The organism is Bacillus cereus group sp. MYBK245-2 (assembly GCF_051916145.1).
Classification (GTDB): domain Bacteria; phylum Bacillota; class Bacilli; order Bacillales; family Bacillaceae_G; genus Bacillus_A; species Bacillus_A pacificus.
Genome location: NZ_JBQAGB010000026.1, coordinates 1 through 48,471, shown reverse-complemented (window position 1 = coordinate 48,471; position 48,471 = coordinate 1). Strand labels below are relative to the sequence as shown.

Below are 48,471 nucleotides of genomic sequence, written 5' to 3'. Positions count from 1 at the left end.
TTCATCCTGAGCCAGGATCAAACTCTCCAATAAAGTTAGTTTGTCTAGCATCATAAAATAAAAATTGACGTTTCACGTTGTTTGTTTCGTTCAGTTTTCAAAGAACTACTTCGTCGCTCAGAAGCGACTTTATTAATATAACATTTTGTTATATTTTCGTCAACAACTTTTTTCAATAAGTTGTTTTTCGTTTGTTTTGCTTGTTACCTTTCGTGGCAACGAATATAAATATACCAGTTTGATTATTAAAATGCAATAGTTTTTCTAATAAAATTTTTAACTTAGTAAAAAAGTATAAAAACAGCACTTTTCTTCTATATAAATATAATTTCTCCCAACATCGACATCTAATGCCCCACGTTCATACTCAAATAAAAAAAGCTTTGGAGAAATCTCCAAAGCTTAGTCTTGTTTATGACGCATAGCAGGGAATAATAGTACGTCACGAATAGATGGTGCATTCGTTAATAACATAACAAGACGATCAATACCAATTCCTAGTCCACCTGTAGGAGGCATACCATACTCAAGAGCTTCAATATAATCATCATCCATCATGTGAGCTTCATCATTACCTTGTTCGCGTTCTTTTAATTGTGCTTCAAAACGTTCTTTCTGATCGATTGGATCATTTAATTCAGTGAATGCATTTGCATGTTCACGTGCAACAATAAATAATTCGAAACGATCTGTGAATCGTGGATCTTCGTCATTCTTTTTCGCAAGTGGCGAAATTTCTACCGGATGACCGTAAATAAATGTTGGTTGGATTAATTTATCTTCTACTTTTTGTTCGAAGAATTCATTAATAATATGACCAACTTCCATTGTATCCTTAATTTCTACATTATGTTCTTTTGCAAGTTCACGCGCTTCTTCTACACTCATCGGATTCCAGAAATCTGCTCCAGAATGTTCTTTAATTGCATCCACCATATGAAGACGTGTCCATTCTGGTTCTAGATTAATTTCATAGTCACCATACTGGATTGTTGTTGTACCTAGTACTTGCTTCGCGATATGAGCAACCATATTTTCTGTTAGTTTCATAATATCTTTATAATCAGCATACGCTTCATATAATTCAATCATCGTAAACTCGGGATTATGACGAGTTGATACACCCTCGTTACGGAATACACGGCCGATTTCATAAACTTTTTCTAATCCACCCACAATAAGGCGTTTTAAATGAAGTTCAATTGCGATACGCATATATAATTCCATATCTAACGCATTATGGTGCGTGATGAAAGGACGCGCAGAAGCTCCACCTGCAATTGCGTGCATCATAGGTGTTTCCACTTCAAGATAACCATTGTCATCTAAGTATCTTCTCATTTCACGAATGATTTTACTGCGAGTAACAAATGTTTCACGGCTTTCCATACTTGTAATTAAGTCTAAGTAACGTTGACGGTAGCGTTGTTCAACATCTTTTAGTCCATGATATTTATCCGGTAATGGACGAAGAGATTTCGTTAATAGCGTAAAGCCCGTTGCTTTCACCGAAAGTTCTCCAACGTTCGTTTTGAAAACTTTACCTTCAATACCTACTAAGTCACCTAAATCTGCTGTTTTAAATAATTCGTACTCTTCATCTCCAACAGCATCTTTACGAACGTAAATTTGAACTTGTCCATGTAAATCTTGAATATGCGCAAATCCAGCTTTTCCTTTACCGCGTTTTGTCATAATACGACCAGCGATAGAAACAGAGATTTCTTTCTCCTCTAATTCTTCTTTAGAGAACTCTCCATATAGGCTTAATAATTCATTTGTTGCATTTGTACGTTCAAAACGTTTACCGAACGGATCGATCCCTTGCTCACGTAAGTTATGTAGCTTTTCACGACGAACAAGCAATTGGTCGTTTAATTCTTCGTGGTTCATGTTATCCATGGTATTGATATCACTCCAGCTCTATTAATTTTTACAATATATACAGTATAGCATTTTCTACTCAACTAGAAAAACTGCCAGCAACTAACTGGCAGTTCTTCTTTCTTTCACGTAATTATAGGAAGTGTATAGAAGAATGTCAATCTTCCCTTCCTATTATTAACCAACGTGAATTGTTTGTTGTTTCGCTTCTACTTCTTCTACAAATGTACCTAATACATTCGCTAAGTCTTCACGCGTATTACAAGCATTGATACCATTACGTACAGTTGCATTACCACGAATGCCCTTTAAATACCAAGCTGCGTGCTTTCTCATCTCTCTTACAGCGACATTTTCATTCTTTAAATCGATCAGACGATCTAGATGCAACATACATACGTCAATTTTCTCACGTACTGTCGGTTCTGGCATTAATTCACCCGTCTCTAAATACTTTACCGTACGATAAATCATCCATGGATCTCCAAGGGCAGCGCGGCCAATCATAACACCATCTACACCGATTTCATCAAGCATACGCTTTGCATCTTGTGGCGTTGCGACATCACCATTTCCGATAACCGGGATATTTACAGCTTGCTTTACTTGTTTAATAATATCCCAATCCGCTTTTCCTTCATACATTTGTACTCGTGTGCGCCCATGAACCGCTACCGCTTGTCCACCAGCACGCTCAACAGCCTTCGCATTCTCGATTGCGAAAATATGATCCTCATCCCAACCAATACGCATTTTAACTGTAACTGGTTTTTCTACAGCATCTACAACTGCCGCTACCATTTCATATATTTTATTTGGGTCTAAAAGCCACTTTGCTCCTGCATCACACTTAACGATTTTTGGTACTGGGCACCCCATATTAATATCAATGATGTCTGCTGTCGTATATTGATCTACGTATTTCGCAGCATCTACAAGAGTTTCTTTCTCGCCACCAAAAATTTGTAAACTTAATGGCTTTTCTCTCTCATCAATATATAGCATATCTAATGTTCTTTTATTGTTCAGTAGTATCGCCTTATCACTTACCATTTCAGCACAAACTAGGCCTGCACCGAATTCTTTTACTGTCAAACGGAATGCAGAGTTACACACTCCCGCCATCGGTGCTAATACAACCGGATTTTTCATCTCAATATTTGCGATTTTTAACACTCGATTTACTCCTTCCTTCATGGTCACTTTGGCATTAGCTCATCTATCGAGACCTTTAATGCTTTAGCAACTTCCACTACAAAGTCTTGGGAAGGCGATCGATTCCCTCGCTCAACTTCACCTAAAACAGATACAGATACCCCTAATTCTTTTGCAAAACCTTCTTGCGTATAACCTTTTAGTTTTCGAAAAGCACGAATGCGTCTTCCCCATTTTTCTGCTTCCATACCGTTACTCCCTCTCGCCTTTTCATTTCTTCTACTTGTGAACGTGAAATGTTTTGTTTTATATCTTGATTAATCTCTAACAACGGAACGATAACAAAAGCTCTTTCGAACATCCGCGGATGCGGAACAATAAGATTCTCTGCTTCAATATTTTCTTGATTATATAGTAAAATGTCAAGGTCGATAGTCCTAGGTCCCCACCTAATTTCCCTTTTTCTTCCTAGATCATTTTCTACTTTTTGCGTTACTTTCAATAATTCTTGCGGTGATAAATTGGTAGAAATTTTTATAACTAAATTCAAAAAGCAACTTTGGTCAGTATAGCCAACCGGTTCCGTCTCATATACAGACGAAACATCCTCAACTTTGATATAAGGATTTTTATTCAGAAACTGAATCGCTTCAGTTAAATACGTATAACGTTCTCCAATATTTGAACCTAATGCAATGTAAGCTATATTATTCATGGACGTTCTCTCGTAATTTCTACCGCTACAGCACGATAATGTCCCGGTATCGGCGGATCTGGTTTAATTACCTTTATCGTACATCTTGAAATACTCTCATATTGTTTCAATATATCTGTAGCAATATTTTCAGCAATGCTCTCTACAAGCTTATATGTTCTATCTTCTACAACTTTCCTACATAACTCGAAAAGCTCTCCATAATTAACAGACTGCTCTAAGTCATCACTTTCTCCTGCTTGTTTCAAATCCAATTCCACCGTTAAGTCCACTTTAAATCTCTGGCCCAATTTATTTTCCTCTGGGAATACACCATGATAACCGTAAAACTCCATATCATGAATATAAATTTTATCCAATTACTTTACCCCCTTACCAATCATCGCATCCATCATCTTAGCCATACGCGCCATTTCCTTCACATCATGAACACGAACAAACTCACAACCCTTTTCAATACCAAGACAAACGGTAGCTCCCGTCCCCTCAAGACGTTCTTCTATCGGTAAATCTAGCACATGCCCAATAAAGGACTTTCTCGAAGTACCTAAGAGAACTGGATAACCTAGTACGTTTAACTGTTCTAAATTACGCATCGCTTCTAAATTTTGTTCAGGCGTTTTAGCAAAACCGATACCTGGGTCTAAAATGATATTCTCATCTCGCACGCCAGCATCTTTAGCAATTTTAATACTGTCATATAAGTCAGCAATTATATCAGCCATTAAATTACGATAATTCATATTATCGCGATTATGCATTAAGATAATAGGTACATCGTAATGAGCTGCAACTTCAGCGATTTTTGGTTCCGCCTTCGCTCCCCAAATATCATTAATAATATGAGCACCAGCTTCAATTGCTTGTTTTGCAACTTCCGCTTTATACGTGTCGATAGAAATAGGCAATTTCACCTCTTTTGAAACAGCCTGAATCATTGGAACAACTCGTTTTATTTCTTCTTCCACCGATACTTTAGCAAAGCCCGGACGAGTAGATTCGCCACCAATATCAATAATATGAGCACCTTCTTCTCGCATTTCTTTCGCATGGCGCACTGCAGCATCTACCTCGTTGTAACTCCCACCATCAGAAAACGAATCTGGTGTTACATTTAAAATCCCCATAATTAACGTTTTTTCATTTAAGTTCAATGTATATTCGCCACAGCGCAAGTCATAATCCCACTTCAAACTACACATCTCCTCTTCGTAATTCATTTCTGCTCCACAATTTCTCTCTTTGCATTTCATAAAGATCCATAAACCTTTTTGTAACCACACCTACTTTACCCGGGAAATCTCGCCCCTCTATACGATTAAGCGGAACAATTTCTTGAATCGAGTTTGTTACGAAGACTTCATCGGCTGAAAGTAATTCATCTTTTGTAAAGAGACCTTCCTTTACTTCTATACCCATCTTTTCAGCAACCTTTATAATAAACGCACGAGTGATACCATTTAAAATCCCCGTTTTTAAAGAAGGTGTATATAAAATATCACCTTTTACAAAAAAGAGATTCGAAACAATGCCCTCTGCAACATAACCTGTTTCAGTAAGGAAAATACCTTCCTTATTCACAACATTGCCTATTTCGCGTTTCCCCAAAATGTTATTTAAATAATGGTGAGACTTCAAGCGAGATGCACCCTCTGGTGTATTTCTCACTTGATTTAAGACAACCCCTTCTTTTTCCACTACATCTCCCGGGGCCGCTAAAGGTTTTATAAAAACAATAATAGACGGCTCTTCATACATTTCTGTTTGCAATCCAATTTCATCTATACCCGCCGATACATTAAAACGGACATACGCATGCTCTAATTTATTCTTAACGAGTAAATTCTTCAAAATAAGTATTACTTCATCTTTCGTCATCGACCATTTAATTTGCAACGTATCCAGCGCATCTATTAAACGGTCATAATGATCATCCAATAAGAAAGGATGACCATTATAAATACGAAACGTCTCGAAAACTCCAAGTCCATATAAATAACCGTGGTCATACGGCGAAATTCTCGCTTCACTCGCTTCTACATACTGACCATTTACGTAAATTAACATGATGTCACACTTGGACTATATTTACGAATGAAATTCTGCAACAACTCTTTTCCGTGAGAAGTCATAATAGATTCCGGATGGAACTGTACACCTTCAATCGGTAATGTTGTATGACGGAGCGCCATAATTTCCCCTTCTTCCGTCCAAGATGTTACCTCTAAGCACTCCGGTAATGTCTCTTTCTTAACAATAAGGGAATGATAGCGCGTCGCAGTAAATGGATTAGGGATATCCGAAAAAATCGTCTTCTCATCATGATGCATAAGCGATGTTTTCCCATGCATTAATCGCTCTGCACGGACAACCTCTCCACCAAACACTTGCGCAATAGATTGATGCCCTAGACAAACCCCAAAAATCGGAATCTTTCCAGCAAAGTATCGAATAACCTCCATACTAATCCCTGCCTCATTCGGACTACATGGACCTGGCGAAATCATTAAAAAGTCTGGTTTCATATTCTCAATATCTGAAATAGTCACTTCATCGTTACGTTTAACAACAAGCTCTTGTCCAAGTTCTCCAAGAAACTGCACTAAATTAAATGTAAAAGAATCATAATTATCAATCATTAATATCATTTCTCTCACCTAACCGTTTCTTCGCTACGTTCTTTTGCACGCCATAAAGCAATCGCCTTTTTTAACGACTCTTTATATTCATTTTCCGGATTTGAATCAATTACAATTCCCGCTCCCGCTTGTACATGTGCTTTTCCATCTTTAGCAAGAAGTGTCCTAATCACAATATTCAATTCTGTATCTCCAGAATAACCAATCCAACCAATTGAACCTGTATAAATCCCTCGGCGAACAGGTTCTAGTTCTTCAATAATTTCCATCGTACGTATTTTCGGGGCACCAGTAATTGTCCCTCCAGGGAATACAGCCTTCACTAAATCAAAAGCGTCTTTATCTTCTTCCACCTCACCACGCACATTAGAAACAATATGCATAACGTGTGAGTATTTCTCAATTACCATAAATTCATCTACTTCTACAGTTCCATATTTACAAACACGCCCTAAATCATTTCGTTCTAAATCTACAAGCATGACATGCTCTGCTCGTTCCTTTTCATTCTCAATTAATTCTCTTGCCAACTCTTCATCCTCTTGCTCATTCGCCCCTCTAGATCTCGTTCCAGCAATTGGTCTTGTACTTACTTCAGCTCCTTGTTTCTTAATTAGCAACTCCGGCGATCCACTAACAATTTGAAAATCCCCAAGCTCCAAGTAACCCATATATGGAGATGGATTAATTTCGCGAAGACTTGTATAAATTTCTAATGGATGTGTTTGTAACGTTCTTTCTTGTCTTGTTGACAAGTTCACTTGGAACACATCACCAGCACCAATATATTCTTGAATACATTCAACTGCCTTCATAAAACCTTCTTCAGTAAAAGCAACTGCTTCACTTTTCTTTTCAGGGCACGCAAACGGCATAGTCACTTCTGGCGCTTCTGTCGTCCAAAGAACCTTCCATTCATTTAATCGTTCTTTTGCCTCTTCATGCTTATCTGCATAATGTGTAATAATCCATAATACTTTTTCTTCTTGATCATACACAAACACATCATCAAATAATAAAAAGAATATATCAGGTATATTAATATCATCCTCCGCAAGAGAAGGAAGTTTTTCAATATAACGGATGCAATCATAACTAAAATAACCAATTGCACCACCTTGAAAAGGCGGGTATTCCGGATTATAATCCGTTTTCCATCGCTCCATATATTCCTGCATTAAATCTAATGGGTTTCCTTGCTTTATTGTTTCCTTACCACTTTCACTTATATGTAACGTTTCACCCTTCCCTCGGATTACCGCTACCGGGTTTAACCCCACAATGTTATAACGACCGCCACGCCCACTCTCTAACAAAATATGTTGCGGTTTATCCTTAGAAAGAAATTTATATTGCTTAAAGAAATCTAACTGATATGGAATAGAAAGCGCTAAAGATTTTCTTCGTTGCATATCAACACCCCGTCTTCTTTTATCCCACCCTCTTAGATTAATCATTTCAAACTACATGTGTTATGTATATGGAGAATGATTATACTCGAGGGCTAGTGAAAATAAATTAATTATACTACCTCTTATTTTACATGAAGTTTTCTAGTCATTCACTCTTTTCCTATTTCCAATCCAAAAAGAAAAAGCATCCTTTTTCAAGGATGCTTTTTCAATCACATATAATTAAGACTCAAATTGATAAAGTGGTGTACTTAAATAACGTTCACCGTTACTTGGGATAATAACAAGTACCTTTTTCCCTTTGCCTAACTTTTTCGCAATTTCTGTTGCTGCATAAATAACTGCTCCAGAAGAGATACCAACTAGAATACCTTCCTCTTTCGCCACTCTTCTTGCATATTCAAACGCTTGCTCCGTTTTCACTTGAACAATTTCATCATATACTTCTACATCCAATGTCTCTGGGATAAATCCAGCCCCAATTCCTTGGATTTTATGTGGACCTGGTTTCCCACCGGATAATACTGGTGAATCCGCAGGTTCTACTGCATAAATTTTAATATCTTTATACGCTTCCTTCAGCACTTCACCAGCACCAGTAATCGTTCCACCCGTACCAATACCTGCAATAAACGCATCTAATTGGTCGCCCATTTGTTCAACAATTTCTGGACCTGTTGTTAAACGGTGAATTTCTGGATTCGATTGGTTTTTGAACTGTTGTGGTATAAAGTAACCATTCTCTTTTGCTAATTCAGTCGCTTTACGAATTGCTCCACCCATTCCTTCAGGCCCTGGAGTCAATACTAATTCCGCACCGTAAGCACGTAATAAATTACGACGTTCAATACTCATTGTTTCTGGCATTACTAAAATTGCCTTATATCCTTTAGCAGCCGCTACCATCGCTAAACCAATTCCCGTGTTACCACTTGTCGGTTCAATGATTGTATCGCCTTCTTTTAATAATCCTTTTTTCTCAGCATCTTCAATCATAGCTAATGCGATACGATCTTTAACACTGCTCCCTGGATTCATAAATTCTAATTTTAAGTATATATCTGCGCTGTCTGATTCTACGATGCGGTTCAACTTAACGATCGGCGTTTTCCCGATTAATTCTGAAACTGATTGTGCCACTCGCATTCCTGTCACTCCTAACACCGAGTATTTTTATTGGTTTTATCTATATTTAGATTTTGTCAGAAAATTCCCTGTTTGTCAATGTATTTAGAGGGGGAATTGCCTTATTACAAATTCTCAATTAAATTTGTAATGTCTTCTTTAGAGAACTTGTATCGCTCATTACAGAAATGACAATGAACTTCTGTTTCTTCTTCTTCTTCACGAACTTGCTCTAACTCCGTTTTACCTAAACTAATTAACACACTCTCGATACGTTCGCGAGAGCATGTGCAATTAAATTGAACATCCATCGTTTCTAATACTTTTACCTTATCTTCTCCAAGGACTGCATACAGTAACTCTTCTGGAGAAAGCCCTTGTTCGATCAATGTTGATACAGGAGGAATCTTCTGTAAACGCTCTTCAATGAATGAAATTGTTTCTTCCTGTGCACCTGGCATAATTTGAAGAATAAATCCACCCGCTGCTAATATGCTATCATCTCCATTTACAAGGACACCAACACCTACAGAAGAAGGCGTCTGCTCAGAAACTGCAAAATAATACGTGAAGTCTTCTCCTAATTCTCCTGAAACAATTGGAGATTGACCAATAAACGGCTCACGCATACCAATATCTTTAATTACCGTTACAAATCCTTCAGTACCTACCGCCTGATATACACGTAATTTCCCTTGTTCTGTTCCTTCAAAGTCAACATGTGGATTCGTTACATAACCACGCACATCCCCATTTGCATGAGCATCTACTAAGATCGGACCAATCGGGCCATTACCTTCTACCTTAATCGTTAGCTTTTGGTCACCTTTTAACATTGCACCCATCATTGTACCTGCAGTTAAAGAACGACCAAGTGCTGCTGAAGCTGTTCTCCATGTATCATGACGTCTTTGCGCCTCACTTACCGTATTTGTAGTACGTACACTATACGCACGCACTTCACCATCAAACGCTAACGCTTTTACTAAATAATCTTTCATATTTATTTATTCACCTTTCTCATGCTGTAAATTTGCATTACGCTCATATAACATATACAAACCTTTTAATGTTAAAAATGGATCTACAACATCAATTACATTCGATTCTTCTGAAATTAATTTCGCTAATCCACCTGTTGCAATAACTTTTGGTTCTTGTTTAGCTTCCTCTTTCATGCGCTTAACAATACCTTCCACTTGTCCAACATAACCATAAAGAATACCAGATTGCATCGCACTTACCGTATTCTTCCCAACAACACTGCTTGGTTTTGTAATTTCAATACGAGGAAGTTTTGCCGCTCTACTATATAAAGCCTCTGCTGAAATCATAATTCCCGGTGTAATAACGCCACCCATATAATGCTTTTCTTCGTTAATATAACAATATGTAGTAGCCGTACCAAAATCGACAATAATAAGCGGACTTCCATATAAGTGAATTCCTGCTACTGCATTTACGATTCGATCCGCACCTACTTCACGTGGATTTTCATATTTAATATTTAGCCCCGTTTTTATTCCAGGGCCTACTACAAGCGGCTTAATTTTAAAATACTTTTCACACATGCGCTCTAAAGCAAACATAATTGGTGGTACGACTGAAGACACGATAATACCTTTCACATCTTCAAACGAAAGACCCTCATGCTCAAGCAACTGTTTTACAAGCATTCCATATTCATCTTCTGTCTTATGACGATCTGTTTCCATGCGCCAATGTTGACGAAGTTCCCCCTCTTCAAACACGCCCAGTACAGCATTTGTGTTCCCTACATCCAATACAAAAATCATATTCTCACCACTTATCTTATTTAATCTATATTTGTGCAGTATGTATAAAACTTATAAAAACATCATATCACACATACTTATATAATCAGCTTTTCTGTCCTCATCATTTTACAAAAAGATTACTCCCTATTTCAATTTTTAATACCAGATTTATTTAAATTCTTTTTCTACTTCATTTCGTTACACAAATAAAAAAAGGAGTGACCACCGTCACTCCTTCATTTCTTACTTATCTTCTGATTCTTCATCATCCTTCTTCATGTTGATGTTTACTTTCACATCAGCTGAAGATGTTGGACGTTCTGGCAATCTGCCATAATCACATAAATGATTGATTTGCTCAGCATCTAACGTTTCTACTTCAAGTAACGTTTTTGCAATAAGATCTAACTTATCACGATTTTCAGTAAGAATGTCTTTTGCACGAGCATAACATTCTTTCATAATCGTTTGCATTTCCACATCGATGTCGTGTGCAATTGCATCACTGTAGTTTTGTTCTGAATGGAAGTCTCTTCCTAAGAACACTTGACCACCTTGTGAGCTACCAAATTGCATTGGTCCAAGCTTATCACTCATACCAAATTCCGTTACCATACGTCTTGCAATGCCAGTCGCACGTTGGAAGTCGTTGTGAGCACCTGTACTCACTTCACCAAATACAATCTCCTCGGCTACTCGACCACCAAGTAAACCAGTAATTTTATCAAGTAACTCTGGCTTTGTCATGAAGTAACGATCTTCTTTCGGAAGCATTACTGCATATCCACCAGCTTGACCACGAGGGACAATTGTTACTTTATGAACGACATCTGCTTCATCAAGAACAACACCAATTACAGTATGGCCTGCTTCATGGAAAGCAACGATATTACGTTCTTTTTCAGAGATAACACGACTTTTCTTAGCCGGACCTGCAATAACACGATCCGTTGCTTCATCAATGTCACTCATATCAATTTTCTTCTTATCTTGACGCGCAGCTACTAACGCAGCTTCGTTTAATAAGTTTTCAAGATCGGCACCAGAGAATCCCGGTGTACGAGTTGCAATTGCTCTTAAGTTGATATTCTCATCAAGCGGTTTATTACGAGCATGTACTTTCAGTACAGCTTCACGGCCATTTACATCTGGACGATCTACTGTAATTTGACGGTCAAAACGACCTGGACGTAATAATGCTGGGTCAAGAATATCAGGACGGTTTGTCGCAGCGATGATAATAATACCTTCGTTTGCACCGAAGCCATCCATTTCAACAAGTAATTGGTTCAACGTTTGCTCGCGCTCATCATGGCCACCACCAAGACCCGCACCACGTTGACGTCCTACTGCATCAATTTCATCAATGAAAATGATACAAGGAGCATTTTTCTTTGCATTTTCGAATAAATCACGTACACGTGATGCACCGACACCGACGAACATCTCTACGAAGTCAGAACCACTGATAGAGAAGAACGGAACGCCTGCCTCACCTGCAACAGCACGTGCTAATAAAGTTTTACCTGTACCTGGAGGTCCAACTAATAGAACACCCTTCGGAATACGGGCACCAACTTCAGCGAACTTACGAGGATCTTTCAAGAATTCAACTACCTCAACAAGCTCTTGTTTCTCTTCATCCGCCCCAGCAACATCTCTGAAACGAACCTTTTTCTTTTCGTCATTATATAACTTCGCCTTACTTTTCCCGAAGTTCATAACACGGCTACCGCCGCCCTGAGCTTGGTTTAACAAGAAGAAGAATAAAATGAAGATAATAACAAACGGAATGATAGAAGTAAAGAATGTTACCCAAGCACTTGTTTCTTCTGCTGGTTGATACTTAACTTCAGCACCTTGCGCTTTGTCATTAATTTTCTTTTGTAATTCCTCAGTATTTGGTGCGTAAGTAACAAATTGTTCTCCTTGGCTAGAGTTGTTAAATTGTCCTTTTACCTCAAACACACCATTTTTCGGTTGAAGTTGCACATTACGAACTTCACCTTTTTCTAGTTTAGTAATGAATTTATCGTAGCTAACTGATGTCGTTTTTTGTGTCGAACCATTAAAATAGCTCACGATTCCAATTACTACTAGGAATATCAGTAAATAAAAGATGGTATTACGGAAGATACGATTCATTCCTAACCTCCTCTCACGGCATAAACACTATAGTAAATCGTAACATAGAAAAACTTTCCTATACAATTGTGACGCCTGTATTTAATTAATTTGAGTAAACGCTTGGTTTTAATACTCCTACATAAGGAAGATTACGGTACTGCTCTTTATAATCTAATCCATACCCTACAACAAATTCATGCGGTACAGTAAATCCAACATAATCCGCTTTCAAATCTACCTTACGGCCTGTTGGTTTATCTAATAACGTAACAATTTTTACAGACTTCGCTTTACGATATTTAAATAGGTCTACTAAGTAGCTTAGCGTAAGACCACTATCAATAATATCTTCAACGATTAAAATATCGCGACCTTCTACAGAAGTATCAAGGTCTTTTAAAATTTTCACTTCGCCTGTTGAAACAGTTGAGTGACCGTAACTAGATACAGCCATAAAATCCATTTCAAGATATGTATCTGTTCTCTTTAATAAATCTGCCATGAATGGCATTGCACCCTTTAGTACACCAATCGCAAGAGGTACTGTATTTTTATAATCCTCTGCAATAATTGCGCCTAATTCGAGCACCTTTTCTTGTATTTGCTCTTCAGAAATTAATACTTTTTCGATATCTTGATTCATCATTTCATTATCCTCCCGGAAGACTCCTTGCTTTTGTAGTGAATAATCATATATTTATCCTTCTTTGCTGTCTCTTTCGAGATAGCAAATGCAGATCGCTTCAACAAGGGTAACCAAATAACATTCCCTCTTGCATCACAAACGACCGGCCATTCTTCTCTTTTTTCTCTTGGTACTTTCGCTTCGATAAAAATAGCTTTTATCTTTTTGGTGCCATTCATACCTTGTATTGACATGCGATCTCCATTTTCTCTAGAACGAATACGAAGTGGATATGATATATCATTATACTTAGCAACAAAAACTGTTTCATTCATGTTACTTGGTATATCTTCGCTCACCTCTGTTACAAGCTTATCCCCGTTCGATAGCGTAATTGTCCCGGGCACTGATAAATCTTGTAAAAAAGGGGAAACAATTTCTTGTTTAAATCCAAAGCTGCACTCCTCGTATGCGCGAACAATTTTTAAATCACCTGGGAAATCAAGTGAACCCGAAGGTTGTGTCCGCTTAAAAAACTCAATCACTTTGTCAATATGTATAGAGGAAAGAGAAGATGGAATCTTATATTCATAAAGATAGTTTAATATTAGTTGAATCCCTCTTCTTTGTAAAGGCATAGACATGGATTCAAAGGCAGGAATTGATAAGCTAATTTGTTTATCACTTTTTTTGGTAATTACTTTATTCATTTTCTCAAAAGCTAATTCCTGCAAATACGCCTCATCCTCTTGCATCTGCATGCTAAATTTTTGGAATTTCTCATGCACTTGTGGATTTTCTTCTTTCAAATGAGGAAGAACATATTTACGTAATCGATTCCTTGTATATACTTCCTTTTTATTACTTGGATCTATACGAGGAATTATTTTTAACTTATGACAGTAATCAACAATCTCTTCCTTCGTTACTCCAAGTAACGGCCTAATTAAATACCCATTATGAAAAGGACGCTTCACTGCAATGCCTGCATATCCTTTCGGAGTACTCCCTCGTACAAGGCGCATTAAAATTGTCTCTACTTGATCATCACCATGATGTCCAAGAGCTACATACCTCGCATCATATTTCTTCATTATTCTTTCCAAAAATGCATATCTGCATTCTCTAGCAGCAACTTGTGCATTCATCCCGTATTGCTGTTGATATTGCGACACATTAATCCTTATCGTTTCGCAAATAACTCCTAGCTCTTTACAAAGGTCTTGCACAAACTGTAGGTCCTCATGAGATTCATCACCTCGAAACATATGATCCACATGCGCCACTACAATCTCAAACTGTTTTGCTGCTCTTTTTTCTAACAAATAATATAGAAGAGCCACAGAGTCAGGACCACCAGAAACACCTACAACAATTGTTGAGCGTTCCTTTAATACATCATGCTGCTTTACAAAGTCATCTACCTTTTCAACAAATGTATCTTTCAACTTCGTAATCACCTTTCATTAAACAAGAACAGCAACGTTAGTTACCTTGTTTATAATGGTACAACTTTTACAAACATTGTGCAAAAAAAAGATATACAAAAATTACATTTTTATCTTACATCATTCGTACATATTCACAAAAATAATAATATTATCTTTTAAAGCAAAAAACCTAGGCATCCACCTAGGTTTTTAGAAAGAAACATCATATTTCAAGTTTCACTTTATTGCGCTTGCATTCCTACAATTGGAATGGTAGCCCACTTCGGCATATTTTTCTTCACTTTCGCTACTACAATAGTCATATCATCATTTATATAACCATCGCCAGATCGAATCACCTCTTCCATAATGATATCAGCAATTTCTTGCGGATCTTCAGTTTGTAATTCTTTAATTTTCCGCTTCATCCATAATTCATGATTCTCCACATGCTGCGCGCCCTCAAAAATCCCATCACTCATCATAATAAGAATATCACCTGTTTTTAATTGCTCACCCACTACATCAACTTCAACATCCTCAATAATTCCCATTGGTAAATTACTTGCTTCAATTTTCAAAATATTATTTGCGCGTTTAACAAAACTCGGCGTCGATCCAATCTTTAAAAACTTCGCACTCGCATCCCGCAAATCTACCATAGCTAAGTCTAATGTCGTAAACATCTCTTCTGTTGTTCTTAAAGAAAGAATAGAGTTAATAGATTTAATCGCTATCTCCTCATCAATGCCTGACTGAAGTATTTTTTGTAATAATTTCACTGTTTCTTTACTCTCCATATGAGCTCTTTGCCCATTTCCCATGCCATCACTAATTGCAAGGGCATATTTCCCAACACTTAAATCCATCATTGCATAAGAATCACCCGAAACAAACCCACCGCCTTTCGCGGCTGTGGCCAAGCCGGTATCAAGGGAATACGTTTTTGCTGAACCAAATGATATTAAACTGTGGCCGTTCGGATAAGAAGATTTTTCTTCATGTTTCACAACTATGTTTTCCTTCAGGATATCAGAAAGCATTGGTGCAACTAATTTTTCACACTCTCCATGTTCATTAGATGCAACTGGAATCAACATTTCAATATCAATACTTCCTCTATCTAAACAATAAATATCAACATGCTCTATTTCTACACCAAAATCACGAAATGCTTGCAGAATCTGCTCTTCCTGTACTTGATGATTTTCTCTTTCCCTTTGTATCTCCTTGGCAAAATCCTCCATAACTTTTGATACACCTAACAATTGCTCTGCTACTATTCTACGATTTTCTTTCATTTGTTTTCGTAATTTTTGTCCCTCATAGAAGTGATCTAATTCACCTGCTACTAAATCCGTCACTTTCTTTCCTCTCACACAATGCTTGTCCCATTCACGAACTAACTTCCGATTATGCTGCAGAGTTCCTTCTTCTGTTTCGCTCATTATTTGTTTCATATAATCGTACGTTTTATCGAAATTAACTACCCAGCATTGGTCCTTTTTAAAACATGTTTGACATGTTTTTGCAGTAATTGTACTTAAAAACAAATCTGCCTCCGTCTCTTTATCTTCCTCCTCCACATATCCATATACAGAAAAGCTATTAGATAAAGCAGCAAATACATTGGCAAATTGATTGATTTTATTCGCTGTAACATCACGCATCCTTCTTAAATACTGTTGTTGATCTTGCGAATGCTCCTGTGTACCTGGCATAAATTTAGCAATACGATCCATAACAAGTTTCGGTGTTAATAAAAAGAAAGCAATCGCCACACCAGATTCAATTAAAGTTGTCACAATGTTTGTTTGCTTGTCTACATATAGCGTAATCAAGCTTGTCCCAATTAATAAACCTAAACTAACACCTAAGCGTTTCCCTTCTTTTAACAAACCACCAAGCAATCCAGAAAAAGCAAGCAGACTAAGTTGGGACAAACTAGAGACATTTGCTAAGCTTAATATTAACCCAGTGACGACCCCTACTGTAGATCCTGTAGCCGCTCCTGCGATAAACGCAAACACAAGCACTAAATACCTAGTAAAAATATGTTGAATAGAAGCGTCATATATGAACCAATCTGTTGTACCAGTTAAAACAGATGCTAGTAATATAATTAAACAAACAATTTCTTCTGTCTCTAACGCTTGTTGTTTCCCTTTTCTTTCTACTAAAAGCGGGACACTTTGTAAAAATATCATAGTTAATACGAAGCTAAGCCCTGCCTCAATCGTACTAACGAGTAAATCGTACATGGTAACAGTTTGTTGTGCAAAATATACGACAACTAAATGTGCAGTTAATGCGGAGATAAATACTTGGAATGGTACAAGTCCAACAGTTTTACGTGTAAACCGACTAAAGAAGATATTATAAATGAAGAAAGTAAAAATAGATGCAAAGGTAAAGAATAAATTATCTATCGAAACTGAAAGTGCGCCCCCCATTAGAGCCAAGAACGCGAGCGGCATTTTATCCCGCTTCATAACATAAACAGCAGCAAAAAACGGCAGTGCAAACGGTAAAATGTTTGTTAATATATATGCTCGTCCCAAAAGAAAACCAATAACAACAATAATAAATCCCCATCTAAAGAAAACTTGCTCAAACTTCATTCGCAACTTACTCGTCCACTTTACTCCTCCAAGCTGACCTTCATTCATTGCCAATGCACTTGTATTCATAGTATTCCTTCCTGCTTTAGGCATATTTTTAACACCACCTGCATAGTTTAATTACTGTCATTATAAAAGATGATTATTGGGATTTTTGTCAAAACAACAGTTTTCACTTTTATAATCGTTCGACTTTTTATTCGAAATAACTCTACATATATACACAGTATGTATTTTATTTTTAATATTTTAATCGAACATTCAGAAAATATAGGGTGATTTTGTAGAAGTGTTGTATGTCTTAATTTATTTAACAAAAAAAGATCATGCGCATTTGCATGATCTTTTTAGATGACCCGTACGGGATTCGAACCCGTGTTACCGCCGTGAAAGGGCGGTGTCTTAACCACTTGACCAACGGGCCGTTAAATTAAATATAGCGGCGGAGGGGATCGAACCCCCGACCTCACGGGTATGAACCGTACGCTCTAGCCAGCTGAGCTACACCGCCATGTCGTCTTATTTAACGGACAATTAGTATCTTACCTCAGATATAATTTAAAGTCAACACATCTTGAAAACTTTTTTAAAAATATATTTTCACATATAAAAAAGCACCCTGAGCAATCGCCCTGGGCACCTCTCTATATTCTAAGAATTAAACGTTCTTATTATCCGCGACGTGCGCCACGGCCACCACGTTTAGATTCAGTGTTACGCTTTAAAGAAGTTAAACGATCTTCACTGTCCTTTAAGAAACGTGCCATCTTTTGCTCGAATGTTTCTTTTGGAGCGCGGTCGTTACCGCCACCACGGTTATCTCTATTGAAAGAACGATTACGTTGTGGACGTCCAGAACGTTGTTGATCACCACCGCGTTGGTATTCACCACGTGGACGATCTCCTTCTGTTTTTTCACGCTCTTTCGCTTTTTTAATAGATAGACCGATCTTACCATCTTTTTCAACGTTAATAACTTTTACTTCTACTTGGTCGCCCACTTTTAAGTGATCGTTAATATCTTTCACATAATTATCAGCAACTTCACTAATATGAACAAGACCCGTTAAGCCTTCTGGCAGCTCCACAAAAGCCCCAAAATTTGTAATACCTGTTACTTTACCCTGTAACTTGCTGCCTACCTCGATTGACATAAAAAAAATGCTCCTCCTTAGTGGTTAAAAAGTCAAATTTTACTTTATTATATATAATCCTAAAATATAGTGTCAATAAGACATACTCTACTTAGAAACAGGAAAAATTATCTCCCCTTTTCCAGAGAAGAAATAATCCCTTCTAGCAATCTTTAATACGTACTCTTCATCATTTAACTTTTGAACTTCGTCTTTTAGACTCTTTTCTTTGTTCGTTAATGAATCCAGTTCTTTTTTCATGTCCTTAACTTTTGCTTCTTTTGCTTTAATGGAACTGTTTTGTTGATAAAACGTTACACTAATACTCGCAATAATTGTAAAAGCAAAGACAAGAAAAACCGCTAAACGGCGATAAAGTCGCTTCCTGTTCTCATCCGTTTGTATTATATGCTCTTTAACAGGATTTGGACTCTGTTTTTCGATTGTTCTTTGTCTCAGTTCCCTCATTTCCGAGGTCCCCCTAACTTCTTTTTTATACGCTCCCATAATTGGAAGATATGTCCCTTCAATTTTGCTATATATTGCAGGAACCCTACATGCTTCATTATAAAAAGTTTAACACGATTAGGGAGAAGTTTCCATATGAGCGAAGCAATAAATCGAACAGGCCAGAAAAAAACTTTCCATATGAAAAGTAATATCCAAATCACCATTTTCCATAACACATGTCCAATTGAAAGCAGTATACGAAATAAGAATAATATAAATGCAATAAATAGCTGCGCTATAATAATAACAGGTTTTATCATGAGTAGCTGTATAATTTGAACAAAAAAGTGTGTTGTTTGCACAAAAATATAGATGAGAAAATTTAACAGTCTCATGTATATTGCTTTCAACATGCTTTGATATGCCGCAAAACCACATAATAATGCTAAAAATACATATATACGTAGTTCAGCTTCATTTACAAGAAGCAATACGTAAAAAACGAATAATGCTTGGACAATCCAAAATAGTATATCATGTATAAATACAATCCAACGCTTACGTTCTTGACGTTTTAAAAATCGTTGGTATGTATCTAAAGACGCTCCAATCCAAGCACCCATTCCGATCATTGAGAGCATCGTATACAACTGAATTGTTAGACTCATTTAAACAACTTACTAAAGAAGCCTTTAGTTTTCTCCCCTTGATTCTCATCAATATACAGCATCTCATGAACTTTCCCTTTAATCGATACAACACCTTTTTCTACATCTAAATTTTTCATTTGCAAATTTTGACCACGAATTGTTAAAAAGCCCATTACAGTCTCAAGTAAAAACTCTTCGCTATCAAAACTCTCTACCTGCTTTACACCGGTAATATCAATTACACGTCTGCCACGCATAATAATATCATGCTCTACAGAAACATTTTGTTGATTAGAAGACATAGGTGAGTAACCATTATTCACGTAAATCCCCCCATACATTTATACTAGCTAATAGTAATGTATGAAGGGATAATCGATTTTAGAACAAGCCTTCTTCGACCTTTACTTTTTCTTCACGAACTAAGCTATACATATTTGCTGCATCTTCTTTTTTAGTCGTTTCTTTCAATTCATTTATTTTTACAGTTACTATTTTTTGACCAAAACGAATTGTTAATTCATCAGCTACTTTCACATCCGAACTCGCTTTTGCCACTTGACCGTTAATGGATATTCTGCCTTGATCAGCTACTTCTTTCGCCAATGTTCTTCTTTTAATTAAACGTGATACTTTTAAAAACTTATCTAGACGCATATTAAATCCCCCTATTAACGCTCTGTTTGTTTTGCCTCTTCCCAGAAAACATCTAACTGCTCTAATGATAAATCTTGCATCTCTTTATTCATTTCAGCTACCTTTGCTTCCATGTATAAAAAACGACTGACGAATTTCTCATTTGTTGAACGTAACGCTTCTTCTGGATCTATTTTATAATGACGAGCTATATTAACAAACGCAAATAGTAAATCGCCAAATTCACTTAACATCTTCGCCTCATCCATGTTTGCGACTTCTTGTTGGAACTCTTGCCATTCTTCTAAGGCTTTCTCTATCATCGGCTGTACATCCACCCAATCGAAACCAACCTTACCAGCTTTTTTCTGGATTTCATAAGCGCGTAGTAACTGCGGCAAACTTTTTGGAACTCCATTTAAAACAGATTCTTTTACAAACCCTTTTTCTTGTTTTTTAATTTCTTCCCAATTGGCAATTACTTCATCGGCATTATTTACATCCGTATTCCCAAATACATGCGGATGACGACGAACCATTTTCTCAGATAAAGTTCGAATAATATCATCTATAGAGAACCAACCTTCGTCCTCTCCGATTTGGGCATGAAGCATAACTTGTAATAATACATCACCCAGTTCTTCTACTAAGTGATCATCATCCTCTTCATCAATTGCTTCTAACACTTCATACGCTTCCTCAATTAAATACTTCTTTAAAGATTGATGTGTTTGCTTTTTATCCCACGGACAACCATTTGGACCACGAAGGTCTGCAATAATTTCTCGAAGTACATCAAACTGTTGATATAAGGACGCACGTTCCTGAACTGGTGGTACATATACACTCGTTAAGTTATTCAACTCCGTTTCATGATCTAACATGTACAACGGCACCTTTTTCACTTGCTCAAATGAAGTCCCCGCAGCTGTTACGATATACACTTCATAATCATCTGGCAGCATCTCCATTAATGTTAATTTCACATCTGATGCAACGAATGCGTCATATACTTGGCAAAAGATTAAGTGTTGACGTAATTCTAATTGTCCTCTTTCAAATGATGTGGCGTCAATTAATTGGAACCCTTCAATCGGATCAATCTTAAGACTTGCAAACATAGGATCAAGGAAACTTTGCCCACCTTCAATTCGCACTTCAACATTCGCTACTTCACTTTTTTCCAATAGTAGCTGAACCGTTCTTTCCGCTACAAGCGGATGCCCTGGAACAGCATAGATGATTTCTGTATCTTCAGCTTGTTCTAACAATGTATTCGCAATTGTTTCATATACAATTTCAAATGTATCATGTGCTTCATATACATTGTCAAAGGCAGTATATTGTATACCTTCTTTCTCCAACTCTTCTATAACGGGATGTTCCTTCGTTCTAACAAACATGTGATCTGCTTCTTTTATTTTTCGATATACACCCATCGTTAACTGATCTAATTCACCAGCACCTAATCCTAAAATAGTAATGATTCCACTCACAACCTGCCACCTCTATCCACTCTTCTTCAATGAACCTTCTTTTTTCTCTTTTTTCATAACGGTTCCTATTTCCGCTTTTGTAAATACACGTAATTTTAAAATGAAAAACATATATGCCAATCCGCCGATGGCTACACCTAACAACGCCTCAAGTGTTGCAACACCTCTATGACTTGTATCCATCACTAATCCAGACATTTGCAATACACGCATAAACATTATTAGTACAAATCCCATACCGATACCACTAATAACTACACCTAACATATTCCGTTTGTCGATAAGCGATTCGGATACAGCTCGCATAAGTAATACACTATTTAGTATAGAAATTACAATTAACGCAACTAGCGTCGCAATTGCAGCTCCCTTCACACTAAAATATGGCATTAATATATAATTTAAAGCTAACTTTAAACAACCGCCAAATATAACGAATATTGCTGGTTTTAATGTTTGTCCTAACCCTTGCAAAATAGAAGCAGTTGTAATCGACAATGAACTAAATAAAATAGATAAAGATAAAATAGATAAAACATCTGACCCATCACTATTTTCAAACAACATAATATTCGTAGGTTGGATAATACAAGTTAATCCAATGGCTGCTGCAAATCCGATAACAAATGTTATTTTCATCGCTAACCTTACCTTTTCTCGAATAAAGGTAAGATCTCCTCTTTCCTTCGCTGCTGTAATAATTGGAATAAGCGACAACGAGAAGGAAGTTGTCACGACAGTACCTAATTGCATAAGCGGGATACTTCTGTCATAAACACCTTTTAACACCTTTGCACTTTCAGCTGGCTCTCCCGCTCCAATAAGTAGAGAATAGAAAGAAATAGAATCAGCCATTTGTATAAAAATAAGCACTAAGTTACTAACACAAATCGCTAACCCCTGCCAAAACAGGATTTTTATAATCTTCTTTTTCCCTTTAATCCTCTTTACACTTTTGAAGAATATAGAACGAAAGTCATGACGCATATAAAGTATAAGTACGATAATCCCAATCAATCCACCTGCGATTGAACCGAGCATAGCACCTGCACCAACTGTATATAAATCAAATTCGTGAGCAATTAGGAATAGAGATAAAAATACAATAATAGAAACACGAATCGTTTGTTCTATCACTTGCGAAACAGCTGTTGGCATCATATTATTGAATCCCTGGAAATATCCTCTTGCTACAGATAAAAACGGCATCAATATGAATGAAAAGGAAATAACGCGTAATAGCTTATCTAAGTGTATATCGCCCATAGCTATCGCAATTGCTTCGGCACCAAAGAACAATGTAAAAAATCCTATGAAACCAATACCTAATAAAAACCAAAAAGATACACAAATAATTTCCTCTGCTTCTTGTTTTTTCCCTCGCTCTAATCGTTCCGCAACCATTTTTGAAATTATAATAGGGAACCCATAAGTAGCTAAAATTAAACAAAATCCATAAAATGGATAAATTTGTTGGTAAATATAAAAACCAACGTCACCCGCTATATTTTGATATGGAATACGGTAAAAGGCGCTTAATACCTTTGTAACAAAACTTGCGATTGTTAATATAATAGCCCCACGCCAAAAGGCTTGATACTTCTTCGATTCCATGCAAGAAAACTCCTTTTTCTATTCTCACCCCTCGTATTATATCATAAAGAAAAGGACAAGCTTCCTTACCTACACAAGTAAGAATACGTTCGTGCAACGCTAGAAATATTCAATGAAAAAAGGTAGCAAAGCGCTACCTTCATTCAATATACATATATCTCCAAATAATTGATTTCTCAAGAAGAAATATCATAATTAGGAAAGATTGCTACTTCTAAAACCATACACCTTTACTGTTCCATTTGTTTCGCTAAGAAACTGGCAGCAGTATTGACCGCCTTGTGCTCTATTTCGCTTATAATCGCTTCTTTTGAAAAAATAATGACAGCCCCAATTGGGTCTCCATTTGCAACAATCGGCCCAACTGTATAAGAATGAACCTTTTCTGTTACACCATCAATAATGGAAATATCACTTTCGTCCGTCATAATAACAGACTTTCTTTCTTCCATCGTTTTTTCAATTAGATCGCCAACGCTTTTATTTAAGTATTCTTTTTTTGATACACCTGATACTGCGATAATAGAATCTCGATCACATACAAGCACATTATGTCCTAAGCTATCATATAAAGCATCTGCATATTCTTTTGCAAAATCACCTAGCTCGCTAATTGGAGAATATTTCTTTAAAATTACTTCTCCATCGCGATCTACAAATATTTCTAGTGGGTCCCCTTCTCGAATACGTAAAGTTCTACGAATTTCCTTCGGGATTACTACCCTACCTAAATCATCAATTCGACGTACGATTCCAGTTGCTTTCATTCTAATGCTGCCTCACTTTCTACTGATGATCAAAGTGGTGAATTTACCTGTTCATGTAAAAATCACCAACTGTTAGACATAGTATTTTACACATTAGTTCTTCTATGCACGTCGAATTGCATTTTTTTATCTAATATTAGGCATTTATGACTTCTTTTTTTACATCTGGCAAGCCTTTTAATAAATTTTCAGCAATTGTTAACCACTTCGATGTCTCTAAGCCATTTGTTTTCATGACGATTTTCAATTGTGATCCTTCCATTCCTAGACCGATCATTCGTCCAAAACTATTTCCAAGCATGAATAATTTTCCGCCATCAATGTTTTGACTCGCTTGTTCTGAGAACAGAATTGTTACTTCAAATTTATTTTGCTTAATTAATTCAATTTGTTCTTTCATTGCTAATACTTTAATATTTGCGATTTGTAATAAGTAACCAACTTCTTGCGGGTAATCACCAAATCTATCTATCATCTCTTCCTGCAACTCTTCAATATCCTCAATTGCAGAAACACCTCTAAACTGTTTATACATCATAATTTTTTGTTTACTATCAGAAATATAAGCATCCGGTAAATATGCATCTACTTCTAAATCAATTTCAACATTAACTGTATTTTCAACTCCGTCTGTTCCTCTACGCTGTTCAATTGCATCTTTTAACATTTGAGAATATAAATCAAATCCGACAGAATCAATAAATCCATGTTGTTCGGCTCCTAACAAGTTACCAGCACCACGAATTGATAAATCTCGCATCGCAATTTTGAAACCAGATCCAAGCTCTGTGAACTCCTTAATGGCTTGCAGGCGCTTCTCCGCAACTTCCGATAACACTTTATCCCGTTTGTATGCAAAGTAAGCATATGCAACACGATTAGAACGTCCAACACGCCCACGAAGCTGATACAACTGCGATAATCCCATACGATCTGCATCAAATACAATTAATGTATTTACATTTGGAATATCTACACCCGTCTCAATAATCGTTGTACTTACAAGAACATCATGCTGTCCTTCTAAAAACGATAGCATAACAGACTCTAATTCACTCTCGTTCATTTTCCCATGTGCATAAGTTACACGCGCATCTGGAACTAACATCGAAATTTCATCTGCTTTTCGTTCGATATCCTCTACACGATTATATAGGAAGTAAACTTGACCACCTCTTGCAAGCTCCCGTTCTATCGCTTCTCGCATTAATGCTGGATTATACTCTACTACATATGTTTGAACCGGGAAACGATTTTCCGGCGGCGTCTCAATAACAGATAAATCACGCACACCAAGCATAGACATATGGAGCGTACGCGGAATCGGAGTTGCCGTTAGTGTTAATACGTCAACATTTGCTTTTAGTTGTTTAATTTTTTCTTTATGCGTTACACCAAATCTTTGTTCTTCATCAATAATAAGAAGACCTAAATCTTTATAAGTAACATCTTTAGATAAAATACGGTGCGTTCCGATTACAATATCTACTGTGCCATCTTTTAAACCTTTAATTGTTTCATTTTGCTGCTTTCTCGTACGGAATCTACTTAATAATCCTATATTGATTGGATAATCTTGAAAACGCTCTCGAATTGTTTCATAGTGTTGTTGTGCAAGGATTGTTGTCGGCACTAAAATTGCAACTTGTTTTTCATCCATAATTGCTTTAAACGCCGCACGAATAGCTACTTCCGTCTTTCCATATCCTACATCACCACAAAGAAGCCTATCCATCGGACGTCCGCGTTCCATATCCTTTTTAATCTCTTCAATAGAACGTAATTGATCCTCTGTCTCTTGATACGGGAAAGAGGACTCGAATTCTTGTTGTTCTGCCGTATCCGGTGTATATGCATAACCCTTTGAAGCTTCGCGCTCAGCATATAGTTTAATTAGGTCATCCGCAATGTCTTGTACAGATTTTTCAACTTTCGTTTTGACCTTCTTCCAATCATTTCCACCCAGTTTATAAACTTTCGGATCCTTACCCTCAGATCCTACATATTTTTGCACTTGGTCAATTTGTTCAATTGGAACGTATAACTTATCATTACCTTGATATTTAATATTCAAATAATCTTTATGAACACCGTTAATCTCTAATGTTTCAATACCTAAGAATTTACCTATACCATGATTTACATGAACTACATAATCCCCAACTTTTAATTCCGAATAACTTTTAATACGTTCAGCATTCGATAACTTTTGCTTACGTTGTGATTTTTTAACTTTCTTATGAAAAAGCTCTTTTTCAGTAATGACAACAAGCTTTTGCATCGGCATTTCAAATCCTGCATGTAAATCACCTACAGCAATTTGTAACCTTCCAGGCAATAATATATCTGTGCCTTCTACAATATCTGCCTCAATATCATAATCACTTAAAATATGTTGTAGTTTTTTCACACGTTCATCATCTGTACCTAACACAACAGTCGTAAAATGCCCTTCGTTCCATCTATCAATTTCAGTTTTCAACAACTGCATCTGCCCATGGAAATCTTGCATTGTTTTACATGTCACATTCACAATGTTTTGCGGATGTGTATGTGCTATATGACGTAAGAATAACGTTAAATATACAAAACTTCTTTTTTTATGATGAAGAAATTCTTCAAACGAATGAGAGAAAGATAAATCTTGAATAATTGTTCCCTCACCGAGAAGGGATATATACCATTCCGCCTCTTCCGTTTCAAGATGTGATGCTGTTTCTTGAATACGTGAAATCTCATCTAAAATAACCACACCATCTTCTGGTAAATAATCTATCAGACTAGCAGGTTCTTTATAGAAAATAGATAAATATTTAAACATCTGTTCTATACTTTGCCCGTTTTTTAACATCTCAATTTCATGACTTACCGTCTCAAGCACTGTAGTCTTCAACTTATCATCAGAAAGTTTTTGCATCGTCTTAGTCAGACCTTCTTCAAGATGCTTAATTCCTGATTTCAATTCTTCCTGCGAAAATAAAAACTCTGTTGCTGGACCAAATCTAACACTTTCTTTTTTATCTTGAGAGCGCTGTTCATCCACATCAAATAATCGAATAGAATCGACTTCTGTATCGAAAAATTCAATACGAAATGGTAACTCTTCAGTTAGTGGATATATATCTAATATTCCCCCACGCAAACTAAATTCTCCAGGAGCTTCTACCATAGACTTACGCTCATAGCCGATATGATGTAAAGTATGCAAAAATGTATCTAAATCAATCTCTTGCCCTAGACTGATTTCGATTTGCCTTTGCTTCCACAACTCTTTCATTGGTAAAAACCTGCGTAGTCCTGCAACTGGTGCTACAATAATCCCATGCTCTCCTGCAGCTAAGCGATTTAACACTTCAATACGTTGCGCCTTCAATTCTGGGCTTGCAACACCAAGTTCTGATGCTATCAATTCATTTACTGGATATAGCCATACATCTTTTTCACCAAGTAACGCCACTAAATCTTCATGTACTTTTTGTGCTTGATATAAATTATGCGTCACAATAAGTTGTGATTTTTTTGTTTTTTTATATAAGGCCGCCATTAATAACGAACGAGAAGAGGTTGCCATACCTGATACAAGTTGCTCTTTTAAACCATCTTCTAATCCATTAATGACCGATTGGATCTCTTCATTTTTATAAAATTGCTCTAATAAACCTATCATTTTCAAAACCCCTCTCAACATAAAAGAGCAAGCCACTATATTTTATGCAAATATTTCGGAAAAAGAAAACAGAAAAATGCTTTGGACATGCCAAAGCGACAACATTTTATTGCAGAAATTTTTCATATTCATAATACTCAGGATAAGATGCGAGCGTTTCTTGACACAATTCACAAATCGTTTTTATATATATATTTCCATTCTCATGAAAATGAATCATTTCTACTACTTCTTGCTCTGTTAGTTGAAATAAAACGTCGCTATATACTTTTTCTGCGGTAACGGAGCCTACATTACTCCCGCAATGTCTGCAATAATAATACCCTTCCATACTAGCCTCCTAAAAATCCAATTACTGCTAGTATGGGTAAAAATAAAATAAAATATTCCCAATCGTACCCTTAACTATTGAAAGTATTCATAATTTGAAGAAAAGGTTTATTTAACCATTCTTCACATGCATCTGCTGCTTTTTCAATAGAATGATTTACATCAGGAATCTCTTCTGATGTAAAACGTCCTAATATGTAATCTACTACCTTCATTCCATTTTTCGGACGATCGATTCCCATGCGGATACGTTGAAACTCTTGTGTTCCTAAATGTGAAATTGTTGATTTCACACCATTATGTCCACCCGCACTGCCTTTCATACGAAGGCGTAATTTACCTACAGGGATGTCTAAATCATCGTACAGAACAACGAAGTCCTCTACATCAATTTTATAGTAATCCATTAACGGACGAATACTTTCCCCAGATAAATTCATATATGTAAGTGGCTTTAATAAGATTACTTTTTCTCCATTAACAAATCCTGCACCAAATACTCCTTTAAACTTTTGTTCGTTCAAAGAAATATTCCAACGCTTTGCAAGTTCATCAATCGCCATAAATCCAATATTATGCCTTGTTAATTCATATTCTCTACCTGGGTTCCCAAGTCCTACTATCAATTTCATTCTTGTACCACTACTTTCTTTTTTCGATACGAAAAGACGTAACCAATCTTGGTTACGTCTCATTCTATCCAATTAATTGAATAATACACTTACAGATTCTTCTTCGTATACACGAATGATTGCTTCTCCGATTAGTGGAGCAACTGAAAGTTCATGTACTTTGTCGATTTTCTTCTCTTCTGGTAATACGATAGAGTTCGTTACAACTAACTCTTTAATATTTGAGTTTTGGATACGCTCAATTGCTGGACCAGATAATACTGGGTGTGTACAGCAAGCATATACTTCAGAAGCACCGTTCTCAACAAGAGCGTTTGCTGCTAATGTAATTGTACCAGCTGTATCAATGATGTCATCAATTAAAATTGCTGTTTTACCTTCAATATTACCGATAATGTTCATTACCTCAGATACGTTCGGACGAGGACGACGCTTATCAATAATAGCGATTGGTGCTTTTAGGCGATCTGCCATTTTTCTAGCACGAGTTACTCCACCGTGGTCAGGTGACACGATTACGATATCTTTAAGACCTTTTGTTTCAAAGTAATCTGAAAGAATCGGTACACCCATTAGGTGGTCGATTGGGATATCAAAGAACCCTTGAATTTGTGGAGCATGTAAATCTAGAGTGATTACACGAGTTGCACCTGCTGTTTCAAGCAAGTTTGCTACAAGTTTCGATGTAATTGGTTCACGAGAACGCGCTTTACGGTCTTGACGCGCATAACCATAGTAAGGAATAACAATATTAATTGTTTTTGCAGATGCACGCTTTAATGCATCGATCATAATAAGTAATTCCATGATATGTTCGTTTACTGGGAAGCTTGTAGATTGAATAATGAATACATCGCAACCACGGATACTTTCTTCAATGTTAATTTGAACTTCTCCATCACTAAAACGATCAACAGAACATTTTCCTAGTCCTACTCCAATGTGCTTTGCAATTTGCTCAGCAAGTTCCTTATTAGAGTTTAAAGAGAATACTTTCAAATTAGAATTTAGATATTGAGTCGACATCTAGATTAACCCTCCACATTATGATTTTTTCTTATTCAGCAATTGATCAACATAGTCTTCTTTGTTAACTTGACGTGCACGTGCTACAGACAATGCTTTTGATGGAACATTCTCTGTAATTGTAGAGCCTGCTGCCACATAAGCACCGTCTTCAACTGTTACAGGAGCAACAAGGTTTGAATTACATCCAATAAATACCCCGTTACCAATCACAGTTTTGAATTTATTCTTACCGTCATAGTTCACCGTAATTGAACCACAACCAAGATTCACGTCTTCTCCAACTTGTGCATCCCCGATATAACTTAAGTGTGAAGCTTTACTTCTATTACCAAAAACAGTTTTTTTGATTTCCACGAAGTTTCCAACGCGTACTTCATCTCCAATAACTGAATCTGGGCGAATATGTGCAAATGGGCCAACCGATACTTCTGTACCAAGCTTGCTATCATGTACAGTAGATTGACGAATTGTCGTACGATCTCCAATTTCACTATCGCGAATTACTGTATGCGGCCCAATCTCACAATCAGAACCAATTACAGTGTTCCCCTCAATAATTGTTCCTGGATGAAGAACTGTATCACTACCGATAATTGCATCAGCAGAAATATACGTGTTACTTGGATCAATAATAGTAACACCATTTACCATGTTCTTTCGGTTGATACGGTTTTTCATAATAATTTCCGCTTGCGATAGAGCGACTCTGTCGTTAACACCTAACGTTTCATCGAAGTGCTCTGTTTGATAAGCTGATACAATATGACCTTCATTTTTTAAAATTTCAATAACATCTGGCAGGTAATATTCACCTTGTACGTTATCATTTGAAACTTTAGAAAGTGAAGCGAATAAAGCTTTATTATCAAAACAATACGTACCTGTATTGATTTCTTTAATAGCTAATTCTTTCTCATTTGCATCCTTATGCTCAACAATCTTTTCAACGTGACCATTCTCATTACGAACGATACGACCATATCCAGCAGGTTCTTCTATGTAAGCTGTTAATACCGTTGCCATTGCCCCTGCTTCTTTATGTTGCTGAAGTAATGCTTCCATCGTTTCAGCAGTTATTAGCGGTGTATCACCACAAATAACTAAAGTTGTTCCTTCTTCGTTTGCAAGTACACTTGCAGCTTGATCTACAGCATGTGCTGTACCAAGTTGTTCTGCTTGTAATGCAAACTCACTTACGTTTCCTAGCTGTTCTTGTACCATTTCAGCACCATGTCCTACGACTGTTACAAGTTTCTGCAATCCTAATTGAGATACTTGATCGACAACATGTTGTACCATAGGTTTTCCACATACAGGATGAAGCACCTTGTATAGCTTAGACTTCATACGTGTGCCTTTACCTGCCGCTAGAATCACTGCAAATCTGTTTGACATATAGACCCTCCATCGCAACCTATTTATCCATTAACGATATTATCCTAAATCATCATATATTTCAAGAAACACATTTTAACTATTAAATTTTACCATAATTCTTATAAGATGTTTTACTCTTTAGTATCTTTTTTAAGAAATAAGCTATACTATTTAAAATGATTTTGAAAAAATTAGAAGTTCCCATCCTTCTTTTTATTAATTTAGAATTTTCCGAACAAATTATATGTATAAACACAAAAAAACAAACCCCTGTAAATGCTTACAGGAGTTTGTTGCAAAATTATAGGGCTTCTCTAAAAGGCCCTTTTCATTCGAATTTTACGAAGCACCCGCTTCTTCAAACTCAACCTCTTCTAACTCGCCTAAACGATGATACTCTGTTAAAACCGCATCTTGAATTTTAGAGCGTGTACCAGAATTAATTGGATGTGCAATATCACGGAATTCTCCATCTGGAGTACGTTTACTTGGCATTGCTACAAATAATCCATTATTACCATCAATTACACGAATATCATGAACAACAAATTCATGGTCTAGAGTAATAGAGGCAATTGCTCTCATGCGGCCTTCTGTGTTTACGCGGCGTAATCTTACGTCAGTCACTTCCATCTTGTGTTCACCACCCTTTTCTAAATAAGCGATATATTTGTATAAATTCCACAAAATTTCTATTTTCCCTTTAATTTTTTAAAAATTTTTAAGATAAAAATTTTTAATGTAATTGAATATAGAGATTAGTAGAGGTTATCGCTTACAAAGGATTACTTAACTAGGGCAATTACTTCGATTTCAACTGAAACATCTTTCGGTAATTTTGCTACTTGTACACAAGAACGAGCTGGCTTATGAGCAGAGAAATAAGATCCATATACTTCATTAACAGCATTAAAATCATCCATATCTTTTAAGAATACTGTTGTTTTTACTACCGTATCAAATGAAGCACCTGCTTCTTCTAATACTGCTTGTAAATTTTGAAATACTTGCTCTGTTTGTACTGTTACGTCTCCTGCTACAAGCTCTCCACTTGCAGTTAACGGAATTTGTCCTGAACTGTAAAACATATTATTTACAATAATCCCTTGTGAATATGGTCCAATTGCTTGTGGTGCATTTTTTGTTTGAACAACTTTCATACTTTTCACCCTTTTATTATTTATTTTTACTCTTTAAAAATAGTGCACGAAAAGCAGTTTGTCCATCTATTTTGTAACTTATAAATAGAATAAAAAAAGATAAAGCTATTTGCTTTACCTTTTTACTCAGCCTCTACAAGCCCTTCATCAAATGGTGCCAGTGAATAATTTCCCTTTTCCACTTGAATCGCTTTTTCTTTCACATCAACTTCCGATAGACGAATCAATGATACATAGTTATTAATTAGTCTTTCTTCAATATCCGTGGATTCTACTAATACACCAATACCAACAACATTAGCCTTAAACTCTTCTAACATACTCATCATACCTTGAATTGTCCCGCCAGCTTTCATGAAGTCATCAATAATTAAAACATTTGATCCTTCCGGAAGACTACGCTTTGCTAACGTCATTGTTTGAATTCGCTTAGAAGAACCTGATACATAGTTAATACTAACAGTGGGTCCTTCTGTTACCTTATTATCTTTTCTTGCAATCACTACCGGTACATCTAAGTAGTTCGCCACTGCATATGCAAGTGGAATCCCCTTCGTTGCCACCGTCATAACTGCATCAATTGGTTGCCTAGCAAAAACAGAAGCAAACAAACGACCTGCGCCATTAATATGACGAGGATTACTTAAAAGATCTGTCATATATAAGTAACCACCAGGCAAAATACGATCTGGATTTTCGAATAAGCTACAAAGCTCACCAATAATTAGATCTGCCTCTTCTTCACTTATATATGGTATATATTTCACTCCTCCTGCTGCTCCTGGTATCGTTTGCAATGTGCCGACCCCTTGTTGTTCAAACGTTTGCTTAATAATAACTAAATCTTCACTAATAGAAGACTTAGCTGATTGATACCTTTCAGCAAAAAAAGTGAGAGAAACTAGCTGACGAGGGTTTTGTAACAAGTAATAAGTCATATCGACTAATCTTGTACTTCGTCTAATTTTCATACTCTCACCTCAAATCACGAATATTCTAAACAAATCATAACGTATTATACGTCTTTATTCAAGCGTTTCTCGCTCTCCTAATAAACGTACTGCGTATACTTGTTCACAAAATCCTTTTAATCCGTTATATATACGATGCATTCGCGAATCATGGTGCACCAGACCGAATACAGTTGGACCACTACCACTCATTAATACAGCATCTGCCCCAAATCGCTTCATCTGTGCCTTAATACGTGCAACTTCAGGATGCATCGCAAACGTTACATCTTCTAAAACGTTACCGACAGTATCACAAATCCCTTTGTAGTCTCCAGCATTTATGACATCCACCATTTTATCTACATTTGGATGTGTAACTCGATTTAACTTTAAATTTCCATACACATCAGCAGTAGATACACCAATATGGGGTTTTGCTAAAATAACCCAACAAGAAGGTGGAGTTTTTATGTGCTCAATCTGCTCTCCTCTTCCAGTGGCAATTGCTGTCCCACCATATACGCAAAACGATACGTCTGACCCAATTTCTGCGCCAAGCTCTGCTAACTGATCAATTGTAAGCCCTAAATTCCATAATTTATTAAGACCACGTAATGTTGCTGCTGCATCACTACTTCCACCCGCTAATCCAGCTGCTACTGGAATCGTTTTTTCAATAGTAATAGATACACCTTTTTTTACATTAAACTTCTCTTTTAATAATTTCGCTGCTTGATAAGCCAGATTTCTTTGGTCGTCTGGGACATACCGATTATGGGATAAAATTTCAATACGGTCTTCTGCTAATTCCATTAGTTCTAAACGATCCGCTAAATCAATTGTTGTCATAATCATTTTCACTTCATGATATCCGTCTTGTCTTTTTCCCAGTACATCTAACGACAGATTAATCTTTGCTGGTGCTTTCACTAGTAGCTTCAATCTATTCACCCACTCTATGTACTCAATCTTTTATCGTTTATTTTACCATAAATTTATAGTAAGACGATGACACTTCCCTAATTATAACGAAAAGCATTCAGAATGAAACTACTTATGTAAAATGATGGCACCTTTTATAGTACAAAAAGCCGAGGAATCACTCCTCGGCTACCGTAGCATAGAAAGTATCTTACAACTACTGGTTTTGTTTCATTAATTGCTGTTCTGCAATTTCTATAGCACGTTTCACCATGTTACCAGCATCTTTCGCACGAATTCCGCCCCATCCTTCTTTCTGAACAACATCATAAAAGCCCAACTCTTTTGCAAGCTCTTCTTTAAATTGATTTGACATGACACCTCTTCGTCTACTCAATGCAGAGTCCCTCCTTATTTTGCTACGGTATCATTAGTATGCAAAATAATATAGCTTTTCATTTGTGGGAATATATGTAACGATACATGAATTATAAAATCACTTCATTATGAGGTTCACCATAAAATGTTAACTCTACTGTCTCTGTTAAAACATCCGCATAGCTATACGATACACGTTGTAACGCATCTTCTTGTTGATCCAGTTGTACAACAAAAACAGAACGGTACGTTTCTGCAAGTACACCTGATTGTTCTACAGTTTTTCTTCTCCCACTGTTCGCCTTTAACATCAGTCTCTGTCCAAGATGGTGATCTAATTCGCTTTTAATTTCATCTAAACGTTTTGACATATACTTCGTTACACCTCGCTGTAATTTAGATTGAACACTTAAAACACGATATATCTATCCCAATTATTAACCGCAACTCACAGACAATATCATTATAAAAGCATCATGCGTTCGAATAGATAGAAGAAATACTATATTGTAAAAGTATCATTATGTAGTCTGTGCGTTCTTGTCTCTTTTTATCCAAACTGATTTAAATCCTTTCCATACAAAAAAGCAAGATACATATGTACCTTGCTTATTCTTCATAATGTTGAAAAGGTAATCCAGTTCGTAAAATCCCCCTTGTTTCAATCCCGCCAAGTCCCTTTTCACCAGTAATCGTATTACGTACAACATCCCATACATTAACCCTTTCCATAAATGACGTAAAACTAATTTTACCAACCACATATACAGGGTCTAGTGCGTGAATATTAATTCTAGATGGGGAACTAGCAAAATTAGCGCCTGCTCGAATTAATGCTTCAAAGTGTGATTGACATGCCCCAGCAAAAATAACGAGTTGATCCAACGATGGATATTTTTTTCGCACTTCTCGAACAGCCTGTACAAAATGCCTTGAATGCCTATATGCTGCTAAATCTCCCTTTACTCCTTTTGATTTTGTATACGCATCGTGCCCTGTAATAACTAAAATGTCCGGACGAAAATGATCTATTAAATCTACTACCTTTTCATGCATCTCTGTTTCTTTACAATGAATACCTTGTACAGGAACACCAATTTTATTATATAAATCTAGGCACTTGCGCAAATATAACGGGTCTCCATCTATGTGCAAGACACGCCCTGGCATTTGAAAATAATTCACTTCACTTGTATATCCACCAGTTGAAGTGTGTTCATGCCTTTGTTTCATTAATACGTAATCTTGTTGAAACAAACGATACGTCCGCTCCATCGTTTCTTTCTCACGCTTCGCTCTCTTTTTATGTTCTCGTTGATCTATACTAATTAAATCTTCAAGTGGCGCATCTGCCACCAATCTAATTTCCTCTCCAAACAATATAGCTATCTCGCCTTTTATTTCTATAATACGAAAAAGAATATCCCTATTATGAGAGTATCGTTCCACTAATTCTCCAACATGTAAAGCCATTCTCCTACCTCCAAACTCATTAGGCCATCTTACCTGTTTTTAAAGTATGAATGTAAGAGGGGAAAGGTGACAAAAGGGACAGTTCAAGTTGAACTGTCCCTTTTATATTCTTATGATAACTTATGAAGAACTAATGCATTACTTAATGTTGCAAACTCCTCGATAGATAGCGTCTCGCCTCTTCGTTTCGAATCAATTCCTACTTCTGTTAAAATTCGATCCAACAGCTCTTTATCTTTCGGGAAACCATTTAAATTATTTGATAAATTATTCATTAAAGTTTTACGACGCTGTGCAAAACTTGCTCGTACTACTTCAAAGAAGAATGTCTCATCTGTTACCTCTACCACTGGTTTCGGACGCTTTAGGAGGCGGATAATTGCAGAATCAACATTTGGTTGTGGTACAAACACCGTACGCGGTACAGTCATAACTGTTTCTACCTCTGTATAATACTGAATAGCAATGGATAAAGAACCATACTCTTTCGTTCCAGGTTTAGCCGCTAAACGATCCCCAACTTCTTTTTGCATCATAACAACGAATCCACGAACCGGTAATTTCTCTTCCAGCAATTTAAATAAAATTGGCGTCGTAATATAGTATGGTAAGTTAGCTACTACCATTACATCTTGCCCTTCTTCAAATTGCTCACTAAACACCTCATGTACATCTGCCTTTAGTACATCTTTATTGATAACAGTAACGTTGCCATATGGAGCTAACGTCTCATCTAAAATCGGTAATAACCTTTGATCAATTTCAAAAGCCACTACTTTTTTAGCACGCTTCGCTAATTGTTCTGTTAATGCACCGATACCTGGTCCAATTTCAATTGCACCACTTTCTGAACCAATTTCAGCGTGATCAACGATACGATTTAATACATTCGTATCAATTAAAAAATTTTGTCCTAAACTTTTTTTGAATGAAAATCCATACTTTTCAACAATGTCTTTCGTACGATTTGGCGTTGCGATATCCTTCATTTTCTTTCCTCCTGTATGACTTGCTTATACGCTTCTGCAAATGATTCTTTTGAAACTTGAAACATTTGTAAACGTTTATGTAACTGTTTTGCGTTTGTATAACCAATCTTTAATAGCTTACCCATTCTTTCTCTGCGACTCTTTGCCATTTCTCCGCCCACTAAACCTGCATCGACTAAATCGCTCCAACTGATTTCACTTGTGTAAGCTTCCATTTCTTCATGTATATTCTCTAAAGCACGGCGAATTGATTCATTAGAAGCATGTTCAATTCCGACACCTTTTTTCCTCTTAGCAAGTGCTTCTTCCTTCGGTAAAAACGCATGTTTACATCCAGGCACCTTATCAGAAATAATTTTTCGAATACGCTCTCCAGGATAATCCGGATCTGTGAAAATAATAACGCCTCGTTTTTGCAGCGCTAATTTAACTTGTTCAATAACATGATCACCGATTGCTGAACCGTTCGTTTCAATTGTATCCGCATCAACAGCACGCTTAATCGCAACTGTATCATCTTTACCTTCTACAACGATAATCTCTTTAATTTTCATGCTTGCCTCCACACTCGTTTCGTCTCTACTTAGTAAAACAAAAAAATGACGACTTTTCCATTATTATTTTCCCCATTGTTACATTTTAAAAAGTAGAATGTCCAAAACTTTGTTCTCTCTCCTTATTGTACCACTTACTCATTCGCCCTTATCTTCTCTGTCACGCCTGCTATTTTTTCACAAAAATAAAAAAGAATGGGTTCTCCCACTCTTTTATTCAACGCCAAATAAAGCTTTTGCATTTTTCGTTGTCATTTCTGCTACTTCCTCATAAGAAATTCCTTTTAAGTTCGCAATTTCTTCTGCTACGAGTTTTACATAACTTGGTTCATTTCGTTTCCCGCGAAATGGATGCGGTGTTAAATACGGACAATCCGTCTCTATTAATAATTTCTCTAATGGAATCTCCGTAGCAACTTCTTTCGGTTTCTTAGCGTTTTTAAATGTAACTGGTCCACCTAACGAAATTAAAAAGTTCATATCAACACATCGCTCCGCTACCTCTACGCTACCGCTAAAGCAATGCATAATGCCTCCTACTTCAGCTGCATTCTCTTCTTCTAGAATATCCACAATATCTTGAGTTGCATCGCGGTTATGTATAATAATCGGCAATTTTACTTTTTTCGCTAATGCAATTTGTTTACGGAATACTTCTTTCTGTATTTCTTTTGGAGACTTATCCCAGTGATAATCTAAGCCCATCTCTCCAAGTGCAACGACCTTAGGATGAGAAGCAAGTTCTTCTAACCAAGCTAAATGCTCTTCTGTCATGTCGATTGCATCAACAGGGTGCCATCCAACCGCAGCATAAATAAAATCATAGGCTTCAGCTAATTCAATCGCCTTTTTTATCGTTACTTCATCAAAACCAACAACAACTGTATAAGTAACACCCGCTTCTTTCATTCGGACAATCACTTCTTGCAAGTCTTCTTCAAATTGCTCTGCATTCAAATGTGAATGTGTATCAAACAACATAATACATAACTCCTTTTATATTGAAATCAAATTTATTCTACGCAAATAAGCTCTTTTATAACTTAACGATAACAATACTACAATCTTAATGCAAAAATTGAGGTGTAAAAAGAAAAAAGACGCTTCACACATGTTACACGTGAAACATCTCTTTTCTTGTCTTAATTACTTAATTTTTGTACCGTTTGGTAGATTTTGGTCGATTGATGCTAATGACAATACGCCATTCTCTTCACCTGCTAAAATCATACCTTGTGATAATTCACCACGTAATTTTACAGGTTTTAAGTTTGTTACACAAATAACTTTTTTACCTTTTAAATCTTCCGGCGAATAGAACTTTGCAATGCCAGAAACCACTTGACGTTTTTCTGTGCCTAAGTCTAGTTGAATTTTTAACAACTTGTCTGCTTTTTTCACAGGTTCCGCAGATAGAACTTCAGCTACGCGTAATTCTACTTTAAAGAAATCATCAATTGTAATTTCTTCTGCCTTCGGTTCTTCTTCTTTTTTCTCTTCTACTTTAGGAGCAGAGGCTTTCATTTGTTCTTTAATGTACGCTACCTCTACTTCCATTTCTAAACGAGGGAAAATCGGGTTTCCTTTTTCTACTTTTGTTCCAGCTGGAATGCATCCAATTGTAGACAGGCTTTCCCAAGATGTATGTGCTTCTTCAGTAAGGCCAAGCTGAGCAAACATCTTGCTTGGTGCTACTGTTAAGAATGGCATAAGCATAATACCTGTTTGACGAAGTACTTCTGCTAAGTGAGCCATTACAGAGGCTAACTTTTCACGATTATTCTCATCTTTCGCTAATACCCACGGTTGTGTTTCGTCAATATATTTATTCGTACGGCTAATCAATTGCCAAATTGAGCTTAGAGCTACAGAGAATTCCATATTCTCCATTGCTTCTTCTACTTTTTTCAATGTATCCTGTGCAAACGTTACTAACGTTCCATCAAATTCCGTTACATTTGCTTTAAATGCAGGGATTTCTCCGTTAAAGTATTTATCAATCATAGCTACTGTACGATTTAATAAGTTACCTAAGTCATTTGCTAAATCGAAATTAATACGCTCCACAAATCCTTCTGGTGTGAATACGCCATCAGATCCGAACGGAACTTCACGAAGTAAGTAATAACGTAATGCATCTAATCCGTAACGATCGATTAATGTAACTGGATCTACTACGTTTCCTTTTGACTTACTCATCTTTCCATCCTTCATTAGAATCCAACCGTGAGCAAAGACTTTTTTCGGAAGAGGTAAATCTAATGCCATTAAAATGATTGGCCAATAAATCGTATGGAAACGAACGATTTCTTTTCCAACTAAATGCACATCTGCTGGCCAGAACTTCTTATACATCTCTTCATTTTCTGTTCCATAACCTAATGCTGTAATGTAGTTAGATAATGCGTCAACCCATACGTAAATAACGTGTTTCGGATTACCTGGAACACGAACTCCCCAGTCAAATGAAGTACGAGAAACTGCTAAATCTTCTAAGCCTGGTTTAATAAAGTTATTAATCATTTCATTCTTACGAGACTCTGGCTGAATGAAATGTGGATTCTCTTCATAGAACTTTAATAGTCTGTCAACATATTTACCCATTCTAAAGAAATATGATTCTTCACGAACAAGTTCTACATCATGACCACTGTCTGGACTTTTTCCCCCAACTACTTTGTCATCTTCCATAATTGGATCTACTAATTGATGCTCTGTATAGAATGTCTCATCTTGTACAGAATACCAACCTTCATATTCATCAAGATAAATATCACCTTGATCTACTAGTTGCTTGAAGATTTTTTCGACAACATCTTTATGACGATCTTCCGTTGTACGAATAAAATCATCATAGGAGATATCCATCTTCTCCCAAAGTTCTTTAATTCCTGCAACGATGTTATCCACATATGCTTGTGGTGTAACATTTAATTCTTCTGCTTTCTTTTGGATCTTCTGTCCATGCTCATCAGTTCCTGTTAAATAATGAACATTATATCCTTGCATACGCTTATATCGTGCCATAGCATCCCCTGCTACTGTTGTATAAGCATGTCCAATGTGTAATTTTCCACTTGGATAATAAATTGGGGTAGTAATATAAAAGGATTTGTTTTCCTTTGTCATTGTTTTGGACCTCCCGGATAACCTCATATGTATTTATAAATAGTATATCAAAAACTTATATATAAAGTGAAACTTTAATCTGTGAGGATCTTGTTCATTCCCACGGATTATCAACCCACACCAATCGGACTTTTACGAGCAATCCGACTTCCACTTAACTTCTTTGACCCAGCCGAATTTAAAATTTAGAATCTTACTACTCGTTAATGCAGGATAAAAACAACTTCATATTTTTATATTTATCATCTATTACTCATATTTCAAGAAAATATACAGTCATTACCTATAATTTCTGAACTTTTCTGAAAATAAAGTGAAATAATAGTAGAAATTACTCAAATTCTATTATATATAAGAAGTAAGAAATCTATAAATCTTTTTAAAAAATATAGAATTAAAGAATTGACGGAAATGTAAATGATTGGTATCATATGTCCATAGGGTATTTTGTCGAAAAATGACGAATCTAAAAATAGACTCGAAACTTATAAACTATTTCTTTAGGAGGAAAAGAATTATGAAATCTACTGGTATCGTTCGTAAAGTTGATGAATTAGGTCGTGTAGTAATTCCGATTGAATTACGCCGTACTTTAGGTATTGCAGAAAAGGATGCTCTTGAAATCTATGTTGATGACGAGAAAATCATCTTAAAAAAATATAAGCCAAACATGACTTGCCAAGTAACTGGTGAAGTATCTGATGGTAACCTATCTTTAGCTGAAGGTAAAATTATCTTAAGCAAAGAAGGCGCTGAGCAAATCTTAAACGAGCTTCAAGATTATATCGAAACAGCAAAATAAGCTTCTCAATTATGAGAAGCTTATTTTTTATCGACATGATAGATTTGATATACATCGCGTTTCGACAAATCTCGATCTTTAGCAACTGTTTTTATCGCCTCTTTTGAATTCATACCTTTTTCGTTTATATAATGTTCAATATGGTCATATACCGAAATAGTTTCCCACCATTGTTCCTCTGGAGCAGGTTCTTCCGTTGAACCAGCTACTAAAATACAAAACTCACCACGAACTTCATTTTGTTTCGTCCACTCAATTGCTTCTTCAACTGTTCCACGAATAAATTCCTCGAATTTTTTTGTTAACTCTCGGCACAATACAATTTCTCTATTTCCCAATACTTCTTGCATCGAGATTAAAGTATCATCCAAACGGTGAGGTGCTTCATAAAACATCATTGTAGTTTGTATATAACGAAGCTTCTCTAACTCCATTTTTCTTTCTTTTTTATTTCTTTGTAAAAATCCATAGAAATAAAACTGTTTTGTTTCAAGGCCTGATGCAATTAATGCTGTAAGGGCTGCATTTGCCCCAGGAAGCGGGATAACATGATACTGTTCCGCTACAGCCTCTACAACAATATCGTAACCTGGATCGGAAATACACGGCATACCAGCATCACTAACAAGTGCTACTGTCTTTCCTTCGTCTAACTTATCTAATATTTTCTTCCCACTTACTTCCTTATTATGCTCATGGTAACTCATAACAGGCGTTTCAATTTCGAAGTAATTACAAAGTTTTTTCGTTTGTCTCGTATCTTCAGCAGCAATTAAATCCGCTTCTTTTAAAATTCGGATTGCACGAAATGTCATATCTTCTAAATTCCCAATAGGGGTTGGTACTAAATATAAAACGCCCTTTTCATTTTGTTGAAAACTTTTTTGTTGCCACATAAGGTTCTCCTTTTTGCATATATTCTTCTTTTTGTTTTCTATTTAATTGCTTAAAATAGTACTCTGCTTGCATAGCTGTACGCTTATCTTCATGAAACTCTACGTATTTTAAAGCAACAGGAAGTCTAGCACGCGTATACTTAGCCCCTTTTCCGCTATTATGGGTCTCAATCCGCTTCTCTATATGATTTGTATATCCAGCATAGTAACTTCCATCAGAGCACTCCACTACATAAAAACAATGCTTATTCTTCTCCATATAAAATAGAACGAATCTCCTTTGTATATTCATTATTTTCTCCATATACAAAAAGAGGTGGCAATATTTTTAAATCTGCGTTTCCGTCCTTAATTCCTTCAATTAACAATGTATTCGCTTCTTTTCCTGCCTTAGGATAAACAAATCGTACACGCTTCGGTTCAATTTTATACTTACGCATTAATGTAACAATGTCTAGTAAACGACCTGGACGATGTACAAATGCTACTTTCCCGCCTTGCTTTACTAGCTGACTACTTGCAGATACAACATCCTCTAGTGTACACATAATTTCATGACGAGCTATTGCTAAATGTTCATTCATATTTTTTTCAGAAGTTGCAGGTGTTTGGAAATAAGGCGGATTACATGTGACAACATCATATTGATGACGTCCAAGTTTCTCCGGCATATCTTTCAAATCCCCGTGTATTAAGTGAATTCTTTCTTCCAACTTATTGTATTGAACACTTCTTATTCCCATATCATATAAGCGTTCTTGAATTTCTACACCAGTAATATTCCCTTTCGTCCTTGTACTTAATAGAAGGGGCACAACGGCATTACCTGTACACAAATCAAGTAAATTACCTTTTTGAATTGGCACCCAAGCAAAGTCTGCAAGTAAAACAGCATCTAACGAGAAATTAAATACTGATGGGCTTTGTATAATCTTCAAATCTTGTGCTAATAAGTAATCTAAACGTTCATCTTCATATAAATTCATATGTTGCTCCTTTTCTTACACTTAACCTACCCTATTTCATCTTCTACTAATAAAAAACATATTCGATTCTACTCTCATGTATAAAAAATTACCTTTCCAATTATTATTGGAAAGGTAATTTCACTTTTTATTTAAAAATGACAGGCAGAATAAACAATCTCCCTCTTTACGTACACTTCCATAATGCAGATTACAAATATGAAAACCTTCTTGATATAGTCTTGCTAAATTATCGTAGCCTTCACCAATATCTGTCTTCGGCTTCACTTCTTTACGTTTTTGAGTTTTTTGTTTTTCTTTAATCTGCACTTCTTCAAAGCGGTGTCGCAAATTTTCATTTTCCATTTTTATATGTTGGTTTTCTTCCAGTAACTCTGCAAGATGTTGTTTTAATTCTCCCAACTGTTTGTATAAATGTCCAATTTGCTCTTCCATACTAGAAACCGATGCAAAAATATCTTTTTTCTCCACAAGCACCCACCTCATTAATCTGTGGTTTGACTCGAAACGACCCCTTTATTCACTAACTCATCTAACGTATATTCTACTATCCGTTCCTTGTCTACTAGTTCCACTTGAATTAATCTTTCTAAAATATTTAATCCGATAACACGGCCAGTACCATGCGGGGTTTGTATACGTTGATCTAAATCAGGAAGTTGTTCCTTTGCTGCCTCATATTCATCGTTCTCATATTTTAAGCAACACATTAAGCGACCACATAAACCAGAGATTTTTGCAGGATTTAATGATAAATTTTGATCCTTTGCCATCTTAATGGATACAGGTTCAAAATCCCCTAAAAAAGTAGAACAACAAAGCATACGACCACATGGACCAATACCACCAAGCATTTTCGCTTCATCACGAACACCAATTTGTCTTAGTTCAATTCTTGTCCTAAAAATTGCTGCTAAGTCCTTCACTAGTTCGCGAAAATCAATCCGACCATCCGCAGTAAAGTAGAAAATAATTTTATTGCGATCGAACGTATACTCTACATCTACAAGTTTCATATCAAGATTATGTTCTACTACCTTTTGCTGACAAACTTGATATGCTTCTTTTGCAGCATGTTTGTTCTCTTCAACAATGGTACGATCGTTTTCATTTGCAATGCGAATAACCTTTTTTAGCGGTAATACAACGTCGTTTTCATCAACTTGCTTTTTGGTAATAACTACTTTTCCGTATTCAATACCTCTTACCGTTTCTACAATTACAAACTCATTTTCAGAGATATCGAACTGATTCGGATCAAAGTAATACACCTTTCCGGCCTTCTTAAAGCGAACACCTACTACATCATACAAAACGGTCATCCCTCCTGCAACCGCAACACTAACTGTTCGAACACAAGCTGCGCATTTACATTAGCGTTGATTCTATTTTTTGCCTCTAATATATTAAAGAGAGCTGATACAATGCGCTTCTGAGCGTAGGAGAAAGATTCAAACATCTCTTTCTGCTCATGAAAAACAAGACGATCTTCTTCTCCAAGTTGAACATATAATAAATCCTTATAAATAAGGAGTAACATATCTAAACCTTGCTGTAATTGTTCTTTCTCTCCAAAGTGTTTTCCCCATTTTTCTTGTACAAAAAAAATAGAGGCTTTATCTTTTTCGAGCGCTTCACATAATTTTATCACTAAAGCTCGTGCTTGTGCAAACCATTCATCACTACATAAAGCTAAAGCTTCATCAAAACTATTTGTGAGTTGTGCAGCAAGTGTCGATAAAGATGTCGTAACACCTTCATCCTGTAATCTTCTAATTAAAGATTCCGTAGGTAACGGTCTAAATGTAACAACTTGACAACGAGATAAAATCGTATTTAAAATTTGATGACTTTGTTCAGTAAGTAAAATAGCTGTTGTATCACTACTTGGTTCTTCTAAAAATTTCAACAGTGTATTCGCCGCATTTGCTGTCATACGGTCTGCGTGCTCAATAACATATACTTTTTTATTTGCTTCTAATCCTGTTTTTGAAAACTCTTCTTGTAAATCATGAATTTGCTGCTTCTTAATAGATAATCCGTCTGGTTTTACAATATGTAAGTTTGGGTGGTTACCTGAATCAATTCGCTTACAATTTGTACATACATGACAAGGCTCTACCCCATTCCGCTGAGAACAGAGGAAACTCTTTGCCATTTGAATTGCTGTCGCAAACTTTCCTGTCCCTTTCCCTCCCTCTAACAAGTAAGCGTGGGATATACGCTCTTTTGCGATGCTATTCATCAACATTTTTACACCGATGGGTTGTATAGCAGAAAGCTGCTCCCACGTCTTCGTCATAATGCATACCTCACTTATTTCATTCTTTCCTTCTATTATAACAATTTATCTTCTATAACTTGAATAACTTCTTCTATAAGTTTTTCCATTGGTTGATCAGCATTTACTAATACAATACGATCCGAGAAACGTTCTACAACTTGTAAATACCCTTCACGCACACGTTTATGGAAAGTGATATCTTCCATATCTAACCGATTCACTTCACGTCCTGCATCTTTTGCAATTCGAGCTAAACCAACCTCGGGTTCAATGTCTAGGTAAATTGTTAAACTAGGCATACAGTCTTCTGTTGCGAAACGATTGATTTCAAATACTTTATCCATACCTAACCCTCTTGCATAGCCTTGATACGCTAAAGAGCTATCTATAAAACGATCACATAATACAAGGTAATCCTCATTAAGTGCCGGCATAACTTTTTCCACTAAATGTTGTCTACGTGCAGCGGCATATAGAAGTGCCTCTGTACGTGCTTCCATCATCGTATATTCTTGCTTATGTAAAATCGTTCTAATATCCTCAGAAATTGCAATACCACCTGGTTCTCTCGTCGCCATTACCTTTTGTTCCTTTTGTTCAAAGTATGGCAATAAACCTTGAATTAACGTTGTTTTACCCGAACCTTCTGGCCCCTCAATTGTTACAAATAATCCCTTCATCCTAAAACCTACTTTCTATATCATACACTTTCATATATTTCGTGCTACCTTGAAAACGGGCGCCTGCTCTCTCTAAATGCATAATTTGCTCTTTATGTTCTGAAGTAATTCTTTCCCCATACATAATCAATGGAATACCAGGTGGATATGGAATTACCATTTCCGCCGCTATCATCCCAACTGCTTCTTCTACAGATACTACTTTTGTTTCATATCCTTCCAGTTGTTTATATGCATACGGTAAAGGAGAAATTTCTCCTTTATAAGTATAACGAATAGATTCTGTCTTGTCTTTCACCTCATAAGATTGCAATGCCGCCCGGATCATCTCTATAGCCTTCATATACTTCTTATTTACTTGCAAAGGCAAAATAAATAAGACATTATATGGATCTGCCATTTCGGTATATATACCAACCTTTTCTAATACAGATTGTAATTCGTATCCTGATAACTGACAACGTGTCTGTACGGTAACTTTTAGCTCGTCTTGTAATGGATATTGTAAAATAGCTATTTGTGGGATAGAAGACAATTCTTCTTTAAATTCCCGTAAAAACTCGACAATTTCATCATGTCCCTTTTCTTTTATACGCGCTATCGTAAAGCGTGCAATATCAAGAGAAGCCATAATTGGATACGATGGACTACTAGATTGTAGCATACTTAAATAAGTAGAAACTTTTTCTTCTTTCACTAAGCGGCTATTTATATGTAAATAGGATCCCATCGTCATCGCAGGTAATGTTTTATGTGCGGAATGAACTACAATATCTGCACCATATGCTAAAGCTGACTTTGGAAATGCCCCGCCTAAACAAAAATGAGCTCCATGCGCTTCATCTACTAACACAGGAATTTTATGTGCATGTGCATAAGCAATGCTTGCCTCTAAATCCATCCCCATACCATAATAATTAGGATGTGTTAAAATAAGTGCTTTCGCATTTGGATATTTTTCAATTGCTTCCTTAATAATCTCATCATGAATTCCCACGGGTACGTTATAAGCTTCATCAATCCATGGATCTAAAAAAATTGGATTTGCTCCTGCTAATTTTAAACCATTAATAATTGATTTATGACAATTTCTTTGTACAAGAACAATATCATGTTCCCTACAGCAAGACAAAATCATTGCTAAGTTCCCGACTGTTGAACCATTAATTAAAAAATAACTTTTTTCCACTTCATATACATCAGCTAATAATTGTTGTGCCTCATCTATACATTCAAACGGACTATGTAAATCATCTAACCCTGATAACTCAGTTACATCGATAGATAGTATATCTTTAAACTCCTCTACTGCCCCTTGAGGGAAGTTTAAACCATTTTTATGACCTGGAACATGAAAAGATAACGGCCTTCTTTCTTTAAACTCTATTAATGCTTCATATAAAGGTATGCGATTTTGATTCATCTATATCTCTTCCTTATTATTTCATTCTTTATCTATTATACAGAACAAAAAAAATAATAGGCATATGCCTATTTAAAAATATGATACTTCTAATTTCCGAAGCTGTTTTAAATAATATATATACTTCGGATCATTTGTTTCTGTATTCACCATGTCCTTTTCACATTCATAACATATTAAATTATTATAAACATATATCCCTTCTTTTCTTTCTGTCTCACAAACAATACAAACTTCGTTTTGTGATTTCATATCTTTCCCTCCCTATTTAATTTAAATGGACATATTTTATACTTCTATTCCTTAACAATTTACAGAAAAATATACATCGATTTCTTATATAATATGATTCATCCTTGGGCAACGTGTTTGTATTACCATTACTTCTTTTTGCATACTGTTTGAAAACACAAAAAAACACAAGTCAAAAGACTTGTGTTTTTAGTTGCTTGGCGACGTCCTACTCTCACAGGGACAAGGTCCCAACTACCATCGGCGCTAGAGAGCTTAACTTCCGTGTTCGGTATGGGAACGGGTGTGACCTCTCTGCC

The 48,471-nt window shown here is 36.2% G+C and carries 50 protein-coding genes, 2 tRNA genes and 1 rRNA gene; 1 reads left to right on the top strand and 52 read right to left on the bottom strand.

Annotated elements, in window-relative coordinates:
- Nucleotides 1–402: 402 nt before the first annotated feature.
- The 42 genes from lysS to metG form a co-directional block, all read right to left on the bottom strand.
- Nucleotides 403–1,902 carry a lysine--tRNA ligase gene (gene lysS / locus ACTFRN_RS27010; RefSeq protein ID WP_000369678.1) on the bottom strand — a complete coding sequence of 500 codons (1,500 nt, stop codon included), beginning with the start codon at nt 1,900–1,902 and terminating at the stop codon, nt 403–405.
- 159 nt (nt 1,903–2,061) lie between these two features.
- Nucleotides 2,062–3,060, bottom strand: coding sequence for a tRNA dihydrouridine synthase DusB (dusB, locus tag ACTFRN_RS27005; protein WP_000912258.1), 999 nt, complete (start codon nt 3,058–3,060; stop codon nt 2,062–2,064).
- A gap of 23 nt (nt 3,061–3,083) precedes the next feature.
- Entirely contained in the window at nt 3,084–3,287 is a 204-nt protein-coding gene (locus tag ACTFRN_RS27000) for a helix-turn-helix domain-containing protein (protein ID WP_000387027.1), read from the bottom strand.
- Nucleotides 3,239–3,754 (bottom strand): 2-amino-4-hydroxy-6-hydroxymethyldihydropteridine diphosphokinase, encoded by a 516-nt coding sequence (gene folK, locus ACTFRN_RS26995; RefSeq protein WP_001059445.1) that lies wholly within the window; start codon nt 3,752–3,754, stop codon nt 3,239–3,241. The genes ACTFRN_RS27000 and folK overlap by 49 nt, the downstream gene beginning before the upstream one ends.
- On the bottom strand, nt 3,751–4,113 hold the full coding sequence (gene folB, locus ACTFRN_RS26990; RefSeq protein ID WP_000358060.1) for a dihydroneopterin aldolase: 363 nt from the start codon (nt 4,111–4,113) through the stop codon (nt 3,751–3,753). Before folB ends, folK begins: the two co-directional genes overlap by 4 nt.
- A complete protein-coding gene (gene folP, locus ACTFRN_RS26985) occupies nt 4,114–4,974 on the bottom strand; it encodes a dihydropteroate synthase (protein ID WP_041184479.1) in 861 nt (286 codons plus the stop codon).
- Nucleotides 4,949–5,821, bottom strand: coding sequence for an aminodeoxychorismate lyase (gene pabC, locus ACTFRN_RS26980; protein WP_000909878.1), 873 nt, complete (start codon nt 5,819–5,821; stop codon nt 4,949–4,951). Before pabC ends, folP begins: the two co-directional genes overlap by 26 nt.
- Nucleotides 5,815–6,402 (bottom strand): aminodeoxychorismate/anthranilate synthase component II, encoded by a 588-nt coding sequence (gene pabA / locus ACTFRN_RS26975; RefSeq protein ID WP_000602301.1) that lies wholly within the window; start codon nt 6,400–6,402, stop codon nt 5,815–5,817. The genes pabC and pabA overlap by 7 nt, the downstream gene beginning before the upstream one ends.
- 5 nt (nt 6,403–6,407) lie before the next feature.
- Entirely contained in the window at nt 6,408–7,805 is a 1,398-nt protein-coding gene (pabB, locus tag ACTFRN_RS26970) for an aminodeoxychorismate synthase component I (RefSeq protein WP_001189685.1), read from the bottom strand.
- Nucleotides 7,806–8,027: 222 nt separating this feature from the next.
- On the bottom strand, nt 8,028–8,951 hold the full coding sequence (gene cysK, locus ACTFRN_RS26965) for a cysteine synthase A (protein ID WP_001261701.1): 924 nt from the start codon (nt 8,949–8,951) through the stop codon (nt 8,028–8,030).
- Nucleotides 8,952–9,055: 104 nt separating this feature from the next.
- Nucleotides 9,056–9,931: a redox-regulated molecular chaperone HslO gene (gene hslO, locus ACTFRN_RS26960; protein WP_000656366.1), complete on the bottom strand. Its 876-nt coding sequence runs from the start codon at nt 9,929–9,931 to the stop codon at nt 9,056–9,058.
- A 6-nt stretch (nt 9,932–9,937) separates the two neighbouring features.
- Complete coding sequence (locus tag ACTFRN_RS26955; protein WP_000578367.1) at nt 9,938–10,726, bottom strand: type III pantothenate kinase; 789 nt, start codon at nt 10,724–10,726, stop codon at nt 9,938–9,940.
- Nucleotides 10,727–10,951: 225 nt separating this feature from the next.
- Nucleotides 10,952–12,853, bottom strand: coding sequence for an ATP-dependent zinc metalloprotease FtsH (gene ftsH, locus ACTFRN_RS26950; RefSeq protein WP_001079658.1), 1,902 nt, complete (start codon nt 12,851–12,853; stop codon nt 10,952–10,954).
- Between the two features lie 85 nt (nt 12,854–12,938).
- Nucleotides 12,939–13,481: a hypoxanthine phosphoribosyltransferase gene (gene hpt, locus ACTFRN_RS26945; protein WP_000981838.1), complete on the bottom strand. Its 543-nt coding sequence runs from the start codon at nt 13,479–13,481 to the stop codon at nt 12,939–12,941.
- The gene (tilS, locus tag ACTFRN_RS26940) at nt 13,478–14,908 is read right to left on the bottom strand and encodes a tRNA lysidine(34) synthetase TilS (protein WP_000655454.1); all 1,431 of its coding nucleotides are present in this window, start codon (nt 14,906–14,908) and stop codon (nt 13,478–13,480) included. Before tilS ends, hpt begins: the two co-directional genes overlap by 4 nt.
- Before the next feature lie 224 nt (nt 14,909–15,132).
- Nucleotides 15,133–17,604 carry a stage II sporulation protein E gene (spoIIE, locus tag ACTFRN_RS26935; RefSeq protein ID WP_001123528.1) on the bottom strand — a complete coding sequence of 824 codons (2,472 nt, stop codon included), beginning with the start codon at nt 17,602–17,604 and terminating at the stop codon, nt 15,133–15,135.
- Between the two features lie 259 nt (nt 17,605–17,863).
- A tRNA-Glu gene (locus ACTFRN_RS26930) sits at nt 17,864–17,935 on the bottom strand.
- Between the two features lie 13 nt (nt 17,936–17,948).
- A tRNA-Met gene (locus tag ACTFRN_RS26925) sits at nt 17,949–18,022 on the bottom strand.
- A 160-nt stretch (nt 18,023–18,182) separates the two neighbouring features.
- On the bottom strand, nt 18,183–18,665 hold the full coding sequence (locus ACTFRN_RS26920; protein WP_000021452.1) for a S1 domain-containing RNA-binding protein: 483 nt from the start codon (nt 18,663–18,665) through the stop codon (nt 18,183–18,185).
- 87 nt (nt 18,666–18,752) lie between these two features.
- Nucleotides 18,753–19,112, bottom strand: a complete 360-nt coding sequence (gene divIC / locus ACTFRN_RS26915; protein WP_001208736.1) for a cell division protein DivIC — start codon at nt 19,110–19,112, stop codon at nt 18,753–18,755.
- Nucleotides 19,109–19,762, bottom strand: coding sequence for a spore cortex biosynthesis protein YabQ (yabQ, locus tag ACTFRN_RS26910; RefSeq protein ID WP_000059762.1), 654 nt, complete (start codon nt 19,760–19,762; stop codon nt 19,109–19,111). The genes divIC and yabQ overlap by 4 nt, the downstream gene beginning before the upstream one ends.
- A complete protein-coding gene (gene yabP, locus ACTFRN_RS26905; protein WP_001059101.1) occupies nt 19,759–20,067 on the bottom strand; it encodes a sporulation protein YabP in 309 nt (102 codons plus the stop codon). Before yabP ends, yabQ begins: the two co-directional genes overlap by 4 nt.
- 58 nt (nt 20,068–20,125) lie before the next feature.
- Nucleotides 20,126–20,401 carry an RNA-binding S4 domain-containing protein gene (locus tag ACTFRN_RS26900; protein ID WP_014893381.1) on the bottom strand — a complete coding sequence of 92 codons (276 nt, stop codon included), beginning with the start codon at nt 20,399–20,401 and terminating at the stop codon, nt 20,126–20,128.
- 14 nt (nt 20,402–20,415) lie between these two features.
- A complete protein-coding gene (gene mazG / locus ACTFRN_RS26895; RefSeq protein WP_000014256.1) occupies nt 20,416–21,876 on the bottom strand; it encodes a nucleoside triphosphate pyrophosphohydrolase in 1,461 nt (486 codons plus the stop codon).
- A gap of 12 nt (nt 21,877–21,888) precedes the next feature.
- Nucleotides 21,889–23,490 carry a putative polysaccharide biosynthesis protein gene (locus ACTFRN_RS26890; RefSeq protein WP_000444152.1) on the bottom strand — a complete coding sequence of 534 codons (1,602 nt, stop codon included), beginning with the start codon at nt 23,488–23,490 and terminating at the stop codon, nt 21,889–21,891.
- A gap of 230 nt (nt 23,491–23,720) precedes the next feature.
- A complete protein-coding gene (gene spoVT / locus ACTFRN_RS26885) occupies nt 23,721–24,257 on the bottom strand; it encodes a stage V sporulation protein T (protein WP_000648302.1) in 537 nt (178 codons plus the stop codon).
- Between the two features lie 136 nt (nt 24,258–24,393).
- On the bottom strand, nt 24,394–27,924 hold the full coding sequence (gene mfd / locus ACTFRN_RS26880) for a transcription-repair coupling factor (protein ID WP_074568359.1): 3,531 nt from the start codon (nt 27,922–27,924) through the stop codon (nt 24,394–24,396).
- Between the two features lie 106 nt (nt 27,925–28,030).
- Complete coding sequence (locus ACTFRN_RS26875) at nt 28,031–28,255, bottom strand: anti-sigma-F factor Fin (RefSeq protein ID WP_000399440.1); 225 nt, start codon at nt 28,253–28,255, stop codon at nt 28,031–28,033.
- Between the two features lie 70 nt (nt 28,256–28,325).
- Nucleotides 28,326–28,886: an aminoacyl-tRNA hydrolase gene (gene pth / locus ACTFRN_RS26870; protein WP_088106325.1), complete on the bottom strand. Its 561-nt coding sequence runs from the start codon at nt 28,884–28,886 to the stop codon at nt 28,326–28,328.
- Nucleotides 28,887–28,958: 72 nt separating this feature from the next.
- Entirely contained in the window at nt 28,959–29,912 is a 954-nt protein-coding gene (locus ACTFRN_RS26865) for a ribose-phosphate diphosphokinase (RefSeq protein WP_000107420.1), read from the bottom strand.
- 18 nt (nt 29,913–29,930) lie between these two features.
- A complete protein-coding gene (gene glmU, locus ACTFRN_RS26860; protein WP_000071036.1) occupies nt 29,931–31,310 on the bottom strand; it encodes a bifunctional UDP-N-acetylglucosamine diphosphorylase/glucosamine-1-phosphate N-acetyltransferase GlmU in 1,380 nt (459 codons plus the stop codon).
- Nucleotides 31,311–31,631: 321 nt separating this feature from the next.
- The gene (spoVG, locus tag ACTFRN_RS26855; protein WP_000454041.1) at nt 31,632–31,925 is read right to left on the bottom strand and encodes a septation regulator SpoVG; all 294 of its coding nucleotides are present in this window, start codon (nt 31,923–31,925) and stop codon (nt 31,632–31,634) included.
- A gap of 152 nt (nt 31,926–32,077) precedes the next feature.
- Nucleotides 32,078–32,452: a RidA family protein gene (locus tag ACTFRN_RS26850; protein ID WP_000869804.1), complete on the bottom strand. Its 375-nt coding sequence runs from the start codon at nt 32,450–32,452 to the stop codon at nt 32,078–32,080.
- 122 nt (nt 32,453–32,574) lie between these two features.
- Nucleotides 32,575–33,423, bottom strand: a complete 849-nt coding sequence (gene purR / locus ACTFRN_RS26845) for a pur operon repressor (RefSeq protein ID WP_000702474.1) — start codon at nt 33,421–33,423, stop codon at nt 32,575–32,577.
- A 54-nt stretch (nt 33,424–33,477) separates the two neighbouring features.
- Nucleotides 33,478–34,347, bottom strand: coding sequence for a 4-(cytidine 5'-diphospho)-2-C-methyl-D-erythritol kinase (ispE, locus tag ACTFRN_RS26840; RefSeq protein ID WP_000772094.1), 870 nt, complete (start codon nt 34,345–34,347; stop codon nt 33,478–33,480).
- A 196-nt stretch (nt 34,348–34,543) separates the two neighbouring features.
- Nucleotides 34,544–34,723 carry an acid-soluble spore protein SspF gene (gene sspF, locus ACTFRN_RS26835; protein WP_001985066.1) on the bottom strand — a complete coding sequence of 60 codons (180 nt, stop codon included), beginning with the start codon at nt 34,721–34,723 and terminating at the stop codon, nt 34,544–34,546.
- Between the two features lie 91 nt (nt 34,724–34,814).
- Nucleotides 34,815–35,075 carry a biofilm formation stimulator Veg gene (veg, locus tag ACTFRN_RS26830; RefSeq protein ID WP_000044349.1) on the bottom strand — a complete coding sequence of 87 codons (261 nt, stop codon included), beginning with the start codon at nt 35,073–35,075 and terminating at the stop codon, nt 34,815–34,817.
- 238 nt (nt 35,076–35,313) lie between these two features.
- Nucleotides 35,314–36,177: a sporulation peptidase YabG gene (gene yabG, locus ACTFRN_RS26825; protein ID WP_001173738.1), complete on the bottom strand. Its 864-nt coding sequence runs from the start codon at nt 36,175–36,177 to the stop codon at nt 35,314–35,316.
- A gap of 110 nt (nt 36,178–36,287) precedes the next feature.
- A complete protein-coding gene (rsmA, locus tag ACTFRN_RS26820; protein ID WP_088106322.1) occupies nt 36,288–37,166 on the bottom strand; it encodes a 16S rRNA (adenine(1518)-N(6)/adenine(1519)-N(6))-dimethyltransferase RsmA in 879 nt (292 codons plus the stop codon).
- On the bottom strand, nt 37,163–37,720 hold the full coding sequence (gene rnmV, locus ACTFRN_RS26815; RefSeq protein ID WP_000692830.1) for a ribonuclease M5: 558 nt from the start codon (nt 37,718–37,720) through the stop codon (nt 37,163–37,165). The genes rsmA and rnmV overlap by 4 nt, the downstream gene beginning before the upstream one ends.
- Before the next feature lie 213 nt (nt 37,721–37,933).
- On the bottom strand, nt 37,934–38,701 hold the full coding sequence (locus tag ACTFRN_RS26810; RefSeq protein ID WP_000895848.1) for a TatD family hydrolase: 768 nt from the start codon (nt 38,699–38,701) through the stop codon (nt 37,934–37,936).
- Between the two features lie 165 nt (nt 38,702–38,866).
- Nucleotides 38,867–40,849, bottom strand: coding sequence for a methionine--tRNA ligase (gene metG / locus ACTFRN_RS26805; RefSeq protein WP_088106323.1), 1,983 nt, complete (start codon nt 40,847–40,849; stop codon nt 38,867–38,869).
- Between the two features lie 517 nt (nt 40,850–41,366).
- On the opposite strand from metG, the gene ACTFRN_RS26800 reads away from it, so the two are divergent.
- A complete protein-coding gene (locus tag ACTFRN_RS26800) occupies nt 41,367–41,651 on the top strand; it encodes an AbrB/MazE/SpoVT family DNA-binding domain-containing protein (RefSeq protein WP_000843036.1) in 285 nt (94 codons plus the stop codon).
- Nucleotides 41,652–41,671: 20 nt separating this feature from the next.
- Here the strand turns inward: ACTFRN_RS26800 and rsmI are convergent, their stop codons facing one another.
- The 10 genes from rsmI to rrf form a co-directional block, all read right to left on the bottom strand.
- Nucleotides 41,672–42,547 (bottom strand): 16S rRNA (cytidine(1402)-2'-O)-methyltransferase, encoded by an 876-nt coding sequence (rsmI, locus tag ACTFRN_RS26795; RefSeq protein WP_000267806.1) that lies wholly within the window; start codon nt 42,545–42,547, stop codon nt 41,672–41,674.
- Nucleotides 42,516–42,806, bottom strand: a complete 291-nt coding sequence (locus ACTFRN_RS26790) for a GIY-YIG nuclease family protein (RefSeq protein WP_000414339.1) — start codon at nt 42,804–42,806, stop codon at nt 42,516–42,518. Before ACTFRN_RS26790 ends, rsmI begins: the two co-directional genes overlap by 32 nt.
- Nucleotides 42,793–43,533: a tRNA1(Val) (adenine(37)-N6)-methyltransferase gene (locus tag ACTFRN_RS26785; protein WP_014893383.1), complete on the bottom strand. Its 741-nt coding sequence runs from the start codon at nt 43,531–43,533 to the stop codon at nt 42,793–42,795. The genes ACTFRN_RS26790 and ACTFRN_RS26785 overlap by 14 nt, the downstream gene beginning before the upstream one ends.
- Nucleotides 43,534–43,653: 120 nt before the next feature.
- Nucleotides 43,654–44,004 (bottom strand): DNA replication initiation control protein YabA, encoded by a 351-nt coding sequence (gene yabA / locus ACTFRN_RS26780; RefSeq protein ID WP_000412056.1) that lies wholly within the window; start codon nt 44,002–44,004, stop codon nt 43,654–43,656.
- Between the two features lie 14 nt (nt 44,005–44,018).
- Entirely contained in the window at nt 44,019–44,846 is an 828-nt protein-coding gene (locus tag ACTFRN_RS26775) for a PSP1 domain-containing protein (RefSeq protein WP_000272429.1), read from the bottom strand.
- A gap of 5 nt (nt 44,847–44,851) precedes the next feature.
- The gene (gene holB, locus ACTFRN_RS26770; protein ID WP_000169574.1) at nt 44,852–45,835 is read right to left on the bottom strand and encodes a DNA polymerase III subunit delta'; all 984 of its coding nucleotides are present in this window, start codon (nt 45,833–45,835) and stop codon (nt 44,852–44,854) included.
- Nucleotides 45,836–45,870: 35 nt separating this feature from the next.
- The gene (gene tmk / locus ACTFRN_RS26765; RefSeq protein ID WP_000677230.1) at nt 45,871–46,497 is read right to left on the bottom strand and encodes a dTMP kinase; all 627 of its coding nucleotides are present in this window, start codon (nt 46,495–46,497) and stop codon (nt 45,871–45,873) included.
- 1 nt (nt 46,498) lies between these two features.
- On the bottom strand, nt 46,499–47,920 hold the full coding sequence (locus ACTFRN_RS26760; RefSeq protein ID WP_088106324.1) for an aminotransferase class I/II-fold pyridoxal phosphate-dependent enzyme: 1,422 nt from the start codon (nt 47,918–47,920) through the stop codon (nt 46,499–46,501).
- Between the two features lie 72 nt (nt 47,921–47,992).
- Nucleotides 47,993–48,172, bottom strand: coding sequence for a sigma factor G inhibitor Gin (locus ACTFRN_RS26755; RefSeq protein ID WP_000842028.1), 180 nt, complete (start codon nt 48,170–48,172; stop codon nt 47,993–47,995).
- 195 nt (nt 48,173–48,367) lie between these two features.
- Nucleotides 48,368–48,471, bottom strand: a 5S ribosomal RNA gene (rrf, locus tag ACTFRN_RS26750); the annotation flags it as partial.

Bases quoted from the DNA above. Each gene is read 5' to 3' on its own strand.
- hpt (WP_000981838.1), bottom strand. From the start codon at position 13,481: ATGATGAATCAAGATATCGAAAAAGTATTAATTTCTGAAGAGCAAATA.
- spoVG (WP_000454041.1), bottom strand. From the start codon at position 31,925: ATGGAAGTGACTGACGTAAGATTACGCCGCGTAAACACAGAAGGCCGC.
- ACTFRN_RS26850 (WP_000869804.1), bottom strand. From the start codon at position 32,452: ATGAAAGTTGTTCAAACAAAAAATGCACCACAAGCAATTGGACCATAT.
- pabC (WP_000909878.1), bottom strand. From the start codon at position 5,821: ATGTTAATTTACGTAAATGGTCAGTATGTAGAAGCGAGTGAAGCGAGA.
- pabA (WP_000602301.1), bottom strand. From the start codon at position 6,402: ATGATATTAATGATTGATAATTATGATTCTTTTACATTTAATTTAGTG.
- ACTFRN_RS26755 (WP_000842028.1), bottom strand. From the start codon at position 48,172: ATGAAATCACAAAACGAAGTTTGTATTGTTTGTGAGACAGAAAGAAAA.
- ACTFRN_RS27000 (WP_000387027.1), bottom strand. From the start codon at position 3,287: ATGGAAGCAGAAAAATGGGGAAGACGCATTCGTGCTTTTCGAAAACTA.
- mfd (WP_074568359.1), bottom strand. From the start codon at position 27,924: ATGATAGGTTTATTAGAGCAATTTTATAAAAATGAAGAGATCCAATCG.
- ACTFRN_RS26875 (WP_000399440.1), bottom strand. From the start codon at position 28,255: ATGGAAGGGTATTATTATTGCAGACATTGCGGGAGTAATGTAGGCTCC.
- holB (WP_000169574.1), bottom strand. From the start codon at position 45,835: ATGACGAAGACGTGGGAGCAGCTTTCTGCTATACAACCCATCGGTGTA.
- ACTFRN_RS26760 (WP_088106324.1), bottom strand. From the start codon at position 47,920: ATGAATCAAAATCGCATACCTTTATATGAAGCATTAATAGAGTTTAAA.
- ACTFRN_RS26900 (WP_014893381.1), bottom strand. From the start codon at position 20,401: ATGCGTCTAGATAAGTTTTTAAAAGTATCACGTTTAATTAAAAGAAGA.
- divIC (WP_001208736.1), bottom strand. From the start codon at position 19,112: ATGAGGGAACTGAGACAAAGAACAATCGAAAAACAGAGTCCAAATCCT.
- rsmI (WP_000267806.1), bottom strand. From the start codon at position 42,547: ATGTGGCAACAAAAAAGTTTTCAACAAAATGAAAAGGGCGTTTTATAT.
- purR (WP_000702474.1), bottom strand. From the start codon at position 33,423: ATGAAAATTAGACGAAGTACAAGATTAGTCGATATGACTTATTACTTG.
- ACTFRN_RS26955 (WP_000578367.1), bottom strand. From the start codon at position 10,726: ATGATTTTTGTATTGGATGTAGGGAACACAAATGCTGTACTGGGCGTG.
- folK (WP_001059445.1), bottom strand. From the start codon at position 3,754: ATGAATAATATAGCTTACATTGCATTAGGTTCAAATATTGGAGAACGT.
- hslO (WP_000656366.1), bottom strand. From the start codon at position 9,931: ATGAAAGATTATTTAGTAAAAGCGTTAGCGTTTGATGGTGAAGTGCGT.
- ACTFRN_RS26800 (WP_000843036.1), top strand. From the start codon at position 41,367: ATGAAATCTACTGGTATCGTTCGTAAAGTTGATGAATTAGGTCGTGTA.
- cysK (WP_001261701.1), bottom strand. From the start codon at position 8,951: ATGCGAGTGGCACAATCAGTTTCAGAATTAATCGGGAAAACGCCGATC.
- ACTFRN_RS26790 (WP_000414339.1), bottom strand. From the start codon at position 42,806: ATGGAGAAGAATAAGCATTGTTTTTATGTAGTGGAGTGCTCTGATGGA.
- ACTFRN_RS26890 (WP_000444152.1), bottom strand. From the start codon at position 23,490: ATGGAATCGAAGAAGTATCAAGCCTTTTGGCGTGGGGCTATTATATTA.
- ftsH (WP_001079658.1), bottom strand. From the start codon at position 12,853: ATGAATCGTATCTTCCGTAATACCATCTTTTATTTACTGATATTCCTA.
- spoVT (WP_000648302.1), bottom strand. From the start codon at position 24,257: ATGAAAGCAACTGGAATCGTACGTCGAATTGATGATTTAGGTAGGGTA.
- glmU (WP_000071036.1), bottom strand. From the start codon at position 31,310: ATGTCAAACAGATTTGCAGTGATTCTAGCGGCAGGTAAAGGCACACGT.
- metG (WP_088106323.1), bottom strand. From the start codon at position 40,849: ATGACAAAGGAAAACAAATCCTTTTATATTACTACCCCAATTTATTAT.
- rsmA (WP_088106322.1), bottom strand. From the start codon at position 37,166: ATGAAGGATATCGCAACGCCAAATCGTACGAAAGACATTGTTGAAAAG.
- rnmV (WP_000692830.1), bottom strand. From the start codon at position 37,720: ATGAAAATTAAAGAGATTATCGTTGTAGAAGGTAAAGATGATACAGTT.
- lysS (WP_000369678.1), bottom strand. From the start codon at position 1,902: ATGGATAACATGAACCACGAAGAATTAAACGACCAATTGCTTGTTCGT.
- ACTFRN_RS26865 (WP_000107420.1), bottom strand. From the start codon at position 29,912: ATGTCGACTCAATATCTAAATTCTAATTTGAAAGTATTCTCTTTAAAC.
- yabQ (WP_000059762.1), bottom strand. From the start codon at position 19,762: ATGAGTCTAACAATTCAGTTGTATACGATGCTCTCAATGATCGGAATG.
- ACTFRN_RS26920 (WP_000021452.1), bottom strand. From the start codon at position 18,665: ATGTCAATCGAGGTAGGCAGCAAGTTACAGGGTAAAGTAACAGGTATT.
- spoIIE (WP_001123528.1), bottom strand. From the start codon at position 17,604: ATGCCTAAAGCAGGAAGGAATACTATGAATACAAGTGCATTGGCAATG.
- ACTFRN_RS26785 (WP_014893383.1), bottom strand. From the start codon at position 43,533: ATGAATTTATATGAAGATGAACGTTTAGATTACTTATTAGCACAAGAT.
- pth (WP_088106325.1), bottom strand. From the start codon at position 28,886: ATGAAATTGATAGTAGGACTTGGGAACCCAGGTAGAGAATATGAATTA.
- folP (WP_041184479.1), bottom strand. From the start codon at position 4,974: ATGAATTACGAAGAGGAGATGTGTAGTTTGAAGTGGGATTATGACTTG.
- veg (WP_000044349.1), bottom strand. From the start codon at position 35,075: ATGTCAAAACGTTTAGATGAAATTAAAAGCGAATTAGATCACCATCTT.
- tmk (WP_000677230.1), bottom strand. From the start codon at position 46,497: ATGAAGGGATTATTTGTAACAATTGAGGGGCCAGAAGGTTCGGGTAAA.
- yabG (WP_001173738.1), bottom strand. From the start codon at position 36,177: ATGGCTTTACATGTTGGAGAATTAGTGGAACGATACTCTCATAATAGG.
- ACTFRN_RS26810 (WP_000895848.1), bottom strand. From the start codon at position 38,701: ATGTTGTTTGATACACATTCACATTTGAATGCAGAGCAATTTGAAGAA.
- pabB (WP_001189685.1), bottom strand. From the start codon at position 7,805: ATGCAACGAAGAAAATCTTTAGCGCTTTCTATTCCATATCAGTTAGAT.